Origin of the sequence: Pedobacter sp. SG908, assembly GCF_011759615.1 — a bacterium.
Lineage (GTDB): Bacteria > Bacteroidota > Bacteroidia > Sphingobacteriales > Sphingobacteriaceae > Pedobacter > Pedobacter riviphilus.
This window is the reverse complement of record NZ_JAAOYY010000002.1, coordinates 345,999-403,669: the sequence shown is the minus strand read 5'-3', so window position 1 is coordinate 403,669 and position 57,671 is coordinate 345,999. Positions and strand designations below refer to the sequence as shown.

52 protein-coding genes and 1 riboswitch (1 of these 53 only partly in view) are annotated in these 57,671 nt (G+C 38.4%); of the genes, 29 read left to right on the top strand and 23 right to left on the bottom strand.

Features of this window, described 5'->3' with window-relative positions; all coding sequences use genetic code 11:
* Nucleotides 1-558, top strand: partial view of a formyltetrahydrofolate deformylase gene (gene purU / locus FHT21_RS16690; RefSeq protein ID WP_167295902.1) — the 3' portion only. The gene continues 282 nt to the left of window position 1, outside the view; 558 of the gene's 840 nt are visible here — the last part of the coding sequence; the start codon falls outside the window, past its left edge; it ends in the stop codon at nt 556-558.
* 226 nt (nt 559-784) lie between these two features.
* Here the strand turns inward: purU and FHT21_RS16685 are convergent, their stop codons facing one another.
* Nucleotides 785-1,918 (bottom strand): FAD-dependent oxidoreductase, encoded by a 1,134-nt coding sequence (locus FHT21_RS16685; RefSeq protein ID WP_167295901.1) that lies wholly within the window; start codon nt 1,916-1,918, stop codon nt 785-787.
* Nucleotides 1,919-2,002: 84 nt separating this feature from the next.
* On the opposite strand from FHT21_RS16685, the gene FHT21_RS16680 reads away from it, so the two are divergent.
* The gene (locus tag FHT21_RS16680; protein ID WP_057930995.1) at nt 2,003-2,698 is read left to right on the top strand and encodes a zinc metallopeptidase; all 696 of its coding nucleotides are present in this window, start codon (nt 2,003-2,005) and stop codon (nt 2,696-2,698) included.
* Nucleotides 2,699-3,391: 693 nt separating this feature from the next.
* On the opposite strand, the gene apaG is transcribed toward FHT21_RS16680, so the two are convergent.
* Nucleotides 3,392-3,778 carry a Co2+/Mg2+ efflux protein ApaG gene (apaG, locus tag FHT21_RS16675; RefSeq protein ID WP_167295900.1) on the bottom strand — a complete coding sequence of 129 codons (387 nt, stop codon included), beginning with the start codon at nt 3,776-3,778 and terminating at the stop codon, nt 3,392-3,394.
* Nucleotides 3,779-3,814: 36 nt separating this feature from the next.
* Nucleotides 3,815-4,822 carry a tRNA dihydrouridine synthase DusB gene (gene dusB / locus FHT21_RS16670; RefSeq protein WP_167295899.1) on the bottom strand — a complete coding sequence of 336 codons (1,008 nt, stop codon included), beginning with the start codon at nt 4,820-4,822 and terminating at the stop codon, nt 3,815-3,817.
* A 43-nt stretch (nt 4,823-4,865) separates the two neighbouring features.
* On the opposite strand from dusB, the gene FHT21_RS16665 reads away from it, so the two are divergent.
* The 3 genes from FHT21_RS16665 to FHT21_RS16655 are packed head-to-tail and all read left to right on the top strand — an operon-like array spanning nt 4,866 to nt 6,832.
* A complete protein-coding gene (locus tag FHT21_RS16665) occupies nt 4,866-5,792 on the top strand; it encodes a CPBP family intramembrane glutamic endopeptidase (RefSeq protein ID WP_167295898.1) in 927 nt (308 codons plus the stop codon).
* Nucleotides 5,773-5,979: a DUF2007 domain-containing protein gene (locus FHT21_RS16660; protein ID WP_029274925.1), complete on the top strand. Its 207-nt coding sequence runs from the start codon at nt 5,773-5,775 to the stop codon at nt 5,977-5,979. The genes FHT21_RS16665 and FHT21_RS16660 overlap by 20 nt, the downstream gene beginning before the upstream one ends.
* A 43-nt stretch (nt 5,980-6,022) precedes the next feature.
* Entirely contained in the window at nt 6,023-6,832 is an 810-nt protein-coding gene (locus FHT21_RS16655) for a phosphatidate cytidylyltransferase (RefSeq protein ID WP_167295897.1), read from the top strand.
* A gap of 129 nt (nt 6,833-6,961) precedes the next feature.
* Here the strand turns inward: FHT21_RS16655 and FHT21_RS16650 are convergent, their stop codons facing one another.
* The 3 genes from FHT21_RS16650 to metE all read right to left on the bottom strand — a co-directional run bounded on the left by FHT21_RS16650 (nt 6,962) and on the right by metE (nt 10,550).
* Nucleotides 6,962-7,627 carry a class I SAM-dependent methyltransferase gene (locus tag FHT21_RS16650; RefSeq protein WP_167295896.1) on the bottom strand — a complete coding sequence of 222 codons (666 nt, stop codon included), beginning with the start codon at nt 7,625-7,627 and terminating at the stop codon, nt 6,962-6,964.
* Nucleotides 7,628-7,688: 61 nt separating this feature from the next.
* Nucleotides 7,689-8,075 (bottom strand): acyl-CoA thioesterase, encoded by a 387-nt coding sequence (locus FHT21_RS16645; protein WP_167295895.1) that lies wholly within the window; start codon nt 8,073-8,075, stop codon nt 7,689-7,691.
* Between the two features lie 141 nt (nt 8,076-8,216).
* Nucleotides 8,217-10,550: a 5-methyltetrahydropteroyltriglutamate--homocysteine S-methyltransferase gene (gene metE / locus FHT21_RS16640; protein WP_167295894.1), complete on the bottom strand. Its 2,334-nt coding sequence runs from the start codon at nt 10,548-10,550 to the stop codon at nt 8,217-8,219.
* A 195-nt stretch (nt 10,551-10,745) separates the two neighbouring features.
* Nucleotides 10,746-10,953, bottom strand: a riboswitch (cobalamin riboswitch).
* A 123-nt stretch (nt 10,954-11,076) separates the two neighbouring features.
* Here metE and FHT21_RS16635 point away from each other — a divergent pair.
* Together FHT21_RS16635 and FHT21_RS16630 are read left to right on the top strand one after the other, a co-directional pair.
* Nucleotides 11,077-13,773, top strand: a complete 2,697-nt coding sequence (locus FHT21_RS16635) for a M14 metallopeptidase family protein (RefSeq protein ID WP_167295893.1) — start codon at nt 11,077-11,079, stop codon at nt 13,771-13,773.
* 84 nt (nt 13,774-13,857) lie between these two features.
* Nucleotides 13,858-14,574, top strand: a complete 717-nt coding sequence (locus tag FHT21_RS16630; RefSeq protein ID WP_167295892.1) for a DsbA family oxidoreductase — start codon at nt 13,858-13,860, stop codon at nt 14,572-14,574.
* A 295-nt stretch (nt 14,575-14,869) separates the two neighbouring features.
* Here FHT21_RS16630 and FHT21_RS16625 read toward each other — a convergent pair whose 3' ends face one another.
* A complete protein-coding gene (locus tag FHT21_RS16625; protein ID WP_029274918.1) occupies nt 14,870-15,091 on the bottom strand; it encodes a DUF3820 family protein in 222 nt (73 codons plus the stop codon).
* A 103-nt stretch (nt 15,092-15,194) separates the two neighbouring features.
* Entirely contained in the window at nt 15,195-18,533 is a 3,339-nt protein-coding gene (mfd, locus tag FHT21_RS16620) for a transcription-repair coupling factor (protein ID WP_167295891.1), read from the bottom strand.
* Between the two features lie 230 nt (nt 18,534-18,763).
* Here mfd and FHT21_RS16615 point away from each other — a divergent pair, with 230 nt between their 5' ends.
* From FHT21_RS16615 to FHT21_RS16595, 5 genes are all read left to right on the top strand, one after another.
* Nucleotides 18,764-19,066 (top strand): DUF2752 domain-containing protein, encoded by a 303-nt coding sequence (locus FHT21_RS16615; RefSeq protein ID WP_167295890.1) that lies wholly within the window; start codon nt 18,764-18,766, stop codon nt 19,064-19,066.
* A gap of 5 nt (nt 19,067-19,071) precedes the next feature.
* Nucleotides 19,072-19,458, top strand: a complete 387-nt coding sequence (locus FHT21_RS16610; RefSeq protein ID WP_090497432.1) for a TM2 domain-containing protein — start codon at nt 19,072-19,074, stop codon at nt 19,456-19,458.
* Between the two features lie 125 nt (nt 19,459-19,583).
* A complete protein-coding gene (locus FHT21_RS16605; protein WP_167295889.1) occupies nt 19,584-20,681 on the top strand; it encodes a Nif3-like dinuclear metal center hexameric protein in 1,098 nt (365 codons plus the stop codon).
* The gene (locus FHT21_RS16600; RefSeq protein ID WP_167295888.1) at nt 20,681-21,424 is read left to right on the top strand and encodes a C4-type zinc ribbon domain-containing protein; all 744 of its coding nucleotides are present in this window, start codon (nt 20,681-20,683) and stop codon (nt 21,422-21,424) included. The genes FHT21_RS16605 and FHT21_RS16600 overlap by 1 nt, the downstream gene beginning before the upstream one ends.
* A gap of 174 nt (nt 21,425-21,598) precedes the next feature.
* On the top strand, nt 21,599-23,086 hold the full coding sequence (locus FHT21_RS16595; protein ID WP_167295887.1) for a tetratricopeptide repeat protein: 1,488 nt from the start codon (nt 21,599-21,601) through the stop codon (nt 23,084-23,086).
* Here the strand turns inward: FHT21_RS16595 and FHT21_RS16590 are convergent.
* The 3 genes from FHT21_RS16590 to FHT21_RS16580 form a co-directional block, all read right to left on the bottom strand.
* Nucleotides 23,083-24,159, bottom strand: coding sequence for a ketoacyl-ACP synthase III (locus FHT21_RS16590; protein WP_167295886.1), 1,077 nt, complete (start codon nt 24,157-24,159; stop codon nt 23,083-23,085). The two genes, FHT21_RS16595 and FHT21_RS16590, sit on opposite strands and share 4 nt — an antisense overlap.
* 78 nt (nt 24,160-24,237) lie before the next feature.
* Nucleotides 24,238-24,879 carry a response regulator transcription factor gene (locus tag FHT21_RS16585; RefSeq protein ID WP_167295885.1) on the bottom strand — a complete coding sequence of 214 codons (642 nt, stop codon included), beginning with the start codon at nt 24,877-24,879 and terminating at the stop codon, nt 24,238-24,240.
* 8 nt (nt 24,880-24,887) lie between these two features.
* The gene (locus FHT21_RS16580; RefSeq protein WP_167295884.1) at nt 24,888-26,765 is read right to left on the bottom strand and encodes a 7TM diverse intracellular signaling domain-containing protein; all 1,878 of its coding nucleotides are present in this window, start codon (nt 26,763-26,765) and stop codon (nt 24,888-24,890) included.
* Between the two features lie 395 nt (nt 26,766-27,160).
* Here FHT21_RS16580 and FHT21_RS16575 point away from each other — a divergent pair, with 395 nt between their 5' ends.
* The gene (locus FHT21_RS16575; protein WP_167295883.1) at nt 27,161-27,886 is read left to right on the top strand and encodes a hypothetical protein; all 726 of its coding nucleotides are present in this window, start codon (nt 27,161-27,163) and stop codon (nt 27,884-27,886) included.
* Nucleotides 27,887-27,898: 12 nt separating this feature from the next.
* Here FHT21_RS16575 and FHT21_RS16570 read toward each other — a convergent pair whose 3' ends face one another.
* The 3 genes from FHT21_RS16570 to rsfS all read right to left on the bottom strand — a co-directional run bounded on the left by FHT21_RS16570 (nt 27,899) and on the right by rsfS (nt 31,032).
* The gene (locus tag FHT21_RS16570) at nt 27,899-28,543 is read right to left on the bottom strand and encodes an LUD domain-containing protein (protein WP_167295882.1); all 645 of its coding nucleotides are present in this window, start codon (nt 28,541-28,543) and stop codon (nt 27,899-27,901) included.
* 64 nt (nt 28,544-28,607) lie between these two features.
* The gene (gene ftsH, locus FHT21_RS16565; RefSeq protein ID WP_167295881.1) at nt 28,608-30,629 is read right to left on the bottom strand and encodes an ATP-dependent zinc metalloprotease FtsH; all 2,022 of its coding nucleotides are present in this window, start codon (nt 30,627-30,629) and stop codon (nt 28,608-28,610) included.
* Nucleotides 30,630-30,657: 28 nt separating this feature from the next.
* Nucleotides 30,658-31,032: a ribosome silencing factor gene (rsfS, locus tag FHT21_RS16560; protein ID WP_057930976.1), complete on the bottom strand. Its 375-nt coding sequence runs from the start codon at nt 31,030-31,032 to the stop codon at nt 30,658-30,660.
* A 44-nt stretch (nt 31,033-31,076) separates the two neighbouring features.
* On the opposite strand from rsfS, the gene FHT21_RS16555 reads away from it, so the two are divergent.
* From FHT21_RS16555 to pfkA, 4 genes are all read left to right on the top strand, one after another.
* On the top strand, nt 31,077-31,853 hold the full coding sequence (locus FHT21_RS16555) for a biotin--[acetyl-CoA-carboxylase] ligase (RefSeq protein ID WP_167295880.1): 777 nt from the start codon (nt 31,077-31,079) through the stop codon (nt 31,851-31,853).
* Between the two features lie 7 nt (nt 31,854-31,860).
* Nucleotides 31,861-32,310 (top strand): protein-disulfide reductase DsbD domain-containing protein, encoded by a 450-nt coding sequence (locus FHT21_RS16550; RefSeq protein WP_167295879.1) that lies wholly within the window; start codon nt 31,861-31,863, stop codon nt 32,308-32,310.
* Nucleotides 32,311-32,458: 148 nt separating this feature from the next.
* Nucleotides 32,459-34,153: a cytochrome c biogenesis protein CcdA gene (locus tag FHT21_RS16545; protein ID WP_167295878.1), complete on the top strand. Its 1,695-nt coding sequence runs from the start codon at nt 32,459-32,461 to the stop codon at nt 34,151-34,153.
* On the top strand, nt 34,146-35,129 hold the full coding sequence (gene pfkA, locus FHT21_RS16540) for a 6-phosphofructokinase (RefSeq protein ID WP_167295877.1): 984 nt from the start codon (nt 34,146-34,148) through the stop codon (nt 35,127-35,129). Before FHT21_RS16545 ends, pfkA begins: the two co-directional genes overlap by 8 nt.
* A gap of 84 nt (nt 35,130-35,213) precedes the next feature.
* Here pfkA and FHT21_RS16535 read toward each other — a convergent pair whose 3' ends face one another.
* The gene (locus FHT21_RS16535; protein ID WP_025141635.1) at nt 35,214-35,537 is read right to left on the bottom strand and encodes a heavy metal-binding domain-containing protein; all 324 of its coding nucleotides are present in this window, start codon (nt 35,535-35,537) and stop codon (nt 35,214-35,216) included.
* A gap of 173 nt (nt 35,538-35,710) precedes the next feature.
* On the opposite strand from FHT21_RS16535, the gene FHT21_RS16530 reads away from it, so the two are divergent.
* Complete coding sequence (locus FHT21_RS16530) at nt 35,711-38,773, top strand: VIT domain-containing protein (RefSeq protein ID WP_167295876.1); 3,063 nt, start codon at nt 35,711-35,713, stop codon at nt 38,771-38,773.
* 153 nt (nt 38,774-38,926) lie between these two features.
* On the opposite strand, the gene FHT21_RS16525 is transcribed toward FHT21_RS16530, so the two are convergent.
* Nucleotides 38,927-39,448, bottom strand: a complete 522-nt coding sequence (locus FHT21_RS16525; RefSeq protein WP_167295875.1) for a 5'(3')-deoxyribonucleotidase — start codon at nt 39,446-39,448, stop codon at nt 38,927-38,929.
* A gap of 144 nt (nt 39,449-39,592) precedes the next feature.
* Between FHT21_RS16525 and FHT21_RS16520 the strand changes: the two genes are divergently transcribed.
* The 6 genes from FHT21_RS16520 to FHT21_RS16495 all read left to right on the top strand — a co-directional run bounded on the left by FHT21_RS16520 (nt 39,593) and on the right by FHT21_RS16495 (nt 43,992).
* Nucleotides 39,593-40,165 (top strand): 30S ribosomal protein S16, encoded by a 573-nt coding sequence (locus tag FHT21_RS16520; protein ID WP_167295874.1) that lies wholly within the window; start codon nt 39,593-39,595, stop codon nt 40,163-40,165.
* Nucleotides 40,166-40,348: 183 nt separating this feature from the next.
* Complete coding sequence (gene rimM / locus FHT21_RS16515) at nt 40,349-40,876, top strand: ribosome maturation factor RimM (RefSeq protein WP_167295873.1); 528 nt, start codon at nt 40,349-40,351, stop codon at nt 40,874-40,876.
* 46 nt (nt 40,877-40,922) lie between these two features.
* Nucleotides 40,923-41,534, top strand: coding sequence for a hypothetical protein (locus FHT21_RS16510; protein WP_167295872.1), 612 nt, complete (start codon nt 40,923-40,925; stop codon nt 41,532-41,534).
* Between the two features lie 51 nt (nt 41,535-41,585).
* Nucleotides 41,586-42,260: a tRNA (guanosine(37)-N1)-methyltransferase TrmD gene (trmD, locus tag FHT21_RS16505; protein WP_167295871.1), complete on the top strand. Its 675-nt coding sequence runs from the start codon at nt 41,586-41,588 to the stop codon at nt 42,258-42,260.
* A gap of 138 nt (nt 42,261-42,398) precedes the next feature.
* The gene (gene rplS, locus FHT21_RS16500; protein WP_057930964.1) at nt 42,399-42,746 is read left to right on the top strand and encodes a 50S ribosomal protein L19; all 348 of its coding nucleotides are present in this window, start codon (nt 42,399-42,401) and stop codon (nt 42,744-42,746) included.
* A 70-nt stretch (nt 42,747-42,816) separates the two neighbouring features.
* Nucleotides 42,817-43,992 (top strand): mechanosensitive ion channel family protein, encoded by a 1,176-nt coding sequence (locus tag FHT21_RS16495; protein ID WP_167295870.1) that lies wholly within the window; start codon nt 42,817-42,819, stop codon nt 43,990-43,992.
* Nucleotides 43,993-44,314: 322 nt separating this feature from the next.
* Here the strand turns inward: FHT21_RS16495 and FHT21_RS16490 are convergent, their stop codons facing one another.
* The 3 genes from FHT21_RS16490 to FHT21_RS16480 all read right to left on the bottom strand — a co-directional run bounded on the left by FHT21_RS16490 (nt 44,315) and on the right by FHT21_RS16480 (nt 47,875).
* Nucleotides 44,315-44,974, bottom strand: a complete 660-nt coding sequence (locus FHT21_RS16490; RefSeq protein ID WP_167295869.1) for a phosphatidylserine decarboxylase family protein — start codon at nt 44,972-44,974, stop codon at nt 44,315-44,317.
* Between the two features lie 55 nt (nt 44,975-45,029).
* Complete coding sequence (hpt, locus tag FHT21_RS16485) at nt 45,030-45,572, bottom strand: hypoxanthine phosphoribosyltransferase (RefSeq protein WP_167295868.1); 543 nt, start codon at nt 45,570-45,572, stop codon at nt 45,030-45,032.
* A 140-nt stretch (nt 45,573-45,712) separates the two neighbouring features.
* A complete protein-coding gene (locus FHT21_RS16480) occupies nt 45,713-47,875 on the bottom strand; it encodes a biosynthetic peptidoglycan transglycosylase (RefSeq protein ID WP_167295867.1) in 2,163 nt (720 codons plus the stop codon).
* 131 nt (nt 47,876-48,006) lie between these two features.
* Here FHT21_RS16480 and FHT21_RS16475 point away from each other — a divergent pair, with 131 nt between their 5' ends.
* Genes FHT21_RS16475 through FHT21_RS16465 form a run of 3 tightly spaced genes read left to right on the top strand, consistent with a single transcriptional unit; the run spans nt 48,007 to nt 50,052 of the window.
* Nucleotides 48,007-49,083, top strand: a complete 1,077-nt coding sequence (locus tag FHT21_RS16475; protein WP_167295866.1) for an Mrp/NBP35 family ATP-binding protein — start codon at nt 48,007-48,009, stop codon at nt 49,081-49,083.
* A gap of 34 nt (nt 49,084-49,117) precedes the next feature.
* Nucleotides 49,118-49,363, top strand: coding sequence for a NifU family protein (locus tag FHT21_RS16470; protein ID WP_025141622.1), 246 nt, complete (start codon nt 49,118-49,120; stop codon nt 49,361-49,363).
* Between the two features lie 53 nt (nt 49,364-49,416).
* A complete protein-coding gene (locus FHT21_RS16465) occupies nt 49,417-50,052 on the top strand; it encodes a carboxypeptidase-like regulatory domain-containing protein (RefSeq protein ID WP_167295865.1) in 636 nt (211 codons plus the stop codon).
* Between the two features lie 193 nt (nt 50,053-50,245).
* On the opposite strand, the gene def is transcribed toward FHT21_RS16465, so the two are convergent.
* From def to FHT21_RS16445, 4 genes are all read right to left on the bottom strand, one after another.
* On the bottom strand, nt 50,246-50,806 hold the full coding sequence (def, locus tag FHT21_RS16460) for a peptide deformylase (protein ID WP_167295864.1): 561 nt from the start codon (nt 50,804-50,806) through the stop codon (nt 50,246-50,248).
* A gap of 91 nt (nt 50,807-50,897) precedes the next feature.
* Nucleotides 50,898-52,130, bottom strand: coding sequence for a pitrilysin family protein (locus FHT21_RS16455; protein WP_167295863.1), 1,233 nt, complete (start codon nt 52,128-52,130; stop codon nt 50,898-50,900).
* A gap of 26 nt (nt 52,131-52,156) precedes the next feature.
* Nucleotides 52,157-52,609 carry a hypothetical protein gene (locus FHT21_RS16450; protein ID WP_167295862.1) on the bottom strand — a complete coding sequence of 151 codons (453 nt, stop codon included), beginning with the start codon at nt 52,607-52,609 and terminating at the stop codon, nt 52,157-52,159.
* Nucleotides 52,610-52,735: 126 nt separating this feature from the next.
* Nucleotides 52,736-54,886 carry a S9 family peptidase gene (locus FHT21_RS16445; RefSeq protein ID WP_167295861.1) on the bottom strand — a complete coding sequence of 717 codons (2,151 nt, stop codon included), beginning with the start codon at nt 54,884-54,886 and terminating at the stop codon, nt 52,736-52,738.
* A gap of 292 nt (nt 54,887-55,178) precedes the next feature.
* Between FHT21_RS16445 and proB the strand changes: the two genes are divergently transcribed.
* Both proB and FHT21_RS16435 read left to right on the top strand, forming a co-directional pair.
* Nucleotides 55,179-56,258 (top strand): glutamate 5-kinase, encoded by a 1,080-nt coding sequence (proB, locus tag FHT21_RS16440; protein ID WP_167295860.1) that lies wholly within the window; start codon nt 55,179-55,181, stop codon nt 56,256-56,258.
* A 102-nt stretch (nt 56,259-56,360) separates the two neighbouring features.
* On the top strand, nt 56,361-57,608 hold the full coding sequence (locus FHT21_RS16435; RefSeq protein ID WP_167295859.1) for a glutamate-5-semialdehyde dehydrogenase: 1,248 nt from the start codon (nt 56,361-56,363) through the stop codon (nt 57,606-57,608).
* Nucleotides 57,609-57,671: the final 63 nt, after the last annotated feature.

Genomic DNA, 57,671 nt, shown 5'->3' with positions numbered 1-57,671 from the left:
TGTTTAGCGGAGATACTGATTAAAAACCAATTCAAAACTTTGGGGGCCAACGTACAATGTGTGATAGGCAATTATGAAAGCCTGAGAGATTTTACGGAAAAATTGGGTATTCCTTATTTTTATGTCGATCATACCAATAAGGATAAAAGTGAATTTGAGGCTGAAGTTAAAGTTATTATTAATCGATTTGAGGTAGATTATTTGGTGCTGGCTAAATTTATGCGAATCCTCTCTGCTGATTTTGTAAAAGATTATGCAGGTAAAATCATCAACATTCACCATTCCTTTTTACCTGCTTTTATTGGCGCCAATCCTTACCGGCAAGCTTTTGAGCGTGGCGTGAAAATTATTGGAGCTACTGCCCATTTTGTTACCGATAATTTGGATGAAGGTCCGATCATTACACAACATACTAACCACATCGATCATAATTTTGGGGTAAAAGAAATGGTTCGGGCAGGAAAAGAAATAGAGAAAAAAGTGCTTTTAGAAGCTCTGGAGCTTATTTTTGAAGACCGGGTTTTTGTGAGTGGAAATAAGACCATTGTGTTTAAGTAGATAAGTGATTAGCCTTTGGCGACTGATCGATATGGCTGTCATTTTTTTTGAGTAAAGCGCAACCTAACCAAGAACCACGAGGTGCTCAGCGAAGTTAAATTTATCAGAAAATGTTATCCTAAATGCAATGAAGGGTCTTTAAAAACAGAAATATAACAGTAAATTGAAAAATGAACTCAGCGTGCGCTGTGGTTTTTCTCCGTTTTCTTTGTGGTAAAAAAAGCTATTAGCTTTTCAGCAGCAGATTTGCCACATCTTCTCCTGTTTGCGCACCAATGGCGATGCCCATGCCATTACATCTTGTAGCGCAAAATATATTGGGTTTAACCTCTTCTATAAGTGGTTCCAGAATCTTTCCAAAAGCCATAATGCCACTCCAGCGGTAATCGATTTCATAATTGACTTTAGGGAGGATGACATTTTTTAATAAATCTTCTAATGCTAGCTGAATGGCCTCTGTTTGGCCAAATTCGGTTGTTTCTTCCGCTTTAAAATCGATATTTCTGCCACCGCCTAATAGAATTCTATTATTTATATTTCTAAAATAGTAATAACCTTTATCGTAGTGGAAGGTACCTGCTATTTTTAAATCTTTAATGGGTTTGGTAATTAAAACCTGGCCACGGCCGGGATTAACATCAACATCGGGAAATAAATCTTTTACAAAGGCATTGGTAGTTACAATTAGCCGTTTACAGAAAAAGTTTCCGTTTTTGGTTACCAACTGTATAGCCTTGTTTTTTTCCTGAATCTGATCTACCAGACAATTATTAAATATACTAACGCCGAGTTTTTGTGCATATTGAATTAAGGCAGACATCATTTTACCGCTATCAATCTGTGCTTCGTACCTATTTTCGATTAAAGTTCTGATACCTTTAAAACCAAAGGAACCAATTTTCTTATTGGCTTGGGCAAAAGCATTAGCTCCAGCAATATCGTTAATGAGACGGTTATAATGTTCAATTTTGGATACACATGTGTCAGCCAGAAAAATGTCATCATTTTTAAATAATTCGTACCCTCCTAAACATTGGTAATCAATGGTTTTATCTCCTAATAAATTGCGCAGTTTAAGCAGACCTTTCCAGCGTTTTTCTATAAGGAGTGCCAGGCCATCTAAACCAGTACATGCTTCTTGCTCAATCAGTTCAGAAATGCTACCGAAGCATGCAAAACCCGCATTTTTGGTGCTGGCGCCTGTTGGTAAAAAGCCCCTTTCAAGTATAGCAATTTTTAAAGCCGGAGCAGTTTTTCTAAGTTGTATGGCAGCATTTAAACCCACAATTCCACTACCGATAATAATGATATCGTAAGTAAAAAATGACTCCTTCTCCCAATATGAAAATACTGTTGGCATAGTATAAATGTACCATTTTTTAACAGTCAAATAATATGGGAACGCTTTTTGATATGTGTTAAACGAAAAACATACAGAAAGAAAATGGGAGTTTATTTAATATTAATCATCCCGGTACTATTGCTGAGCATGTTTGTACAATGGCGATTTAGAAATAAGTTTTCTAAGTATGCTGAAATGCAACTTAGCTCAGGTTTATCGGGCAAAGAGGTAGCAGAAAGAATGCTACATGATAATGGGATATACGACGTGAAGGTGATGAGTACCGAAGGACAACTAACAGATCATTACAATCCATCAGATAAAACCGTTAATTTAAGTACAGATGTATACTATAGCCGAAGCGTAGCAGCCGCGGCTGTAGCGGCGCACGAATGTGGACATGCCGTACAACAGGCAAAATCTTATAACTGGCTTCAGTTAAGAAGCAGTATGGTTCCGGTGGTAAGTATATCATCTAATCTTTTACAATGGGTATTATTAATTGGTGTATTGTTAATAGGCTTTACCGGAAATCCAATTGTTTTAGCGATTGGTGTAGTAGGTTTAGCACTGGTAACCATATTCAGTATCATTACCCTACCAGTCGAATTTGATGCCAGTAACCGTGCATTGGCCTGGTTAAAAAATAATAACGGTGTAATGCAAACACAAGAAGAAAATGCGCAGGCTAAAGATGCACTTTGGTGGGCAGCCATGACTTATGTAGTAGCAGCTGTTGGTGCATTAGCCAATTTATTGTATTACGCATCGATGCTTTTTGGAAGAAGCAGAGATTAAGGAGATATCTAATTATGAAAAGCACAGAGCGGCCGGGTTAATCCTGGCCGTTTTTGGTTATTAATTTTAACTCGATCGTCATGCTGAATTTATTTTATTAGCAGTTTTTATTGTTTTAAAGGTCTAATGGCTACTTTGTGGTCAGCATCTGTTCGATCAGATAGACCCTGAAATAAATTACCTTCGGTGAGCTCGCTGAGGCTCGGTTCAGGGTGATGGCTATATTTAAAATATCTATTTGGAAAGCAGGTTTTGTGGTGCTTAGGTAGGCTTCGGTCCCGCTCCCGCTTCTGCCGATAGAAAAAATCGGCATCCCGCTTTGATCGGGTTTATGTGGCTAGGTTAGTAATACTATTTAGGGTTGCAGGGTGTACAAAAAATTGCAGGCATCATGCTGTTAAACCTTTAATAGTTGCAGCAAAACTGCGGTCTAAACCTGATTGCAGCGGCAGCTCCCGATTGAAAAGAGGGACTATAGCGGAAAGCAGGAATAGCCTAAAAATGGAACACTGAAATTGCTTTTCTACCCCTCATCTATACTAAAAGGTCTTGTCATCTCAACTGGAGTGCAATCCCGAACTTTCGGGAGAGAGAGCTCTGGATCAAATTAAACTTTATAGATTTCTCCTCCAAAGGAGTTCCTTTGGAACACTACGGAAGAAATGACGATTTGTGGCAAAATGGAATTAAGAATTAATTTAATTTATAAGGAGCAATCAATTGAAATTCTGGAATATCAACCTCGAATTCTGATCCATCAATGTCGCGTTTCATTAAGTACGCACCTTTCATACTGCCCATATCGGTTTTGAGGTTACATCCAGAAACATATACGTGTGTTTCGCCAGGCCGAATAATTGGCTGTAGACCCACAACGCCCTCTCCTTCTACCTCTCTTCGGCTACTGTTCGAATCGAAAATAAACCATTGGCGGCGCATTAATTGCACAGCATAATCAGAAAGATTAGAAATTTCCACGCGATAAGCGAACATATAATGCTCGTTGGCCGGATTTGAATATTCTGGCTGGTATACTGTTTCTACCGAAACTTTAACTCCGTCTGTAATAGCTGTAACCATGGTGATTTACGAATGTATAAAAAAAGCTTTCAAAAATCAAGCCAGTACTCTAGTGGCATCATAGTCGGCAAATTTTTCTGCCACTTCTTCTAAAATACTGTAAATGTTGTTGATATCAGGCTCGGCCACCAAACGCATGCGGTAAGGTTTAAAATCTGGTAAGCCTTTAAAATAGTTTGCATAGTGGCGGCGCATTTCGAAAATTCCGGTTTTAGGCCCTTTCCATTCAAGCGATTTATCTAAATGTGTACGACAAACTTCAATACGTTCTTCAATGGTTGGCCCGGCAAGGTGTTCGCCTGTTTTAAAAAAGTGTTTTACCTCGCGGAAAATCCATGGGTAACCGATTGCCGCACGGCCGATCATGATGCCATCTACCTCATATTCCATACGCCAGTTGGCTGCTTTTTCAGGGCTATCTACGTCGCCATTACCAAAAATTGGGATTTTGATGCGCGGATTACGCTTAATCTCCCGGATAAGTGACCAATCTGCTTCGCCTTTGTATAATTGTGCCCTGGTGCGGCCATGGATGGTAAGGGCCTGGATACCCACATCCTGAAGTCGCTCGGCAACCTCGTAAACGTTTTTTGTATTATCATCCCAGCCTAGGCGGGTTTTTACGGTAACAGGTAAATGTGAAGCTTTAACAACAGCCTCTGTCATCTTTACCATTTTATCAATATCCTGTAACAGACTGGAGCCTGCGCCTTTGCATACTACGTTCTTAACCGGGCAGCCATAATTAATGTCAACCAGGTCTGGCCCTGCTGCAGAGGCAATTTCTGAGGCTTCGCGCATGTGATCGATATCACCACCAAAAATCTGGATGCCAATTGGTCTTTCGTATTCAAAAATATCAAGCTTTTGTCTGCTTTTTGCAGCATCACGGATCAAGCCTTCCGAAGAAATAAATTCAGTGTACATCATATCGGCCCCATTTTTTTTGCATACATAACGGAACGGCGGATCGCTTACATCCTCCATTGGAGCCAGTAATAACGGGAACTCACCTAAATCTATATTTCCTATCTTAACAGACATTTTCTATCTTCAACGATTAATAAAACATACAAAGGTACAAATAATGAATTTTGTAACACCTAACAAGGAGGAAATCAATCCTTTCTTACAATTACTTTTACTTTTATTTTACGCAGTTATCGGCGGACTTGTGTTTGGAATTCTAGCTATCGTCATTGTTTTACTAATGTATGGCTTAGGAATAGTAAGTAATTTGGACATGCTTTTAGCTGGCGATACGAGGTATATTGCTGGTTTTAAAGTGATACAAATATTAAGTTCGATCGGAACATTTATTTTACCTCCTATCGCCTTGGCCTTAACAGAAAGGAAAAAGGTAACGGAGTTTTATCTTTTCAAGCAGCCAAAATTCTTGTTGGTTGTGCTTGTGCTGGCTATAATGATATTAAGCATGCCGTTTATGGAATGGACTGTGATATGGAACCAGAAAATGATTTTGCCTGATTTTTTGCATAAGATAGAACAATGGATGAAAGAAAAGGAGGCTATTGCAATGAAAATGACAATTCAATTGATCACTGTGCGCAGTAATTTCGATTTTATTGTAAACCTTGTCATGATTGCTGTTATACCTGCAATTGGTGAAGAATTAATGTTCCGTGGAGGCGTGCAACGATCGTTAACCAGGGCTTTTGATAATCCACACATTGCAATTTGGTTATCAGCCATTATTTTCAGTGCCATCCATGTGCAGTTTTATGGTTTTGTGCCACGTATGTTATTGGGTGCAGGTTTTGGCTACCTGTATTATTACAGCGGAAGTATTTGGTATGCCATGCTGGCGCACTTCTTAAACAATGCTTATGCGGTTTGCGCGGCTTTTTACATGCAAAAGCATCACATGCCACTTGATAAAGCTGATGAACCGATCGGTTTTCCATGGTATGGCTATTTAATTAGTGCAATAATTACCATAGCTTTGTTCAAAATTTTTAAAGATAACGCAACACGTGAGCGAAAATTGGGTTAAAGTATATACCACCAGCGATGCCTTTGCGGCCGAGGTATTAAAACAGGGATTAACAGAAGCCGGAATTCCGGCAGTAACGATAAATAAACAGCTCTCAGCATATAATATTGGCGAAATAAATGTTTTGGTGAATAAGGTAGATTTCGATAAAGCCATAGAATACATTGTTGAAAACGAAATTGAATAGTGATGATGATCTTAAACTTTACACCCTTTACTTCCTACCTTAAATGAAAACCAGGGCAATAACCGCTTTCTTTTTTACCATTGTAATGCTTGGCTCTATCCTTCTGGGGAGCTACACTTTTACCATCTTTTATCTTGTTTTAAGTGTTTTGGCTTTGTTTGAATTTTACAAGCTGATTAAAAACTCTGGCATCAGGCCACACCGTAATATCGGTTTGGCAGCGGGGTCATTAATATTTTTGATGGCGGCAGGCCTACACTACCTTAAATATGATGTGAAGTATTTGCTACTTTGTATCCCACTAATTTTCTCGGTTTTTATTACTGAGCTATATAAAAAGAACAAAATTCCATTCGCCAACATCTCGTACACTTTTGTTGGCTTTGTTTATGTAACCATTCCTTTCTGTTTTTTTCATGCCCTGGGCTTTTTGAAAAACTGGAACGAATATAACTTTCATCTTCCGCTGGCATTTTTACTGATGCTTTGGGCCAATGATACAGGTGCTTATCTTTTTGGTGTAAAATACGGTAAACGTAAATTATTTGAGCGCCACTCGCCAAAGAAAAGCTGGGAAGGTTTTTTCGGAGGCATGTTCACCAGTGTTTTGGTCGCTTTTGGCTTGTCATTTCTATTTACCGAAAGCCCTGTTTGGGTTTGGATTGGTATGGCGGTATTGATTGCGAGCTTTGGTACTTTAGGAGATTTAGTAGAATCGATGCTTAAACGCAGTTTGGATACCAAAGATAGCGGTGGTTTATTACCGGGCCATGGCGGGTTGTTAGATCGTTTTGATGGGTTATTATTGGCTGCTCCGGTGGTTTACGCCTATTTATATCTGATTTTGTATTAAGCGAACATCGAGAAAGACCTTGGTATTGGCGTCATTCTCGCGCATGCGGGAATCTTAAAGCAGTTCAATACTCATATAAGCGATACAATAGCTATTCTATCTAATCCTCGTTTTTAACGAGGACTATGATTATGCATGAGCTGTTACAACATAATATTCTCTTTCTACCCGTTCGCCGGTTTTACTTTGTACCTGCTCTAATTTTTTAAGCGTATTTTTAATGGTAACCCCCGCTTTTTCTAATAGTTCTTTTACAGTTTCTACTTCGTAAAGTGTAAAGCCATAAGGAGTAAAAGGCAGGTTTTGCATGAAAGTTTTATCAGCAAAACATATAGCCAAAGTGCCGTCAGGTCTTAATATCCGCTTAATTTCGCTGAGGTATTCACTTGGATTTGTCCAAAAATATATCGTATTAACCGTAAAAACTTTATCGAACCGATCATCATCAAATGGTAATGTAACGCCATCTGTTAACTGAAAGTGGACTTTTCCTTTTGTGATGAAATCCTGATTGATCTTTTCGGCTTCTGCAATAATAGTTGCAGAAATATCAGCACCAAAATAAGCTAGGTTCTCTGCTTTTAACAATAGTTGAGCAATATGTCCGCCGTTACCATGACCGATTTCTAAAACCGTTTCATTGTTTTGAAGGTTTAATGCCTCAATTGCAGAAGTGGTCATGCCGATATTATTGGCATGCATCATTTCGCCTGTTTTAATGCCGTGTTCGCCTTCAGGACAAGCCAATTGCTTGGCAATATTTTTTAAGTCTTCCTCAGAAAGTTGATGTTCCATAGTCAAATTTAAAAATTTGGGCGTTATGATTTTTTACATCTTTTCTGCCGAGGTTATTAGATTATTTGATCACTTGAACCGGCTTTTTATTTTCATCGATCGCCACAAAAGTAAAATCGCCATGAACGGCCAATTCTCTTCCTTCGGCATACATCTGCTCAATATAAATTTCTACGTTCACTTTTAAACTGGTATTACCCACATGCTTTACCTTGCCGATAAGCTCTACGATAGTGCCTGCGGGGATTGGTTTTTTAAAGTCTATCCTGTCGCTGCTTACAGTAACCATAATCTGACGGCTAAAACGGGTTGCGGTAATGAAAGCAACTTCGTCCATTAAATGCATGGCTGTTCCACCGAAAAGAGTGTCGTAATGGTTTGTTGTATTAGGGAAAACGGCTTTAAAAATGCTGGTTTTAGAATTTTCTATTCTTTCTTCTAGGGTCATGGGTTAAATATAGGTGCTGTAAAAAGCTTTGGCAACTTTCTAGTTATTTTTAGTAGAAAATTGCCAAAGTAAAAGGTTTGCCACAATGATATGGTTTAGCAAGAAATCTGTGCTCCCTCTACCTCCGTAGCAAAATTAGCATTAATTTACCTGAAGATCTGTGGCAAGCACCTCTTCGGTTTTACGCATTTCTTTTGCGGCTTCAACCATTTCTATCAAAGCTTTTTTGGTTTCATCCCATCCACGGGTTTTTAAACCGCAATCTGGGTTTACCCAGAGTTGCCCGGAGGGAATAACAGCTTTTGCTTTTTTAAGCAATTGAACCATTTCTTCCCTCTTCGGAACCCTTGGAGAGTGAATGTCGTATACCCCGGGGCCGATTTCGTTTGGATATTTAAAATCGGCAAATGCGTCTAATAATTCCATCTGCGAACGTGAAGTTTCGATGGTGATTACATCTGCATCCATATCGGCGATGTTCTGGATGATATCGTTAAACTCAGAGTAACACATGTGCGTATGGATCTGCGTATCGTCTTTCACGCCGCTTGCCGAAATTTTAAAGGCTTTAACCGCCCAGTTCAGGTAAGTTTGCCAATCAGCTTTGCGTAATGGTAAACCTTCTCTAATGGCTGGTTCATCAATCTGGATGATTTTAATACCTGCATTTTCCAGATCGCAAACCTCATCGCGGATGGCCAGGGCAATCTGAGTACAGGTTTCTGATCTAGGTTGATCATTACGTACAAACGACCATTGTAAGATGGTTACAGGACCGGTTAACATACCTTTCATGTATTTTGTGGTAAGTGACTGCGCATAGGCGGTCCACTTTACTGTCATAGGTTTTGGGCGCGAAACATCACCAAAAATAATAGGAGGTTTTACACAGCGTGAACCATAACTCTGTACCCAACCGTTTTTAGAGAAGGCGAAACCATCTAGCTGTTCACCAAAGTATTCAACCATATCGTTGCGCTCAAATTCGCCATGAACCAAAACATCCAGATCGATTTCTTCCTGCCAGTTTACCGCTTTTGCGGTTTCTTTTGCTATGAGGTCATCATATTCTTCAATGGTAAAAGTTCCGTTTTTAAGTTTTGCTCTCCAGCTTCTTACCTCTGCAGTTTGCGGAAATGAGCCGATGGTTGTAGTGGCATAACTTGGTAGATTGAGTTGCTGTTGTTTAATTTTTCTGCTAGAAAATGGGCTTAAACGCTCTGCGTCCTGCTCTTTTAATGCTAAAACACGTTGTTTAACTTCAGGATTGTGGATGATTTTAGAAACTTTACGGTTAGCAATCGCATTCTTATTTTCTTCAAGCTTTTGCAGGGTAGATGCAGGGCTTTCGTTGGTGATGAGTTTTTTTAAGGTAACTACCTCAGCAATTTTTTGTTTCGCATAAGCCAGCCACTGTTTAATTTCGGCCGAAAGGTTTTGTTCATTGGTTTCATTGTCTAAATCAACCGGCGAGTGTATTAGGGAACAAGATGGGGCAATCCACACCTTATCCAGCCCTCTTTTTTCTACAGCCTGGTTAATGATTGAAACAGATTTCTCGAAATCATTTTTCCAGATGTTTCTTCCGTCTACCAAACCTAATGAAAGGATGGTATCTTCTTTTAACGAAGCTAAAACATCTATCAATTGACCTTCAGCGCGTACCAGATCGATATGTAAAACATTTACAGGCAATGAAGTAGTTAAGGCAAGATTGTTGCCTAAACCTTCGAAATAAGTTGCTAAAACGATCTTTAACCTTGGAAAAGCTTTTCTAATTTCTTTATAAACATATTCATAAGCTTTTTTGTCTTTTTCGGTAAGGTCTAAAGTTAAAAACGGCTCATCAAACTGAACATATTCTACACCCAAGGCATCTAAGCGAGATAAAATCTCGATATATACCGGAAGCAGGTTTTTGATCAGATCGATTTTTTCGAAGCCAACTTCTTTTTCTTTTCCCAATAAAAGGTAAGATACCGGGCCGATTAAAACAGGTTTTGTAGTAATGCCTAATTGTTTTGCTTCGTAAAACTCATCGATAATTTTGGTAGAGAAGAGTTTAAAAGGCTGGTTTTTGTAAAACTCAGGAACGATGTAATGGTAATTGGTATCGAACCATTTGGTCATTTCCATCGCTACCACATCTAATCCTTCTTTTTGATAACCCCTGGCCATGGCAAAATAGAGATCAAGCTCCGAATTCCCTTTTTTCAGGATCACTTCGTTATACCTTTTCGGTATCGCACCAAAAGTTAACGAATGGTCGAGCACATGATCATAAAAAGAAAAGTCGTTCGAGGGAATGATATCAATTCCAGCTTCTTTTTGAAGATTCCAGTTTTCGTGGCGAATGTTTTTTCCCACCTGAAGCACATTTTTGTACCCAGTTTTATCTGCCCAATAATTTTCGCAGATTTTCTTTAATTCCCTTTGGCTACCTATTCGCGGATAGCCCAGATTTTGCGTTAGCATCTCTTTTAAAGATTAAGTAAATAAATCGTTTAAAAGCTCTTAAAGCACTATTTTGTAATACTCTATGTTAAAAATTAAAGGGAAAGGTTTGGGCACAAACAACCTGCTCATCAGCCAAAAGCTTAAAGCAAGTATATAAAATTTTAATTTTATCGTGTACAATCAGACCTGACCAATTACTTTATAACGCGAAAGTACCGTCAATTCAATATAGGCAGGTCTCCTGACTTATTCCCGATCTTATCGCCTTCCCATCCCGGTAAACGGCACAGTGGCATGAATGATAAGACCGTTGTCTCTTGGTAAAAGACAGAATTTACAGTTGCGCGACAGCTCGTGATTTGCACACGATTCCCTATTAATCCCGGGTGTAATTCCGGGAACCTGTATCGGTTGATGAAAAATAAAGTTAAGAACTTACATCAGGACAAATGTATGGATTAGGATTTAAAACTTGTAACAAATTTACAGCAAGCCGTTTTTGGCGCTTATTCTCTATTATATTTGATTACCTAACTAAACTATTATGATAAAAATCTACTTTAAAAGGCTTTTTGTTGCTTTTTTAATGGTAAATAGCTGTGCTGTATTGGCACAGGAAGTGCCAACGCCAAAATCTCATTTTGGTTTTGATATCGGCGACGATTATCAATTGGCCAATTATACCCAAACAGAAGCTTACTTTAAGAAACTCGCGGCAAGTTCTGACCGCATTAAACTGGTTGATATTGGCAAAACCGAAGAAGGCAGAAGCCAATATATGCTGATTGTTTCTTCGCCCGAAAACCTGAAGAAATTAGACCGTTACAAGGAAATTTCGCAACAACTGGCGCATGCTGAAATTACACCCGAGCAGGCAAAAGCATTAGCCCAGGAAGGTAAAGCAGTAGTTTGGATAGATGGTGGTTTACATGCCAACGAAGTAGTGGGTGCACATCAACTAATCGAAACCGCTTATGAATTTGCCTCCAGAAAAGATCCGGAAACCCTGCGTATTTTGGATAATGTAATCATTTTGTTTACCCATGCCAACCCTGATGGGCAAGAATTGGTGAGCAATTGGTACATGAGAGAGAAAGATCCCAAGAAAAGAACAACCTCAGGCTTACCCGTTTTATATGAAAAATATGCAGGCCATGATAATAACCGCGATTTCTTTATGCTAAACCTTAAAGAAACACAGAATATTGGTCGCCAGCTTTTTGTGGAATGGATCCCTCAGATTATGTATAACCACCATCAGGCTGGCCCGGCAGGAACTGTTGTTGCTGGGCCTCCCTACCGCGATCCGTTCAATTACGTTTTCGACCCAACCTTACTAACCAGTTTAGATGCGGTTGGTGCAGCCATGCACAACCGAATGAATGTGGAAAATAAACCTGGTTATACCCAACGCGGGGGATCGGTTTATTCTACCTGGTATAATGGCGGACTAAGAACCACCACATATTTTCACAATATGATTGGGCTCTTGACCGAAATTATCGGGAACCCTACTCCTTCTGAAATTCCGTTAGTTCCGTCGAGATTATTACCGAATGGCGATTCGCCAAACCCGATTACCCCGAGGAAATGGTACTTTAAAAACTCGATCGATTATTCGGTATCACTAAATTATGCTGTTTTAAATTATGCACAACGTTACCGCGATGAATTGTTGTATAACATTTATCAGATGGGCAGAAATTCGATAGAACGAGGTAAAAAAGATACCTGGTCGTTCTCTCCAAAGAAAATTGAAGCCATTAACAACGCTGCAAAAGGCGAAAAAGGTACCGCAATTGCAGGGGGAGATGCCGATTTTGGGCCAAGACGGCAGATCAGTATGAAAGCTTTTGATACGGTGATGAAGGCTCCGGCGAACAGAGATCCTCGCGGATACATTTTAAGTGCCGATCAACCTGATTTTAATTCTGCAGTTAAATTTTTAAATGCTTTGATCAGAACAGGAATTGTGGTTCAAAAAGCAACCGCTTCATTTACCGTTGCAGGGAAAAATTATCCTGCCGGAAGTTATGTCGTAAAAACCGATCAGGCTTTTCGTCCACACGTTTTGGATATGTTCGAACCTCAGGATCACCCGAACGATTTTAAATACGAAGGTGGTGCTCCAATTCCGCCATACGATGCTGCAGGATGGACATTAGCCTATTTAATGGATGTTAAATTTGATCGGATTCTCGACGATTTTTCTGGTCCGTTTGAGAAAAATCCATATGGTGTTTTGTTGAAATCAGAAAACAAATTACCAAACGGATCGGGTTATGTGTTAAGTGCTGCACAAAATGATTCTTATACTGCGGCTAATGATTTATTAAAAAGCAAAGTTGAGGTTTACCGTTCGACTGAAAATGGCGATTTTTATGTTTCATCAGCAGGAAAAGCAATACTAGAAAAAGCGAATATCAAATTAAAAAGTGCGAATGCCCCAAAAGATAAAATTAAAATTTCTGCTGGAAGGATTGCCCTTTGGGATACTTACGGCGGCTCTATGGCTTCGGGCTGGGTGCGATTTTTAATGGAACAATATCATTATAACGCAACGGTAATTTATCCACAGGATATTGATGCCGGCAACTTAAAATCTAAATACGATGTAATTGTTTTTGTGGGTGGTGCCATACCGCCGGTACAAGGCGGAGGATTCGGAAACAGATCTTTCGGACCAAAGGCAGAAGAAATCCCTCAAGAATTTAGAAATCGTTTGGGTAGGATCACCGCCGACAAATCAATCCCTGAATTGAAGAAATTTTTGGAGGCAGGCGGCAATATTGTAACCATAGGTAGTAGCACCAATTTGGCCTATCATTTAAATCTTCCGGTTCGGAATGCAATGGTTGAAATTGTAAACGGAGAAGAAAAACGATTGCCTGCTGAAAAGTACTATGTTCCAGGGAGTGTTCTAAATGTTGGTGTAGATACTACTTTACCAACCAATTGGGGAATGGAAAAGGAAGCTGATGTATATTTCGATAATAGCCCTGTTTTTAAGCTCACAGGCGATGCCATTGTGGCTGGAAAGATTAAACCTTTAATGTGGTTCGAAAATGCCACACCGCTACGCAGCGGATGGGCCTGGGGGCAAGCTTACCTGCAAGATGGTGTAACGGCCTTCGAAGCGAAGGTTGGCAAGGGCAAACTGCTTGCTTTTGGGCCTGAAATTGCTTTTAGGGCACAAACACATGGTACTTTTAAACTGATATTTAACCAATTGTATAAATAAATTTGAGAAGCCGCTATCCTGAACGATAGTGGCTTTTTACTTTGGCCTTACTTTAGCCAACTGTAATCAGTTTAATTTTGTATTATGAAAGTAGAAATCTGGTCGGACGTAATGTGTCCGTTTTGCTATATCGGAAAAAGACATTTTGAACAGGCGGTAGAAAAACTACCGTTCAAAAACGAAATTGAAGTCGATTGGAAAAGTTATCAGCTCAATCCTGAGTACCATAATACGAATAACGAAACCGTTTACGATTACCTTTCGAGAAGCAAGGGAATGCCCATTGAACAGGCTAAACAAATGACCAAACAGGTTGCGGATATGGCTGCAAATGCTGGTTTGAAGATGGATTTTGATACGAATATCCCTGCCAATACCTTCAATGCACATCGTTTGATCCATTTGGCAGCAAAACATAATCTTCAGGATTTAGCCGAAGAGAAACTGTTTGAAGCACATTTTGTGAACAGTAAAAATATCGGCGAAATTGATGTTTTGATTGATCTTGCTGTAGAAATTGGTTTGGATAAGGACGAGGCCAAATCGGTTTTGAATGGAAATGAATTTGCCGAAGCCGTTCGTTATGATATTTATGAAAGCCAGAATTTAGGGATCCGTGGTGTGCCTTATTTTGTAATGGACCGTAAATATGGTGTTTCGGGCGCTCAGCCTGTTCAGGCATTTACCGATGCACTTACCCAAAGTTTTGCCGAGTGGAAATCTGCCCAGCCAAAAACTACGCTTACTTCATTAAACAAAAATGATGATGCCGTTTGTGATGAAAATGGTTGTGAGATATAGCATTGTTTCCCGCAGATTACGCTGATCTCCGCAGATTTTTTCTGCGATAAATGTTGATCTGCGGTTTTTACAGATTAGTCGTCATCTCCTGAAGCGCAGCGCAATGGAGATGTCTATTCAAAACGGTCGTCTTTCCCGCGCAGGCGGGAATCTTAATGCAACCTGCGACCCTACTAAGGCATTACGATTCCCAATCAAGTTGGGAATGACGATTCCTCTATACCTGCCACCATCACTTTTGGTTCGGGAAGACAATAGCCCGGAATAAATGTTCGCATTAACCTATCATTCTTAACTACCGATTTTGATTCTTCAACGGCGTTAATAAATACTCTAAACCATTTACCCGGATTTCGAACATAGTAGCCATTAAATCGCCTAATTTCCCTTTTGGGAAGCCTTTATCCTTATACCACAGCAAATAACTTTCGGGGATATTACAGATCAGGTAACCTTTATACTTTCCATAAGGCATTTGCATTTTCACTAAATCGAGCAATAAGGTTGGATCTAACATTTTTGTTTTAAGGTAGTGCTGATAATTTAAAAAACATTAATTCAGTCAGTTCATTGACCGAATTAACGTTAATTGAGTCTGTCCGTTGACTGAATTAACGTTTTTAGTCAATAAGTTCTAAAGTTTGAATGGCTTCTTCAACAGTACTTATGTTATCGAAAGCAATCCTTAAGGTATTTTTTACTTCTTTTAAATTACACATACGCGGGTGGTTCTGCGCAAAAGTTAAAATCTTGGTAAAGGTATTCGAATCGAAATAAGCCGATTGTTTATCGCTTAAGAAATACCCGCGTAAACTATTTTTCTTAAAACTGATTTTCTCGAAGCCCAGTTTCTTGCCCAGCCACTGCAAGCGCACCACACTTAGCATCGTTTTTACTTGCGGCGGAACCGGACCGAAACGGTCGGCCAAATGTTTTTCAAAAATGGCTAATTCTGCTTCGTTATCAAGTTTAGAAAGCTCGGTATATAAATTGTAACGCTCGGTGATATTGGTGATGTATGCATCAGGGATATACAATTCAAGATCTGTATCTACCTGTGTAAAGCCCACAAATGGACGGGCAGGTTCATTTTCGAAGAGGCCTTTAAATTCTGCTTCTTTTAGTTCCTGAATAGCCTCATCCAATATTTTGTGGTACATTTCAAAACCAATTTCAGCAATGAAACCACTCTGCTCGGCACCCAATAAATTTCCACTTCCACGGATATCCAAATCGCGCATAGCTACGTTAAAACCGCTTCCTAAGTCAGAAAACTCTTCAATAGCACTTAAACGCTTCCGTGCTTCAGAAGTTAAAGTAGATAAGGGTGGAGAAAGTAAATAACAGAAAGCTTTTTTGTTGCTCCTGCCTACCCGGCCACGCATCTGGTGCAAATCGCTCAAACCAAACATATGTGCATGGTTAATGATGATGGTATTGGCATTGGGGATATCTAAACCCGCTTCTATAATCGTGGTGGCTACCAGAACATCTTTTTCTCCATTAATGAAATCGAGCATTACATCTTCTAGTTGATCGCCATCTAACTGCCCATGGGCAATGCCGATTCTTGCTTTTGGAACCAGTTTCTGGATTAAGCCACCCAATTGCATCAGGTCGTTTACGCGGTTATGGATAAAGAAAACCTGTCCGCCGCGGTCTAATTCGAACTGAACGGCCTCTTGAATCAGTTTATCATTAAAAACATGTAATTCGGTACTAACCGGCTGGCGGTTTGGCGGTGGCGTGCTGATAATGGATAAATCTCTTGCGCCCATTAAAGAGAAATGCAGCGTTCTTGGGATCGGAGTTGCTGTAAGGGTTAAAGTATCAACATTTACCCTAACCGCTTTTAGCCTTTCTTTTGCGGTAACGCCAAATTTCTGCTCCTCATCAATAATCATGATGCCGAGATCCTTAAACTTTACATCCTTGCTCAGCAAACGGTGTGTGCCGATCAAAATATCAACTTTGCCTGCAGCTGCTTCGGCCAATGTATCCTTAATCTGTTTACTGGTTTTAAAACGGTTAATGTAATCAACGGTAACCGGGAAATCTTTTAAGCGTGAAGAAAAAGTTTTGAAATGCTGTAAGGCCAAAATAGTTGTTGGTACCAGAACCGCCGCTTGTTTTCCTTCTGCTACCGCTTTAAATGCCGCGCGTACGGCAATCTCTGTTTTTCCGAAGCCCACATCACCACACACTAAACGGTCCATTGGATGTGGCGATTCCATGTCCTTTTTCACGTCTTGGGTAGCCTTTAACTGATCGGGTGTATCTTCGTAAATAAAAGAAGCCTCCAATTCTGTTTGTAAATAACTATCTGGAGAAAACGCGGTTCCTGCCTGGGTTTTGCGCAAAGCATAGAGCTTGATCAGGTCCCGGGCGATATCTTTAACTTTTTTTTTAGTAGTTTTTTTTAGCTTGTCCCAGGCATCAGTACCCAGTTTATTCATCTTAGGCACTCCGCTTTCCTTACCGCTATATTTGGCAATGCGGTTTAACGAGTTGATGTTCACATAAAGTAGGTCGTTATCTGCATAAATTAAACGGATCATCTCCTGGGTTTTGCCGTTAACTTCTACTTTTTCCAATCCGGCATACTTTCCAATCCCATGGTCGATGTGGGTAACATAATCACCTGATTTAAGTTCCCTTAAATCTTTCAGGGTAATGGCCTGGCTTTTCTGATAGCCTTTTTTAAGTTTGTATTTGTAATATCGATCGAAAATCTGGTGATCGGTGTAAAATGCCGTTTGAATCTGCGGATCTACAAAACCTTCGCGCAGCATGCTATTAATCGGTGTAAACTTGGCTGTTTTATCAATATCCTCTAAAATGGCATATAAACGCTCAATCTGTTTTGGTGAATCGGTAAAAATAAAATTAACAATGCCTTCTTTTTCGTTTTCCTTAAGGTTATGGATAAGGAGATTAAAATCTTTGTTAAATGAAGGCTGTGGCTTCGTTTCAAATTCAAAGCGGTTGTCTGTTTTATAAAAAAACTGCTTCCCGAATTCGATGATTGGAAAATCCTGAAGATGATCGCCCAGTAACTTTTCGTCAGTAAAGGCAAATTTCGGATCAATCCATTCTGGATTTTGACTTTTATCTGCCGCTGGTAGCGCTTTCCACAGTTCAACAGCCTTTTTAAAGCCAGCTTTAACAATATCGAGGGTAAACTCTATATCCTTAAACCAGAGTTGTGTATCCTGGTCGATATAATCGAGGATGCTGATATTGCTTTCTGTTAAAAATTTTGCCTGAACATTAGGTACAATGGTAAGCGATTTAACATCGGCAACCGAAAGCTGACTTTCAATTTCAAAACTTCTGATGCTTTCTACCTCATCTCCAAAAAACTCAATGCGGTAAGGCAAATCAGAAGAGAAAGAAAATATATCTACAATGCCACCACGGATAGAAAATTGCCCTGGTTCGTAAACAAAGTCTCTTCGGTCGAAATCGTAATCAATTAAAAATTCGTTAATAAAATCGATGCCCAACTTGGCTCCCAAACTGATTTCTAAAGTGTTTTTTTCTAAAGCAGAGCGGTCAATCACCTTTTCGGCAATGGCTTCAGGGTAAGAAACTACAATTTTGCCATACTCCGAATCGTGATTCAATTCATTCAGTACCTCTGCACGGGCCAATACGTTTGCTGTATCTACCTGCGTAAAATCGAAAGATTTGCGGTACGAGGAAGGAAACAATAAAACCTGTTTATCCAAAACGCTTTCCAGGTCAGACTGAAAATAAGCGGCTTCTTCCCGGTCTGGCAAAACCAACAGTAAGGGCTTGTGTAATAGGAAATAAGAAGAAAGGGTAACAATAGCATCAGCCGAACCCACCAATCCCTTTAATTGTATCTTTGGGTTTTTAGTGCTGTTCAACGCTTTGGTAAATTGAGTTACCCTATCGTCGGTTTTGTATCTGTTTATTAAATCGCGAATGTTCAAGGCACAAAAATAAGCTTATCTTTTAATATTAACCTGCAATTTGTGTAAAGGTTTTTTTAACTATTTTTGACGAGTTTGCCTACAAAAAACAATTTTGGGAAATAAACAACCACTTATTCTTAGATTGTATCGCAAGTTTGGTCGAAATATATCCCCCTTTCGTCGATTAAGGGCAAATTGATGTAACAAAGGGGGGGCTATGACCTCTAAATTATATAAAAAGTGAAACAATGAACAACATTAAGCGCTTTCCTTTAGAACTGGTTTTCTGGGTAACAGCATTAGTGTTATTGGCAACAGCGAATGGCCACGAACATCACTTCACGCTTTGTCCGCTAGCCAATTTGGGCTTTCAGGATTGGTGTCCGGGATGTGGCATAGGCAGGTCAATCAGTCATATTTTACATGGCGAGTTTACCGAAAGCTTTTCCGAACATTGGTTTGGGTTTCCGGCACTTTTGATTATAGTTTATAGAATTTACACATTGATAAAAAATAAAAATAAGTTTAAAATTTCAACTACAAATACATAGAAACCATGGATATATTTCAATCACCTCTAATGTCGTTACCAGGTATAACACCAGAGGAATACTCATATTTACAACAAGCAACAACAGGTTTAACTGAAGAGCAGTTGCGTAATTTCTTGATGGTTTATAGCAGTAAAAGAAAAAATCCATCTGACATGTTGATTTTCTGCTTAATCGGACTGTTTGCTGTTCCAGGTTTACAAAGGTTTATCATCGGTCAGATCGGAATGGGTATTTTATACCTCCTAACCGCAGGTTTATGTTTTATCGGATCGATTATCGATGTGGTAAATCACAAAACACTCGCTTTTGAACATAACCAGAAAATGGTTTTCGAAAGCTTACAGATGGTAAGAATGGGCGGTGGATTCCAGCAGGCAGGAAAATTCTAGGATAACTAATCTTGATATTTACATCCGTATCCAAATAAATTGGATGCGGATTTTTTCTGTTAAATGAAGTGTCGTACCTCAGCATTGACAGAAAAAGAAAACAATGAAATTTCTATATTTATAAAATGAAATTAGCTGAAATTACCAATTATTTAGAAAGCATAGCGCCGCTTAATTATCAGGAAGATTATGATAATGCTGGTTTGATTGTAGGCGATCCGAATATGGAGGTTCATGGTGCTTTGGTAGCTTTAGATTGCTTAGAAAAAATTGTAGATGAAGCGATTTCAACAGGCTGCAATCTGATTATTACCCATCACCCCATCGTTTTTAAAGGTTTGAAAAAGCTTAACGGCAAAAATTACGTAGAGCGTGTAGTATTAAAGGCAATCAGGAATAATATTGCACTTTATGCTATCCACACCAATCTTGATAGTATCCATACCGGTGTAAATGCGATGATTTGTGCGCGTTTGGGTTTAACTGGAACGAAAGTGCTATCGCCAAAAGCTGGTTTGTTGAAAAAACTGGTTACCTATTGCCCGCAGGCCCAGGCAGAGCAATTACGATCGGCACTATTTTATGCGGGTGCAGGCAATATTGGCAACTATAGTGAGTGCAGTTTCAATGCCGATGGCTTTGGCACCTTTAAAGGCAACGAAGATGCTGATCCTTTTGTAGGTGAAAGAGGTGTTCGCCACCGCGAGGCCGAAGTGCGGATTGAAATGGTTTATCCTACACAATCTGAACGCAAAATTTTGGTTGCTTTGTTCGAGAACCATCCTTATGAGGAAGTGGCCTACGATATTTACAAACTCGAAAATAAACACCAATTGGTTGGTTCGGGCATGGTAGGCTGGCTGGAATACGATATGGATGCCTACGATTTTCTGCACCTGGTAAAAGATAGAATGCAGGCTAAAGTGGTTAGACATACGGAAGTAATTGGCAAAAGAATCAAAAAAGTGGCGGTTTGCGGCGGTTCCGGAAGCTTCCTGTTAAAAGAAGCTATTGCTGCCGGAGCAGATGCTTTTATTACCGCAGATTTTAAATATCACGAGTTTTTTGATGCTGAGGAAAAATTGATCATTGCTGACATCGGACACTTTGAAACTGAACAATTTACCTCAAATTTATTGCTTGAAATTATTCAGAAAAAATTTACTAACTTTGCAATCCGTTTAACGGAGCAAAATACAAACCCCATAAATTACTTGTTTTAATGGAACAAACCGTAGAACAAAAGCTAAAGGCTTTATACGAATTACAAAATATCCACACAAAAATTGATAAGATCCGCCAGGTACGTGGTGAATTACCAATGGAAGTTGCCGATCTTGAGGATGACGTTTTAGGATTAGAAACTAGAATTGCAAAAATCAAAGGAGAACTTGATGATCTGGAGGATTCAATCGTAACGCGTAAAAATACAATTAAAGATGCGCAAGCTGCCATCAAAAGATACGATTCTCAATTAAAAGAAGTTAAAAACAACCGTGAATACGATGCTTTAACGAAAGAAATTGAGATTCAAGGTTTAGATATTCAGGTTTCTGAAAAGAAAATTAAAGAACACGGTTTCGAAATCGCTTCTAAAACTGAAATCTATGAAGCCGCTAAAGCGGAGTTAGATGGCAGAAAGAAAGATTTAGAAGTTAAAAAAGGTGAACTTGATGTAATTACTGCTGAAACTGAAAAAGAAGAACAGGATTTACAAAAGAAAGCTGATAAAGCCGAGCCACTGATTGAGGAGCGTTTATTGGTTGCCTACAAACGATTACGCAAAAATGCAGTAAACGGTTTAGCAGTAGTAACAATCGATCGGGATTCTTGCTCGGGTTGTTTTAACCAGATTCCACCACAACGTCAGTTAGATATCCGCCAACGTAAAAAAATTATCGTTTGCGAACACTGCGGTCGTATTTTGGTTGATGAAGCTTTAACGCACGAAGTAGCAGAAGCTTAATTCGCATCATAAAATTATTAGAACGTCCCGATTAAACCGGGACGTTTTTTGTTTAGGCCAATTTTCTGGCGTATACACAAAACAAGAATATAATTTTAACGTTTAATGTAGATATTTGTTTAAATGTGAACTACTACTGCTCTAGTGCAGGATCAAACTGAAATATATTCCCGAATGACTAAAATCTTCTTTGTTTTTGCGTTTTCTGCTCTTCTCCTGCTTCCAGCATCCTTATTTGCAAATTTCGACTTTAACAACAATTGCTTAAATGCTTATAAAAGTATATTCGAACTTAAGTTAGGCAATGCGAAGGCTTATATCTCTACAGAGAAAAAACAACATCCCAATAATTCCATTATTCCGCTTTTAGAAAATTATGTAGATTATTTTACGGTTTTAACTTCTGAGAGTAAAGCCGATTTCGACCGTTTGAAGGTTAATAAATCTGCACGCTTAGATCAAATAAGTGATGACGATAAAAGCTCTCCCTATTATCTTTACGCACAGGCAGAAATTAATTTGCAATGGGCGCTAATCCGTGGGCGCTTTGGTGAATATTTTAATGCCGCAATGGAAGTAAAAAAAGCCAACAGCCTTTTGCAGGAAAACAATAAGAAGTTCCCCAATTTTCACCTTAATTTGAAAGGCTTGGGGCTGATTAATGCTGTTCTGGGCAATCTTCCGGATGGAGCTTTAAAAACAGCACTATCTACTTTTGGAATTAAAGGAAATCTTCAGAACGGATTAAATATGTTCGAAAAACTGGCCGACAACCTACCAAAATCTTCCTACGAGCCTTTTTACGAGGAAGTAGTGTTTTACTATGCCTATGTATTAACCGATGTGGCACATAGCCCACAGGCATATGCAAAAACCATAAAATATACCGAACGGATTGCCGATACCAGCTTATTAAAAAGTTATTTGCAGAGTTATGTATGCATTAAAAACGGACATAGCGAAGAAGCTATTGCTATTTTGGCAAAGCGGCCAGAGGGAGGAGTATACCAACCTTTTCCTTATTTAGATTATCTGGAGGGTATTGCTCATCTGAACAAACTAGACTTTAATGCGGCAGCTCATTTTAACCGCTTTTTGCAGACGACGAAAGGCGTTAATTTTGTAAAGGACGCTTACCTTCATTTAGGCTGGATCGCTCTTCTGAAGGGAGATAAAGAAGGATATGGGGCATTTGCAGCAAAGGCAGTTAAAAACGGATACACCTACATGGAAAAAGATAAGCAGGCTAAAGCCGAAGCTGCTTCAGGAACGCCAACCATTGATCTTTTAAAAGCCAGACTGTTGTTTGATGGCGGTTATTTAAACAGGGCCCTGCAGATCCTTGCAGATAAGAAAGTAACGGATTATAGCAACGATAAAGACAAAACGGAATTAAATTACCGTTTGGGCAGAATTTATGATGATTTAGGGAAAGATGATCAAGCGTTAGCAGCTTATCAAGAGACGATTAACGAAGGAAAAAACCTGAAATATTATTTTGCTGCAAACGCTGCTGTGCAGATGGGCAAGGTTTATGAAAGAAGGAAAAATATTGCGAAAGCAAAAGAGGCTTTCAATACTGCCATTGCCATGAAAAATCATGAGTTTGAAAGCAGTATTGAAAGCCAGGCTAGGGCCGGTTTAAAACGGTTAGCCAATTAGAAACGGTGTATAAAAGCATTAATGTGCATGCCAGCTCCTACAGATGCAAAAACAGCTACATCGCCAGGCTTAACTTTATAGCCTTTAACTTCACCTTTTAATACCAGGTCTAACAAGGTAGGTATAGTGGCAACCGAACTGTTTCCTAACCATGAAATCGTCATTGGGACTAAGTTTTCGGGCACTGTATCTTTTCCATAAAGTTTGAACAGACGTTTCATGATGGCGGTATCCATTTTGCCATTGGCCTGGTGAACGAATACAATATTTATATCTTCAACACTTAGGCCTGCTTTATCGATGGCTTTTTTAATGACCTGTGGCACCTGGACTACCGCAAACTCGTATAGTTTACGTCCATTCATTTTCAGGTAAAAGTTTCCACTGGTTTCATCAGGATGCGATCCTTTGCCCATAGTGAGTAAATTACCATGGTTTACGGCGTGCGTTTCTGTTTTATGGGCTAATATTCCTCTTTTTTCTTCTGACTCTTCGGCTTCAAAGATTACAGCTCCGGCACCATCAGAAAATATCATGCTATCACGGTCATGTGGATCGATAATGCGGCTTAAGGTTTCTGCACCAATAACCATAACACGTTTTGCATCTCCGCTTTTAATATAATAATCTGCCTGTATTGCACCTTGCACCCATCCTGGGCAACCAAAAATGATGTCGTATGCAACGCAGTCTGGATTTTGAATACCTAGTTGTTGTTTTACCTTTGAGGCTAAAGACGGTAAAATATCAATGCGGTTGCTACCCAAAGGGATGTCGCCAAAATTATGACAAAATATAATATAGTCTAAGGTTTCTTTATCAATACCTGCGTTTTCTATAGCTTTTTCTGCAGCCTTTGCGCCGATATGATTGCTTAACTGCTCGGGGCATGCGTAGCGCCGTTCCACGATTTCCGTAATTTCAGAGAATTTATGAATAATCTCTGAGTTCTCTTTTTCCAGCCGGTTCCCATTCTCAAAAAATGTAGAATTCAAGAATTCGTTGCCGGAAATAATATTCTGTGGAATGTAACTTCCAGTTCCGGCAATTACCGTATTTATCACTTTGCTCATAATTATAATACCGCATACTAAAACGGTATGTAGTATAAAAATATCAATTATATTCGATAATCGAAAATATATTAAATTTTAGCGTAGCTTATTTTCTATTGCGAATTTTAATAACCCTGCTTTCCCACTTACATTTAGCTTCTGTGCCATGTTTTTCCGGTGCGTATCAACAGTGTTTAAAGCTATAAATAATTTTTGGGCAATTTGCTGGGAAGAGTAGTCTTCGCTGATCAATTGCAGGATTTCCATTTCTCTCGTAGTTAAATTGTGGCTTTTTTGAAAATGATCTCCATCGTTAAATACTGAGGGCTGAACATCGGGTTTTGTTTTCTGGAAATATTTTTCACCTAACTGTAAATCGGATATAATTGTAAACAGCGTTTCTGCATCGGTATCTTTTTGAACAAAAGCTTTTACCCCTATACTTTCTAGTTTGGCTGCTAATTTAACCGTATAATACATCGATAATACCATAATTTTTACCGAGGGAAATAGTTGCCTTATTTTTTCGGCTGCAATTTCTCCATCTAAAACAGGCATGTTCAGATCAAGGATTAGAATATCGGGTATTTGGTGATTTAACAGATGCAGGATTTCCTTTCCGTTTGACGCCGTACCAATAACCTTAAAGTTGGGCTGTTCTGAAAGGATGGCCGATAATCCTTCGGCAAACAGTTTATGATCATCTGCGATCATTAATGTGGTCGGTTTTTGTTCCATCGTGTCCATTATTTCAGCGGTATATCAATAGCGATTGTTGTACCATTCGGATTACTGTCTACCTGGATTTTCCCGTTCAGATAGTTTACCCTTGAGCGTATATTCTGCATGCCTAGTCCCGTTTTATCCTCTTCCTGACTAAAGCCAATACCATTGTCTTCAGCCATAATATTGATCCCTTCATTAAAAGATAACATCTGGATGGTTGCTTTGGTCGCCAAAGAGTGCCTGTTGATGTTATTTACCAATTCATTAACGATACGGTAAATGGTAATTTCCATGTTGCTTTCGATGGGATGTTCTACTTGATAAACAAATTCGAAAGCAATTTTACCCGAATGGTTTAAGGAAATAAAATTTTCTTTAAGCGTTTCGATCAAGCCCAGTTGTTCAAAGTTTTTAGGCATTAAATTATGCGAAATTTCCCTTAAATCGGTACAGGCCTTTTCGATCATGCTAATGGTTTGATTATAAAATGCACGTTCATTTTCAGGTAGTTTTAAAACCTTGTGTTGAAAGGCCGTGATGTTTAATTTAATAATGGAGAGTGTGCCGCCTAAATCATCGTGCAGATCGCGGGCAAGCCGGGTTCTTTCATCTTCCTGCGCATTAAAAATGCCATCTGCCAGATCTACCTGATGTTTACTCTTTTCTTCCAGCAGGATTTCTTTTTCTTTTTTTAGAAAATTATAACGCTGTGTTAATGCAAATGAAAGGAAAATGATTTCGGCTGTTAAACCCACCACTAAACCATTTGGCTTTAGCAGGTTAAAATTGGTTAGCCCCAGCGTATTAAAAACATAATTGAAAACGCCAAATAACAACATCAATGTAGCAATAAAATAGTACCAACCCAGCTTATACCCTGCCCTGATCCTTTCAACTACACATACAATAATCACGATAACAGTAAGCAGCGCCAGGAAATTGTTGATATAAAAAACGGTTTTTTCTAAGATGATAAATGATTTGAACAGCATAAACACTGGTATAATCGACATGGCCCAGCAGAACCGCTTATAGTAGTTGGTAAAGCGGTATAAGCGACTATTGGATTGATTCTGGTTTACAAATAGTTGCATTACCTGAATCAGTAAACCACAGCTCAATGATGCCATAATTAACCGCATATAATCCTGGAGACCTGGTAAGTTTGGGTAAAACCATTGAAAAGCCAAGCCCTCTTCTTCCAAAATAAAAATTAAGGTACAGAAAATGTAAATCGCATAATATAGGTGGATATTATCTCTAACAGAGGCAAACAGTAATAGGTTAAATATTACAGCAAAAACAAAAATTCCAGTATAAAATCCAAATAATGTATGTTGTGGAATTTCTGCCTGAATAATATCAACGTCGCGCCCAATAGACATCGGCATGTACATATTCTGCCCACGTTTATCAGCCCATAAATAGAAAGTTGCTTTTTCATGGGGCAAAAGAACTATTGGGTAGATAAAGCTTCTATTGCGATACGGACGTTGTTTAAAAGGAAAATGATCGCCGGTTAAGCCTAGCGGATAAATCTTCCCAAGCTCATCCACTTTAAACAGCTGAAGCTGGTTAATGCTTGAACTCTGCTCCTTAAACATAAGGTGTACTGCTTGTTCTAGGGTGTTTTCTATATCAAAAGCAACCCAGTAATAAGATTGGGTATAGCCTTTACTAAAAACTTTTCTTGGTATTAGTGGGGTGAGTTTGCCAGCCTGCTTATATTTTATAATAGAATCGATGTTCAGGTTTAAATTTTTGTCCTCATAGAAATACCCATGCTCACTGATGTTGAATTTTTTGGCCGTATCTATTAAAATGGGGTTGCCCTGTTGCGCAAAGCATACCTGTAATTGAAATAGGAGAAATAAGAATAGAAAAAAAACTTTGTTCATTGATGAGAGAATTAGTGACATTCTTTAACTGCCAATCAATATTTCATAAATATAAGATATAAAATAAACACTAAATATACCGAGTAAAGGGTATATAAAATCACTTAGGCTATCGATTACTTTTACATCAAACTAAACGACTTAAAAATGAAAAACTTCTTAGCTATTATTTGACTCCTGTTTATAGTACAGATGGCAAATGCCTAATCGTATGTTTTGAGGAGAGAATACGCCTGATGATATATATTGGTTAAATGCCCTTGGAAAGTTGGTGGTGAAAAGATCACGGGGCAGATAATGAAAACGCTTATAAGTATGGGTTAAATTTTATCACCTATATCATTTTATGGTTTCCTTTTAAACTAATAACCTATTAATTAATTAAAACACGAATCATGAAAAAACTCATTGCAATAATCATTTTATTTATTTGTTATACACATGTTAATGCCCAGATAACAAAAGTAACCACACAAGAACTTTATAAAGCATTTAAACAAGACCGTGTTCATTTTGCCGGTATATTGAGCAGGTTTGGTGGTGGAGGTAACTGCGCTTCGGTGGCGCTCATAAAGGCATCAATAGGAACTTTTGGAATTAATGGTGTTTTTAAAGGGGTAAAAACCGACTCGACGGCAAAAATGGTTTACATTAAAAGAAGAGATGATAAAACCATTGTACTTTCTTTTGATAGGTTAAATTTCGCAAAAAAACATTTTTTTATTAAAAGGCAAACTGATGCTATTTCAAAAAAAATTAGTGATTATGCTGCATTTTGTTTTGCTGTAATGTGCAGGGCCAAACAATTGGAAATGGGATACGATGCAAATTATTTTTACCGGGGAGTGGATAAACTTAACAAGGGACAAAATGCCTCTGAAATATACAATATGTTGGGTTTGCAAAAGGTTATTGTTAATGATCTGAGCATTAGCAATATTAAAAAATATTCAAATCTTGTTTTATACAATGCCCCGCATGCTGTATATAGCAGTAATGGTTATTATGATGAATTTTTTATTGGAACCCAAACAGGCATTGAACCTTTGGAAAGATTAAGTCAATTTCACTGTAAAACGGCAAATGGTTGTCCAATTTTAGGCGCATACGCACTCAAATAATTGATGTTGCAATTAACTAAAATCATCAATCAGAAACACAAAAAGCTCTTTAGGTCCATGTGCACCTAAAACTAATGTCTTTTCAATATCGGCCGTTCTGCTAGGGCCGGTAATGTTACTGATCATGGAAGGGATCTGGTTGCCATACTTGTTTTTCAACAATTGAAAGGCATCTTTAAGATCCAAAACCAGTTGGCTTGTTTTTGCAATTACAATGTGATGATGTGGAAAGATGCTGAGCCTTCTTCCTGCGGCGCCTTGGTTAGTTACCATTACACTTCCATTACGGGCAATTAAGGCTTCGCAAAGGGTAATACCTACCTCTGCCTGTTCAAAATCTTTATCGGTTTGGTAAAAAGGAAATTCATATTTGCTTAAAAACTGCTGAAGTTCTGGTTCCCAGCAGTATATTTTTCGCCATTTAAACTTATCGGCCAGCTGCAGCATATTTTCAAAAAAATCAATCCCGTCTTCGCAGAAGATAAAGTTACCGGATATGGCCGTAAGCTGTTCGGCAAATAATACCTCTAGCTCATCTGTATTTTTTTTGTACAATGGGCTTTCTTCTAAATTAGGATAAGGGTTTTCGCGCTTCTCCAATAGTGCTTTCCTTATCTTTTTTAGTATTTGTTCTTTCGCTGTCGTATTATCCTTCATTATAAAAAAAAGCTACCCTAATAATTAAACTAGGGTAGCAAATGTAATAATAGAAATTATTTATTTATGCTTCTACCGGAGTAATATGTCCGGGAGTTCCGCTTTCTCCTTGGTTTTCGAATAATCGTTTACCAAAAATCACTTCTAAATCGTCTTTGAATAAAACTTCTTTTTCGATCAAGATGTCGGCCAATTGGATTAATTTATCTTTGTTTTCTTCTAATAAACTAATTGCCCTTTGGTATTGGCCCTCAATTAATGCCGAAATTTCTTTATCGATCGTTAAAGCAGTATCTTCTGAATATGGTTTAGAGAAATTATACTCGTTCTGACCCGATGAGTCGTAATAAGTAATGTTTCCTAATTTATCGTTCAGACCATAAATGGTAACCATTGCTCTCGCTTGTTTATTTACTTTTTCCAGATCGCTTAGTGCACCTGTGGAAATAGTATCGAACATCACTTTTTCAGCTGCCCTACCACCCATCGTTGCACACATTTCATCGAGCATTTGGTGAGGGCGAACAATTAAGCGTTCTTCAGGCAGGTACCAGGCAGCACCTAAGCTCTGTCCGCGTGGAACAATCGTAACCTTAACTAAAGGCGCTGCGTGTTCTAACAACCAGCTTACGGTGGCGTGACCAGCCTCGTGAATCGCAATAGCACGTTTTTCGCTTGGCGTAATGATTTTGTTTTTCTTTTCTAAACCACCTACAATTCTATCTACAGCGTCTAAGAAATCTTGCTTATCAACTGCCGATTTATTTTTACGGGCTGCGATTAATGCCGCTTCGTTACAAACATTGGCAATGTCTGCTCCTGAGAATCCTGGAGTTTGTTTTGCTAAAAATTCGGTATCAAGCTCTTCTGATTTTTTAAGCGGAGCAATATGGACTTCGAAAATTTGTTTACGCTCTATAACATCTGGTAAATCAACATAAATCTGTCTGTCGAAACGACCAGCCCTTAATAACGCCTTATCTAAAACATCAGCACGGTTGGTTGCGGCTAAGATAATAACATGTGTATTGGTGCCAAAACCATCCATTTCAACCAAAAGCTGGTTTAAGGTGTTTTCGCGTTCATCATTTCCGCCCATTACACCATTTTTACCACGGGCACGGCCAATAGCATCGATTTCATCAATAAAGATAATACAAGGCGATTTATCTTTTGCCTGTTTAAATAAATCACGTACACGAGATGCACCTACCCCTACAAACATCTCCACAAAATCAGATCCTGACAGAGAAAAGAAAGGAACCTGGGCCTCACCTGCAACAGCTTTGGCCAATAAGGTTTTACCGGTGCCAGGCGAACCTACAAGTAAAGCACCTTTAGGAATTTTTCCACCCAGATCAGTGTATTTTTTAGGGTTTTTAAGGAAATCTACAATTTCCATTACCTCTGTTTTTGCTTCTTCTAAACCTGCAACATCGTTGAAAGTAATGTTTACCTGGCTTTCTTTATCAAACAAAGTTGCTTTTGATTTTCCAATACTGAAGATCTGACCGCCGCCGCCAGCACCGCCGCCCATTCTGCGCATCATAAAAATCCAGAAACCGATTAAAAGCAATACTGGTAAAATAATGCTTAAGAACCAGCTAGCCAACGGATTGCTGCGGCTGGTTTTCTCTGCCAGTACCCTTGGTTGGTTAGCAGGAAGATCCTTTTGCGAATCGGCAAGTTGTTTATCCAGCCCATCCATCGTTCCGGCATTAAAATATACAACAGGACTAGCATTGTTACTGTTTACATTAAAAGTGCTATTACTTTTATAAGCATCATAAAGCTTCTTCTTGTCTAAACTGTCTTTTTTAATGTAAACCTCTACACGTACTAAATCGTCTGATTTATAGGCAACAACTTTCTGAACGTCACCTTTAAGTAACATCTGTTGTTCAAACTTTTGGTAGGTAACCTCTTTACCGCCGTCGGTAGTAAATAAAAACTGTGCTGCAATAATGGCTATAATAATGGCCGCATACACCCAGAAAATATTAAATTTTGATCCTTTTTGTGGTTTTTTAGGGATGTTTGGAATTCTTTTTCCCTGTTTTTCGTTGGTATTTTGATTGTCGTTCATTTGTCTTTGTCAAAATGGTTCTATTAGGTTATGCGCTTTGATAATTTGTGCTTTCTGCATCCCCCCAAAGTTCTTCTATGCCATAAAAGTGGCGCTTTTCGGTTTTAAAAATGTGCACAACCACATCGAAATAATCAAGAATAATCCAATCTGCTGATTCGAAACCTTCCTTATGTCTTGGATCGGCCTGAGTAGCTTTATATATTTCTTTTTCTACACTATCGGCAATAGCTTTTACCTGAGTACCGGAGTTGGCGCTCGCTATAATAAAGTAATCAGCCACTGAAGTATGAATATTTCTAAGATCTAACCGCACTATATCTTCTCCTTTTTTCTCCTGTATGCCGTGAACGGCTAACTCCGAAAGGTATGTAGAAAGGGCTACTATTTTCTTTTTTACCATTAAAATGCTTTAATTTTGGAATTACAATATTATAAATTCAACACTTGCAAAATAACACTTTTTCGACATTATTTGTTGGTCAAAATTTAATCAAATTAAAAGAAGTTGATTCTACTAATAACTTTTTAAAAGATTTGGTGTCAAAATCCGAGCCATTAGCCGAAGGGACTGTAATTATGGCAGATAATCAGTTTGCCGGAAGAGGACAGCAAGAAAGCGTTTGGCAAACCCAGGCAGGGAAAAATATCAGTACAAGCATTTATTTAAAGCCTTCTTTTTTGCCGCTCAATAAACAGTTTTATTTAAATATTGCCGTTAGTTTGGCCGTTAGTGATGCTTTATCTTGTTTTGTTCCGGACGGGATAAAGGTAAAATGGCCCAATGATATGTATTACCATAATAAGAAATTAGGTGGGATATTAATCGAAAATACACTGACAGGCAATTCTATTAAATCATCAGTAATTGGCATTGGTTTAAATATAAATCAATCAGAATTTTCAGATAACATCAGCCAACGTGCTACTTCCGTCATTCAAATTTTACAAAGAGATGTCCCTTTAATGGATATTATGGAGAAATTGTTCATATTTATGGAAAAATACTACTTAATTTTGAGGGCCGGAAAATATAGTATTTTACAAAACGATTACCTTTCAAGGCTTTACAACTTTAACATTCCGGCGTTGTATATACAAAATGGAGCGTTTTTTGAAGGAACTATTAAAGGAGTTGAAGACAGCGGTAAACTAAGCGTTAGTACAAAAAACGGCTTAAAAGTCTTTAACTTTAAAGAAATAGAATTTACACACACAAAATAAACACATAATGAAAAAAATCACCCTGGTGCTTTCGATGGTACTTTTTACCATTGCTGGTGCATTTGCCCAAATTGAAAAGCCTGTTACTTGGGCCTACTCTGCAAAGAAAGTAAGTAAAACGGAAGCTATCATCTACTTAAAAGCTACAATTGATGACAGATGGCATATTTATTCTCAGAATGTAAAAGACGGAGGACCGGTAAAAACTACTTTTACTTTTGCGCCATCTAAAGATTTTAGCCTTATTGGCAAAACAATAGAGCCAAAAGCAATTGTTAAATACGAAAGTACATTTAAAATGAATGTAAGTTATTTCGAAAAAGTGGTAATTTTTCAGCAAAAAATTAAACTAAACAAAGCAACTACAGCAGTTAAAGGTGTAGTAGAGTTTATGGTTTGTAATGATAAACAGTGTCTTCCACCAGAAGAAGTTGAGTTCAGCATTCCGGTTAAATAGTTGACATCAAAATATTTACAAACAGTCCCGAATTTTCGGGACTGTTTCTTTTTAAAGTAAAATCTACGTGGTGTAGTGGTTAAAAAAAAATCGTTTCTAAAATTATTCTTAATTTCACGGTTTCAAAATACACACACAAAACACACAAATGAAAAAGGTTTTATTATTGTTGTTAATGGCTACAATGTTTATTGCATTTCCAGCCGTTAAGAGTTACGCCATTGTAACACAAGATACCACGGCAACTGCTCCTCCCGATGATATTGTTTTTACAGAAGTAGGTTCAGCACAGGATAGTGCTGCAAATAAGCAGGTAAAAACGGAAAAAGATACCCTTAAAAAGGATACGACTAAAGTAGAAAAAGCTAAGATAGCTGGCAAAGATGCTGCGAAACAATCACTTTGGGTAACTTTTGGTTTAGGCCTTTTGGCGGGTATTGCCGCTTTTTTCCTTCCATGTATTTTCCCAATGGTTCCGCTTACTGTTGGTTTTTTTACCAAAAGAGCAGAAAGTAGAGCAAAAGGAATCAGGAGTGCTGTTATTTATGGCTTATCAATCATTGTTATTTATGTAGGCTTAGGCGTAATTATTACTTTGATCTGGGGTGCTAGTGCATTAAATGAAATATCGACCGATGGATTTTTTAATATTTTCATCTTCCTTATATTAATTGTTTTCGGCGTATCTTTTTTGGGCGCTTTCGAAATTACGCTGCCGAGTTCATTTGTGAATAAACTCGATGCTAAATCAGATGCTAAAGGCTTAAGCGGTATATTTTTTATGGCTGCAACTTTAGCTGTTGTTTCTTTCTCGTGTACCGGACCACTAATCGGAACCTCATTGGTTGCCATTAATACCGATTTGCTAACACCAGTGGTGGTCATGTTCGGCTTCTCCTTATCGTTAGCTGTAATTTTTACGATGTTTGCCATTTTCCCTAGTTTAATGACGGGTTTGCCAAAATCTGGCGGATGGTTAAACTCAATTAAAGTTTTCCTTGGTTTCTTAGAATTGGGTTTATCATTAAAGTTCCTTTCAACAGCCGATCTGGCCTATCACTGGGGAATACTGGACCGTGAGATATTCTTAGCCATATGGATTGTACTTGCCTTAATTTTGGGCGTTTATTTATTGGGAAAAATTAAGTTCTCTCATGATAGCGACCTTCCTTATGTATCGGTGCCTAGGTTGTTTATTGCAACAGCTACTTTTGTATTTGCCATTTATCTCATCCCTGGCTTATGGGGAGCCCCTTTAAAAGCAGTGAGTGCACTGGTGCCCCCGCTTTCTACCCAGGATTTTATAATCGGACAGGATAGTGGCGGTGGATCAAACCAAGCTGCGGCAACTAGTCACGCTAAACGTAAATACGCTGATTTCTTGCATATTCCCCATAATATTGATGGGTTTTTCGATTATCAGGAAGCACTCGCTTATGCTAAAGAGGTAAAAAAACCATTGTTTTTAGATTTCACTGGTCATGGATGTGTAAATTGCAGAGAAATGGAAGCCAGGGTTTGGTCAGATCCAAGAGTACTTAAAAAATTGAAAGAAGATTATATTGTAGTATCGCTTTATACAGATGATAAAACAAGTTTACCTGCCGCAGAACAATTTGATTCTAAAATTTTAGGCACAAAAGTGAACACTGTTGGTAAAAAATTCAAACATTTGCAGGCCGAAAGATTTAATACCATTTCGCAACCATATTATGTACTTTTGGGTACTGATGAAAAAGAATTAGTTTCGCCTCCTATTGGAGTAGAATTTGATATAGATAAATATTTGCAATATCTGGATAATGGGTTATCAGAATTTGCTAAGAAACAAACAAATGAATAAGATTAAGAACATTGGTGTTTTAACCTCTGGTGGCGATTCGCCAGGCATGAACGCTGCAATCAGGGCTGTAGTTAGGGGCTCTATTTATTATGACATTGAGGTAACAGGATTTCTCCGTGGCTACGAAGGCTTAATCCACAATGATTTTATCCCTATGGACCGCAAATCTGTAGCGAATATTATTCAACGTGGAGGTACTATTTTAAAAACGGCCCGTAGCGAAGCATTCAAAACCGTAGAAGGTAGAAAAACAGCTTACGAAAACCTAAAAGCCAATGGAATTGATGCCTTGGTTGTAATTGGTGGTGATGGAACATTTACCGGTGCCAATATTTTTTCTAAAGAGTTCGATTTTCCGATTGTGGGCCTACCAGGTACCATTGATAACGATTTAGCAGGTACCGATTTTACTATTGGATACGACTCTGCCATTAATACGGTTATCGATGCAGTAGATAAAATCAGAGATACGGCTGAATCACACGACAGGCTTTTTATTGTAGAGGTAATGGGCCGCGACTCTGGCTTAATTGCTTTAAGAAGTGGAATTGGCGTTGGTGCCGAAGCCATCATGATCCCTGAAGCAAACATGAATGCAGACGATATCTTGCATAAATTGGAACATAGCCGTAAAGATAAAGCATCGAAAATTATTATTGTTGCTGAAGGTGATGATACTGGTGGCGCATTTAAGGTTGGCGAAATTTTGCAGGAAAAATACCCGCATTACGATACAAAGGTTTCTGTTTTGGGCCATATTCAACGCGGGGGCAAACCTACCTGTATGGATCGCGTATTGGCCAGCCGCTTAGGTGTAGCTGCGGTTGAGGGCTTAATTAATGGTGAAAGTGGCGTAATGGCAGGTCAGATTAACCGGGAAATCGTTTTTACCCCTTTTGATCATGCGATAAAGCACATTAATGCAGAAAAAGTGAGCTCTAAATGGCTTAAATTAATTGACATCCTTTCGTTTTAAACGAAAATAGCATATAAAAGAAAAGTCTTTCCCGCACCGGAAAGACTTTCTTGTTTTTGCTTAGTTTCGCAATAAGCAAATTTCTTAATCTTCTAAAATAACAGCTGTACCATTGGCACTTACCATAAGCATGCTTCCTCCACTGCCTACAGTCTCGTAATCTAAATCAACACCAACAATAGCATTTGCACCAAGAGCGGCTGCATATTGCTGCATTTCGTTCACTGCAGTATCTTTTCCCTCTCTTAAAACGCGTTCGTAAGAACTCGATCTACCTCCTACTATATCTGTTATTCCGGCAAATAGATCTTTAAAAATATTTGCGCCAATAATTGTTTCTCCGGTAACAAGACCAATATATTTTACAATTTTTCTGCCCTCAACTGTGGGCGTTGTAGTTACTAACATAGCTTCAGTTTTAATAATTAGAACATTTTTTTTTCGAAATGTTACATTTTTTATAAAAGCCAGTTCGCTTTTATACTCATCAATGGCCCATGTTAAATCAAGTAAAATACATTTTGCCTGAATAAATTTATGTAATCGGTAATGCTTTTGCATCAATATTTAAAATTACGATTATGAAACCATCTAAAACCTTACTCCTTTTCCCTTTATTACTGGTTGTATTTTTTGTTCGTGCGCAAATGCCTGTGTTAAAAGTGCAACAGGCGGTAACTGCTGATCAAAAAGATGTTGTTAAACTTAAAAAGCTAAATATTGATGTGCAGATTACAGGAAATGTGGCCACAACGGTGATGACGATGACCTTTCATAATAGCAGTAATCGTATTTTAGAAGGTGAGCTCACATTTCCAATGCCAGAAGGTGTTAGCATAAGCCGTTACGCTTTGGATATTAATGGGAAAATGCGAGAAGCCGTTCCGGTAGAAAAAGCTAAGGCAACAGAGGTTTTCGAAAGTATTGAGCGGCGGAGAGTTGATCCGGGTTTGCTGGAGAAGGTAGAGGGAAATAATTTCCGCACCAGAATTTATCCGCTACCGGCCAATGGTAGCAGAACCATAATTGTTGGTTATGAAGAAGAACTGAGATTTAATAATAACCATGCTTTAAAATACCATTTACCACTCGATTACAACCAGGCAATCGAAAACTTTACGCTAAAAACGACTGTTTTCGAGAGCGTTATGAAGCCAGAGCTTGGCGAACAGCCCGATGGCAGCTTCGATTTAAAGGCTAATGGGAATACCTATGTTGGAGAGATCAATAAAACTAATTATCAACCTAAAAACGGACTGACAATTAATCTGCCAAAACGAAATGATCTAACTGAGGTGCAAATGCAAAAAGCATCAACCGGGTATTATTTTTTGGTGAATGTTTTTCCTAAAACCGAAAGCCGGAAAAAACAGTGGAGTAATCAAATAGGTTTAATATGGGATGTTTCTTTAAGTGGCCTTCAGCGCAATACCGAGAAAGAAATAGAACTGTTAGATTTGATTATTAAACAAAAACAAAATTTAACCATACAGTTAGGCTTAGTTAATAATGGTTTTAAAAAGGCTGGCACTTTTGTTATCTCGAATGGTAACTGGACACAGTTAAAAGATAAACTGAAGAATCTTGTATATGATGGAGGAACAAATTTCAGTGCTATAAACACCAAAAGTCTGCAGGCCGATGAATATATTTTATTTACCGATGGGTTATCTACATTCGGGAAAAATACGGTTAGTTTAAATAAACCTGTGCATTGTATCAATTCAGCCCTTAAGGCAGATTATAGTACATTGAAATTTATCAGTATGAAAACTGGTGGGCAATTTGTAAACCTCAATTCCACTTCAGTTGCCGAGGCATTTAAACAATTGAACCAGCAAAATCTTCAGTTTTTAGGGATTAAAAACGGAGCAGATGTAAGGCAGACTTATCCCTCGATGAAAGTAAATGTAAATGGACATTTCTCTTTAGCCGGTATTATGAATGAGTTTAATACCCAATTTACGTTACAGTTTGGTTTTGGAAATACGGTTGTTTCAGAACAAGTTGTTCGATTAAACGCCACTGAACATACTTTAAGCAGTATTGATGTTAGCCGTGTTTGGGCACAGAAGAAGATTGCCGAAATGGATATTCAATATGAAGATAATAAGGATGGTATTAGTGTTCTGAGCAAACAGTTTGGTATAGTTACCCGCAATACCAGCCTCATTGTATTAGAAAACCTTGATGATTATTTGCGTTATGATATTGCACCTCCTATTGAATTGCAACAGGCCTATAATGCGGTTTTAAAGCAGCGAAGAGCCGCTATTTTAGAGCGTAAACAAGATTTGATCAATGCGGCGGTAGTTATGACCAAAGATTTAAAAAACTGGTGGAATACTGATTTTTACTATAAAGCACAAGGAAAGACGAAAGAGAGATACCCTGATCCGGAACAAAGGGATGCGCATGGAGATCCTGGTGCTAATATTGTAATGGCCGAACCTGCCAGAGAGAGCCGGAGAAGAGAAGTTGCGAAAGCGGCTGAAATGGTCGTTCCATCTTTGCCACAAGCGGTAGCTCTTGCCCCTGCTACCGGGGCTGCAAGAATGGATAAAGAAACGAATCAACTAAATGAAGTGGTCGTTGTCGGTTATGCCACTCAACAAAAAAGTGCTGTTACCGGATCGGTCACAACCATTAGGGGGACTGCTTCAAGTGGTTTTCTTGAGGGCAAAGCTGCAGGGGTTCAAGTGTCAAAAACCACGCCGGCTCCCCAACAACCAGCTATCATGATCCCCGAATTCAAAAGTGATAAGGATTATATGAAAAATCTGGTTGGAAAACCAGATAGTGCTTATCAGGCTTATTTAAAAATGCGTTCTGGTTACATGAGTACACCAATGTTTTATTTCGATGTGGCCAATTGGTTTTATCAACAGAAAGATAGTGTTAGGGCGCTGACCATTTTAAGTAATATTGCCGATCTGGAGTTGGAAAATGCTGATCTGTACAAAACACTGGCTTACAAATTAAAACAAACGGGTAATTATAAGGATGAGATTTTTATCACCCAAAAAGTTTTGCAGTGGCGACCAATGGATGCTCAAAGTTATCGCGATTATGCGCTGGCACTGGCAGACAATGGGCAGTACCAAGCCGCACTTGATAATTTGTATAAAGTGCTTACGCAAAGTTATAACAGCCAGATTGCGGATAGAGATCAAGGAATCGAGGAGATTGTGATATCCGAAATCAATAACTTGATAGCAAAGCATGGCAATAACCTAAGTACCAAAGAGATTGATAAAAGGTTAATCCAGCCATTACCTGTAGATGTACGCGTAGTGTTAAACTGGAATAAAAATGATACTGATATCGATCTATGGCTAACCGATCCAACTGGTGAAAAAGGATTTTATGGAAATTCGAGAACAAAAATAGGCGGGAGGATTAGCAACGATTTTACTTCAGGTTATGGCCCCGAACAGTTTATGATCAAGAAGGCTATTAAGGGAAAGTATAAAATCGAAGTGAATTATTATGGCGATAGGCAGATTAATATTAGCGGACCAACAACCGTAACCGCCGAGATATATACCCGATATGCGACAGATAAACAACAAAGAAAGGTAATTGTACTACCATTGGCTGCTGGAAGTGGTGGCGGAAATTTTGTTGGGGAGTTTAATTTTTAAGGGGATTACACCGATTAAAAGGTTTCACAGATTTGAGTTGTCAACTTTAATAGCCAAGCCGCTAGAAAGTTGACAACGCTGTGTTATTCCAAAATCGTAGTTTTCGAACAAAAGCGTTAGCGTATATGGCGAAGAACTTCTTTAAGAAAGTGTTTATAGCAATAAGCCCGCTACCTCTTCCCAGCTATTAACGCGCTCGTATTCGGTTATTAACAAATTATGAGGAGAGGTAAATAACAATGGCCTGCCTGCAAAATTCACAAAGTTTTTAATGCGGTCGTCTATTATAATATCAACATTGACGATTTTATTTCCGCAGAACATGATATGTTGCCAATCGATGAAAGGAAAATGTTCGGTCATCCAGTCGTACTTATCAACCAATGAGTTACGGAACTCCATTGCTGCCGAAACAATGTAAACATCATATTTTTCTTGTAAAGCTTTAATTACCCGTTGGCTATCTGCAATAACTTCAAGATCGCGAAAAAAACCGGGTTCATTTATATATTCGAACCATTTCTGGTTAATAGCTTGTGGAACATGGTGGTAGATTTCGTTTCCGGCATCAATTTTTAAATCCAAAGGAATGTTAAAGTCTCGATTATATAGTTTAATAAATTTTCCAAGGGCATCGGCAATCACCTCGTCCATATCAATCGCAATTCTCTCCATTTTGTATCTGCAAATATTTTGGCGTAAATATCCTGAAAACAAAGAAATTAAACTATGTTTTTAATTTACAGTATTTTAGTTATCTTTGCAGCCCCGCAGCATGAAGCTCCGGGAACTATGTTGAATACATAAATACAAAAAGAAATGGCAACTAAAATCAGATTGCAAAGATTCGGTAAAAAAGGAAAACCTTTTTTCCACGTTGTGGTAGCAGATTCTCGCGCTCCACGTGATGGTAAATTTATTGAGCGTTTAGGTTCTTATAACCCAAATACCAATCCTGCTACCATCGAAATTAACTTCGAAAAAACTTTAGCTTGGGTTAACAGTGGTGCAGAACCAACTGATACTGCTCGTGCTATCCTTTCTTACAAAGGTGTTTTATACAAAAAACACTTAGAAGGTGGTGTTAAAAAAGGAGCTTTAACTCAAGAACAAGCAGATGAAAAATTTGCAGCTTGGTTAGATGCTAAAGCAGGTAAAATTTCTGGTAAATCAGAAAGTTTAGCTAGTTCTAAAGCAGATGCACGTAAAGCAGCATTAGCAGCAGAAGCTAAGAAAAAAGAAGATAAAGCAGCAGCTATCGCAGCTAAAAATGCACCAGTTGCAGAAGAGGTTGTGGAAGAAGAAGTTACTGAAGAAGCACCAGCTGTTGAAGCTGAAGCAACTGAAGAGGCTCCTGCAGCAGAAGCTACTAAAGAAGAAGGAGCAGAATAATTTTAATTATTTTGTTTCATAAAATAGCGTTTCGGATATTCGGAACGCTATTTTTATTTAAAAGATATTATTATTTACAGTTCGTCATGCTGTCCCGATGTTATATCGGAATCAACATCTTTCTTGTCATAGATCCTGAAATAAATTCAGGATGACGTTACTTTTAAGGGCACATTAGTCGCAATGAAACACGAAGAAGCATTTTATATTGGTTACGTTACCAAAACAAGGGGTTTAAAGGGAGAAGTTCAGGTATTTTTCGAATTTGATGAATACGAACAACTCGAATTTGATGTGGTATTTGCCGATATGAACGGTAAGCTTGTTCCCTACTTTGTGGCATCGGCAAAACTGCAGGCTAATAAAACAGGTTACTTTAATTTTGATGATGCTGATCATATCGATAAAGTACAGCCACTATTAAAAAAGAAATTATACCTGCCCCTATCGCAAATGCCCGAACGCGAAGAAGGAGAATTTTTCTATACCGATTTTAAAGGTTATTTAGCAATAGATGAAACTTTGGGAGAATTGGGCGAAATTTTGGAAGTAAACGAATATCCGCAGCAATTTGTGGCTACAGTGATGTATAAAGAAACCGAAATCCTGTTCCCGCTAAATGAAGACTTTATTGTAGAATACGATGAGGATGAAAAAACATTAAACCTCGATTTACCTGAAGGATTGCTTGACGTTTATTTAGCGCAATAGTAGCTTTAACAAGAAACTTTTTTTCCGGTTTTTCGTTCTATCTGTTATGAGGTATTTACTTATCATCGCAGTAATTCTTTTTTCTGGCTGCAATCAAACCAAACAAAATGATCAGGCCGGAAATAAAAACGCTTTTAATAAAGCACAAAAGATAACCCAAAAAGATTCGATCCAAAAAGTTGCTACCCTAGTATTAAAGGCTTTAAAAGCAAAAGATTACAGTCGTTTTACTTCCTACTTCCACCCTGCTGAAGGTGTGCGCTTTTCTCCTTACGGTTTTATAGATTTTACACATAAACAAATCCTGGCCAAAGATTTTTTAGAAGCCATTGATAAACATTGGATATTAACCTGGGGGCATTTCGATGGATCAGGAGAAGCAATTAAGCTAAGGGTTAAACCTTACATCGATCGTTATATTTACAATGCCGATTATTTGGCTGCAGAGAAAAAAGACTACGATTCTTTTATCGGTAATGGCAATTCTATCAATAATCTCAAAGAGATTTATCCTCAACTTCATTTTACGGAATATTATTTCAGTGGTTTTGATCAAAAATATAATGGTTTAGACTGGAGCAGTTTGAGGCTTGTTTTTAAAAAATATCAGAATAATTATTATTTAGTTGCTGTAATACACGATCAGTGGACAGCTTAGAAACAGCAAAATTCTATTTCGGACTAAAGACTAAAGACTTACCTTTGCAGCATGCGTTTCGATATTATAACAGTTTTGCCCGCTTTACTAGAAAGTCCGTTTGCTCATTCTATTTTGCAACGTGCACAAAAAAAAGGCATTGCCGAAATTGTTGTGCATAACCTGAGGGATTATGCTATCAACAAACAAAAAAGTGTAGACGATTATCAATATGGCGGAGGTAGTGGTATGGTAATGAGTATTGAGCCTTTTGCGGCTTGTATCGAAAAACTTCAGGCAGAAAGAGAGTATGATGAGATTATTTTCATGAGCCCCGACGGTGTTACTTTAAACCAGAGCACAGCCAACGAACTCTCTATTAAAAAGAACATCATTATTTTGTGTGGCCATTACAAAGGCATAGATCAGCGTATACGGGATATCTTTGTAACCAGAGAGATATCGGTGGGCGATTATGTTTTGAGTGGAGGAGAGCTGCCTGCTGCGATTGTGGTAGATGCTGTTGTGCGTTTAATCCCAGGTGTTTTAAATGATGAAACTTCGGCCCTATCCGATAGTTTTCAGGGAGAGCTGCTTGATGCGCCAGTTTATACCCGCCCGGCAGACTGGCGTGGACATAAAGTGCCCGATGTTTTATTAAGCGGCCATGAGGCTAAAGTGAACGAATGGAGGCATGAACAGGCCTTGGAGCGAACTAAAACGCGTCGCCCTGATCTTTTGGAATAGAAGCATTTAGCTCAATCGAATGTGGAATTCATAAAGATTGTGGAAAAAATTAAAATAGGTTTTTTTATATGAAAAAAAATCCCTAATATTGCAATCCGATTTTCAAGGTAAAGAAAGTTGGTTTAATAGCTTAAAATCATGGATTTAGTAAAATTTGTTGAAGAGCAGGCCATCGCGAAAAAAGATTTTCCTGCGTTCAAGTCTGGCGATACAGTGAGCGTACACTATAAAATTCGCGAAGGTAATAAAGAACGTGTTCAAATTTACCAAGGTGTTGTGATACAACGTAACAGTGCAGGTGCTAACGAAACCTTCACCGTTCGTAAAATGAGCAACGGCGTTGGTGTTGAGCGTATTTTCCCTTTTAGTTCTCCAAACATTGAGAAAGTAGAAGTGAATAGCTATGGTAAAGTTCGTAGAGCGAAATTGTTCTATTTACGTGCTTTAACTGGTAAAGCTGCTCGTATCAAATCTTTGAGAAAATAATATTCTTTATTATAAGATATAGCCTTCACGATTAATTTCGTGGAGGTTTTTTTGTTTGTACCTTTATCAAATGTTAAATTCTGCTTTTTTCGACCAAGTTTTTTGGGGTAACACCGTAAAAGCCTATTTCCTTTTCGGAGGGATACTTTTTTTAGGCTTAGTTTTTAAGAACATTGTTTCTAAGCTGTTAAGCAGGTTGCTGTTTAAGCTTTTCAGAAACTTTTCCAATCAATCGCATAACGATGCTTTTGTTGCCTTACTGCTAAAACCCATTGAGGTTTTTATCCTGTTAACTACGCTTTACCTTTCCATTAACCAGTTAAAACACCCGTTAGAGGTGGCTATATTTCATTACAGCAAATTAATCGGCAAGGTTAAAGAGTTAATCCCAGTAACCATCGGCGATTGTATCGACCGGATATTTTTGTTTGGGATCATCCTATCTATTTTTTGGATTATTTTAAGGATAATCGACTTCATTAGCCATGTGCTTCTGTATAAAGCTTCGCTTACTGATAACAAGGCCGACGATCAACTGGTTCCTTTCTTAAAGGAGCTTTTTAAAACGATCGTAATCTTTATCGGGTTTTTCACCCTCCTTGGTTTTGTTTTCGAAGTTAATGTTTTAACGCTGATTACCGGCTTGGGTATTGGTGGTATTGCCATTGCTCTGGCCGCTAAAGAGAGCTTAGAGAACTTAATAGGCTCATTCACCATCTTTTTAGATAAACCTTTTACTGTTGGCGACCTGGTAAAGGTTGATGGTGTGGAAGGTACAGTTGAAAAGGTAGGTTTTAGGAGTACAAGAATCAGAACTTCCGAAAAAACCATGGCTACCCTGCCCAATAGGGGTATGATTGATGGGGTTTTAGAAAACCTTTCGTTACGGAATTCGCGTAAGGTATCATTTGTGATTGGGCTTACCTACGAAACCAATTCCGATTCATTAAGAAAAATTATTTCCGAAATACAGGATTATATTAACCAACATCAGGGCACCAGTGACGATGGAAATGCCTCTTTTAAAAGCTTTGGCGATTCTGGTTTGAATGTGGAAGTTAACTATTTTGTAACTGTACTTGAATATGCTGAATTCCTTAAAATCAGGCAGGAAATCAATCTCGAAATTATGGATATCGTTATTCGCAACAAATCAGATTTTGCTTATCCAACGCAACGTTTAATCAGCGACAAGCCAACTCAGGCAGGTAATCATGAAGAGGTGGGTAATGATGCTATGGATTAGATGGAGTCTGTTGCTAGCTTCCGTGGTCTGTGTCTCACAGATGGCAAAAGTGGAGTAACCGAGACAATTTGCTGTTCTTTTTTGGAAAGCAAGGGCATAGCTACTATTGAGGTTTGTTCCTGCTATTCACTTCAAGTCTCCACTGCGTTTCGAGCTTTCCGTTACTATCAGGTTTATTTGGCAGCCTTTGTGTTTCAAATCTTTTCAAATGCCCTAGTCTGAGTACCCACAGACCATCGGGCTAATTCTTATTTGTGATATAACAAAAAAGCCGCCCCGATTTTATATCGTGACGGCTTGTCTATATTTATGATATACGACCTTAGCTTAAGATAGCTAATGTAGTTATTCCGCCTTTTACAACCTGGTTAAGTTCTACATTCACTTTTGTGCCTACTGGTAAAAATACATCAACCCTTGATCCGAATTTAATAAAACCAAATTGTTCGGTTTGTACAACTTGATCTCCTTCTTTTACATACCATACAATTCTACGTGCCAATGCACCAGCAATTTGACGGAATAATATAGACGTGCCGCTTTTATGTTCGACAACGGTTGTAGTACGTTCGTTTTCTGTTGAAGATTTTGGATTCCAAGCGGCAAGATATTTTCCTGGGTGATATTTGAAGAACTTAACCACTCCCGAAATCGGGTTACGGTTAATGTGAACATTTATAGGCGACATAAAAATCGAAACCTGTAAACGTTTATCCTTAAAGTATTCGCCTTCTTCTGTTTCTTCAATTACCACTACTTTCCCATCTGCAGGGCAAATAACCAGGTTTTCGCCGGAAGAAAAGCTGCGGCTCGGGTTGCGGAAAAACTGCAATACAATGATAAATAATGCAGCTGAAAATAGATAAATGAACCAGCGCAACCAGGTGATATCATGATATTTATAATCGACTACTGCGTTGATTACGAAAATAAACAAGATGCTTAAGGCAATGGTGGTGTAGCCTTCTTTATGTATGGTCATTGTTTTAGAAATTATTGGGCAAAGGTGCGAAAAATAAATTAATCCAATCTAAAAATTATGCTCCAGTTGCTCTATAAATATCTGTCAGGTTTCTGCCAAGGCCGTTATAATCCAGTCCATAACCCACAACAAACTCGTTAGGTATTTCAAAACCAACGTATTCTAGCGCTTTAATTTCGTGTTTTAAAGCACTTGGCTTAAGTAAAAGAGAAGCTACTTTAACTGACGCCGGATTTTTTTCATTTATCGTTTTTAAAATATGCGTTAAGGTTAAGCCCGTATCAACAATATCTTCCACAATGATAATATCTCTACCTTCGATGTTATCTGGTAATCCGATCAGTTCTTTTACATTTCCCGAACTTGCTGTTCCCTGGTAAGAAGCTACACGCATAAAAGCAACTTCGCAAGGTACATTAATCTCTTTAATCAAATCTGCCATAAATAGGAAACTTCCATTTAGTATACCAATAAATAGCGGGCATTTACCCTCATAGTCCACATTCATCTGGATGCCTAGCAAACGGATCCTTTTGTTTAGGGTATCATTTTCTAAAAATATCTCGAACTCTTTATCCTCTACTTTTATTTTGTGCATTTTGATGTTAAATAGTTTAAATGTTGGAAAGTTGTAAACTGCTAACCGCCAATTAAAAACTGGTTTCGGCTAATTATATATTGTTTAACGGGTTAATCGTTGGATTAACTAAAAGCTGTAAACTGTCAATTGAAAACTGCCTACTGCTGACTTTTCTCCAGTTCCTTTTGGCGTCTTCGCTCTTCCCTTCGCTCCTGTCTTAATTGTTTTTTGGTTTTAGTAGTATCGGCAGGTGTGGTGGCCTGTTTATTTGTTGTTGTATCTTTTTTAGATCCGCCACCAAAAAGGCGCTCAAAAAAGTTTTTATTTTTATCGTGTACAATTACCACAGGCAAGCCATCCCCGTCGTCGTCAAAAGCAGAGGTATCAACCACAGCAGTATCAGGCGCCAAGTAACGACGGAGTCCTTCTCTCAGGCGAACATTGTAAAAGCCATAACCTGAGGTATCGCTAGGTGTTAAGCCTTTTCTGGCCATAATATTACCCATAAACCTGAAGTAGTTGAACATATAAGGTTTCAGGCTGCCATCAGCCATGAATTTATACATCGATGCTTTTGGTTTAGGTACAATACTGGCCAGAAACAATCCATCTCCAATGGTTAAATCGGCAGGTTGTTTTCCAAAATAATACCGTGATGCTTCCCCAATCCCATAAATATTCTGTCCCAGTTCCATGATGTTGAAATATACCTCCAGCATCCGCTGTTTGCTGATCAAATGGTTATGTTCAATAAGCCAAACGATTAAAATCTCTTCGGCTTTACGGGCCAACGTTTTCTGACGGCTCAAATACACATTTTTAACCAGTTGCATGCTGATGGTACTGCCTCCACGCTTAAATTTCTTTTCCTTAAAATTTACGGCGATCGATTTGCGGATCGATTCTTCAACAAAACCATTATGCGTAAAAAACGAAGGATCTTCTGCTGTTAAAACGGCATTGATAAAATTCTTTGAAATGGCCGATAATGGCGTAAAATTCGGGTTCGATGGGCCAATGGTAATATCACGCATCGGCTTGCCGTACTCGTAAGGTGTATATACAAAAGTATTGTTGATTTTTTGCAGGTTGGTTTTGCCCCACTGCACAATTTTGAAATTAACCGGTGTAAGTGTGGAGTTGAAACGTACGCTATCTGGCACTTTGGTGTCCAGGTAAAAGTTAAGGCTGTATTTAACCTTGCCTTGTACTTTTAATCCCTCAAGCGATTCAAACAAGCCTTGCGGGAAAGCATCTAAAACACCTTGAGCATCCTGCTCTTCGGCATTTAGCTTTAACTCATATATTTTATTTTTTCCTAAAGTATATTTAACAAATGGATGGATCTGTGCATTTTTTAAATAAGCTGTTGAGGTACTGTCTAAGGCAATGTAATTAGGTCCAACTAAAATATCGGCGTCCAGTTTTGCACTTTGGATAATAATATCATTTGAAGCAATTCGAGGTTGATTGATCAACATGTTTTTAACTGACCAAGATCCAGATATCTTATAATCATCGCCACTGTATTTGGCATTTTTTAATTCTGTTTGCAAAGTATCGAAACTAAGCTTGGCATGCAGTTTATTGTTGAGGTAGGGCAATTCCAGCTTTTTTCCATCGGCATATGCCATAAAGTTTAACTCTTTACTGCCAGGATTAACGTAGCCATTAACATGCCAGGTAGATTCGTTATTGTTCACATCAATTGTTGATTTTAAATCGCCGCCATCAATCGTGGCAGTGGTTGCAAAACTCAATTTGGCAGTATCGTGATCGTTTAGTTTAAAAACCATGTTTTTCACATCCATATCGTCAGGAATTTTATATAAAACCTGATTTAAGATGTTACTGGCTATTTCCGGTAAATTGGCTTTTCCATTGGTCTGAGTGCTGTCTTTTTTCTTACGTTTTAAGATGAAATCGATATTTGTTGTCGAATCTTTAAGTACCACGCTTACAAAACCATTGTTCAGTTTTACTTCCGAGAGTTTTACTTTACCAAAAATGAGCGGGAAAAGTTTTACACCAACACTGAGTTCGCTAATATTAGAAAGCGTGTCCCTATCTTTAGGAACAACAGAAATATTGGTCATTTTAACGGTGCTGAGCCCGGTAAAACCTACCGATCCGATTTTAACCTTCAGGTCATAATCTTTATCGGCCTTGGCAATTGCTTTAGCCACCATTTTTTTAAGAAGTGCTTCCCTTTTGCTATAGGCAACCGCACCTAAAGCAATACAAACAACTAAAAAAACACCTAAAACCCAGGCTCCGATTTTTAAATATTTTTTGGGGATCTTAATTTTTGGTATTTGCATATAGTCGTTAAAATGGTTAATTGCTTAAACGTAACAATTAAATGTTTATTTCGTGTTAAAATTACAGTTAAAAAGCCTAAATAAAAGTATTTGTGGCTATGTTTTGTTAATTTTGAATTTAAATTAATACCATGCAGATTAGCCCGCAACAAGTTTTAGATGCGCTTAAAAATGTTGAAGATCCCGATCTTAAAAAAGATCTGGTTACTTTAAACATGATTAAAGATTTACAGATAACAGATAACCAGGTCAATTTTACATTAGAGCTTACTACGCCGGCTTGTCCGATGAAGGAAATGCTAAAAAATGCCTGTACAAATGCCATCAAGCATTTTGTATCGCCAACGGCAGAAGTAATGATCAATGTAACTTCGAGGGTTACTCAGCCAAGTAATTCATCATCATTAGATAACATCAAAAACATTATTTTGGTTTCGTCTGGTAAAGGAGGGGTTGGTAAATCGACTGTGGCGAGTAATCTGGCAGTAGTATTGGCTAAAGATGGTGCTAAAGTTGGCCTTATCGATGCCGATATTTATGGCCCATCGGTACCAACCATGTTCGATCTGGTTGATGCTAAGCCGGGCGCAGAAGAAACTGCTGATGGTAAAACGAAAATTTTACCAATCGAAAAATACGGAATAAAGCTATTGTCCCTAGGTTTTTTTGCAGATCCCGGCCAGCCGGTGCCATGGCGTGGCCCAATGGCATCTAATGCAGTAAAACAATTATTTAACGATACCAATTGGGGAGAGCTGGATTATCTGATTGTAGATCTTCCACCGGGAACAGGCGATATACATATCACCATTACGCAGAGTTTCCCGATTTCGGGAGCGGTTGTGGTTACTACACCGCAACAGGTTGCACTGGCCGATACACATAAAGGTTTGGCAATGTTCAGAATGCCGGGAATCAATATCCCGATTTTAGGTGTTATAGAAAACATGTCGTATTTTACGCCAGCAGAGTTGCCGGAGAATAAATATTATATCTTCGGAAAAGGTGGCGGAACCGAGCTTGCAGCACGTTTTGATGTGCCGTTTTTAGGTGAGATTCCAATTATCCAGAGTATTTCGGAGGCCGGAGATCAAGGGAAACCGGTGGCTTTGAATCAAAATCCTTTGCTGGATGTTATATTTGGAGATATTGCAAGTAAAATTGCACAACAAATATCCATCAATAATGCGCAAATGGTGAATTGCTAAAAAATTACTATTTTTATAAATTAAAATATATATAATGAATTTAACAGAACAAGTAGAACAGGCATTGGAAACTATCAGGCCGTATTTAAAGGCTGATGGAGGTGATGTTTCTGTTGAAGAAATTACATCTGAAGGAACAGTAAAGCTTAAGCTTTTAGGCAACTGTGGTTCTTGCCCGATGAGTTTCATGACTATGAAATCTGGTATCGAACAAGCCATTATGAAAGCCGTTCCTCAGATCACTTCAGTAGTTGCCGTTAACATGGCCGAGCAGGAATAAGCTTTAACACTATTTAACAAGGAAGTTTTATTAATAAAATTACTTTTGTCTTAATGAGATATTGTATTGCCCTGATTTGCTTAATTTTTTCTGTTACCGCTTTTGCACAACAAAAGCCGGCACAGGATAAACTCATCCAATTTTCTGGGATTATTACCGATATTGATAGCTCAAACGTAATACCTTATGTTACCATCACCAATCTTTCTGCCAAGAGTAAAAGGGTTGGTGCCGATTACAGGGGATATTTTACTTTTATTGTTAATCCGGGCGATACCATTTTGTTCACCGCCATTGGTTACAAGAAGTTTTCTACAGTGATTCCAGAAAGTACACCAGACAGCAAGTACACGATTATGGTTAAGTTGAAAGCCAATGTAATCGATTTACCATCGGTACGTGTTTTCCCTTGGGCAACAACAGAAGAGTTTACCCGCGAGTTTTTATCGATGAAACTGGCGGATGATGATATGGCCATCGCCAAAAAAAACCTCTCGCGCTCTTCAATAGATGGTTTAATCCAAACTTTGCCACGTGATGGGCAGGAAATCGGAAGTCAGAATTACCGGTATAATTTTGATAGGATGATTAATAAGAATATGGTGCAAACCAATCCCCTGCTTAATCCTTTCGCCTGGGGCAAGCTGATGCAGCAGATCTTTGATGGCGATAAGAGCCGGAATAATTAGTCGGGAGTCTCAAGTCCAAAGTCCTTAGTCTTGGATGCAGAAGATTAAATGCAATTTAATCATTATCTTAAGTTTATTTTAGTTAACCGTTATCCTGAAATAAATTCAGGATGACGCCCGAGAGCAATTAAGGTTGGTAGGCCTTAAAACAAAAAAAGGGAAAACGTTTCCATTTTCCCTCTTACATCAGAACCTATCTTTTTTTGCTCTTGTTTGGAAACTTCATTTTGTAATCTGTTTTGATATTTCCTTTTGAAATCGCATCCAGTTTGCCTTTAAGCATGGTTTTACGAAGAACACTTACTTTATCAGTAAATAATTTACCTTCAATGTGGTCGTATTCATGTTGGATTACACGTGCTGGCATTCCATCAACATCATCAGTATGCTCTACCCAGTTTTCATCAAAATAAGTAATCTTGATGTTGGGTTTGCGCATAATATTTTCGCGGATATCAGGAATACTTAAGCAGCCTTCGTTGAAACTCCAGGCCTCTCCCGTTTCTTCCAGAATCTCTGCATTGATAAATACTTTCTTATAGCCCGGCGTACCGTCTTCGCCATCACCTGTATCTACAATAAACAAACGTATGGGTAAACCAATTTGAGGGGCAGCTAAGCCTACACCATTTGCATAATACATGGTGTCGAACATATCACTGATCAATTGTTTTAATTCTGGATAATCTTTATCAATATCGGCTCCCACCTTTTTTAAAACAGGATCGCCGTAAGCTACTATTGGTAATTTCATTGTATTATATTTATGTCATCCGCCATTGCGAGGCACGAAGCAATGATGGAAAAGTAAAGCAATGCAAAAGCATTTTTTACAAAAATAAGAATTATTCCTCTATTGGGCAGAAAGTAAAGATATTCAGTTGCTCGATATTTAAAATCTCATCGGTAACTTCTGCCATTTGTTTGGTGGTAACTGCATTTATTTTCTCGAAAACAGTTTCCAGAGAATCGATTTTGTTGTGATCAATCAGGCTTTTTGCCATTGAAATGATTAAACCGATCCTGTTTTCTTCACCCAAAGCAATCTGTCCGATAAATTTGTTTTTGGCTTTTTGAAGCTGTACCTCGTTTAAAGGATGTTCTCTGAGCTTTTTAATCTCCTTAAAAATTAAAGAGAGTGCTTTGGCCTGTTTTTCTTTATCCGTTCCGAAATAAATAGAAAAAATACCGGTATCACTTAAAGGCGAAAAATTAGATTCGATGGTATAAGCAATGCCATATTTTTCTCTGATCTGCAGATTTAATACCGAACTCATACCATTGCCGCCAAAGTAATTATTTAACAGCATTAAAGGCACCTTTTGCAATTGGTGTGTAGAATATGCCTGCGTGCCTAAAATGCAGTGTGCCTGCATAATCGGCTTATAAATAGTAGTATTGCTTTGCGGAAGTATATTGGGTTTTACCCTTACTTTATCTGGATTGTTCTCTTCAACATCAGCAAAATGTTTGCTTCCTTTATTTATAACACTATTTAAGGTATAATTGCCTAGAACTGCCACCACAATTTCGTTGGTGCGGTAATTCGCTTTTCTAAAATTAATTACATCCTCACGGGTAAAATGCTGAACGGATTCGGTTGTGCCTAAAATATTGTTGCCCAAAGCATGGCCAGCGAAAAGCATATCTTCAAAATCATCATTAATAGCTTCTTCGGGTTGATCCAGATAAGAAGAAATTTCATCCAGGATTACACTTTTCTCTTTATCCATTTCCTCTTCGGGAAAAGTAGAATGGAAGAGTATATCATTAAAAAGATCTAATGTTCTATCTAAATATGGATTTAAAAAAGAAGCGTGCACACAGGTATATTCTTTCGTGGTATAGGCATTTAAATCTGCCCCAACACTCTCTAAACGATTTAATATCTGGTTAGTGCTCCGTTTTTCGGTACGCTTAAAAATCAAATGCTCAATAAAGTGTGCTAAACCCGCTTTGCCCTCAGGCTCGTCTCGCGATCCTGCGTTGACGATGATGCATGCGTGAGATATAGCTGAGGCTGAAGGTACGTGCAATAAGCGTATGCCGTTTGGCAAAGTGTGAACATTGTATTCCATTGAGGGGCAAAGATAAGGCTAATTGCTTACAATGACTCGGTATCCGGGTATTGCAATTGTAAAGCGGAAATCAATTTATCTCTGGTTGGCCTTTTAAGTATTAAAAAGATAAAGTTAGCAGCCCCGAATATTAAAAAAAATGAATTACGTGTCATAAAAAAACCAACAATGTTGAAGAGCGCACCACCTTCTAGCATTGCTGCGCTAATGATAAATGCACTTTGATACATGTTGATCTTGGTCTCAGCTGTTGCGTTTTTGTCGATTTTTGCCATTAAGTTTCTGTGAAAAAAGATGCTTGCCGAGATGGTAATCAATCCCATAATTGGAAATATTGGGTTAAAAGGCGAAGTGGTTTTGGGGTTGGCATCAAAAAACATGATTTCACGGTTGAGAAAGATGGTTACTAATGCAAATAGGAAAACGCCGGAGCATAAAGCAAGGTGGATAATCTGGAGTGTTTTTAGTTTGGTGTTCATTGTGGGTAAAATATATGTGATTTGTTAAAGAGCGATCGTCATTCTCGCGCAGGCGGGAATCTTAAAGCCATTGCATTAAGATTCCGAATCAAGTTGGGAATGACGAACCGCATAAAGCTAGCAATGTTATTTCGTTATCCCCTCCAACGAGAATAAAAAAGCCCATCTTAAAGAAACATCTTTTAAATAGTCAAAACGACCAGATGCACCACCATGACCAAATTCCATATTAGTTTTAAGCAGTAAAACATTTTTGTCGGTTTTTGTGGCCCTTAATTTAGCTACCCATTTGGCCGGTTCGAAATACTGCACCTGGCTATCGTGTAAGCCTGTAGTAACTAACATATTTGGGTAAGCTTTTTTCTCTACATTTTCATAAGGGGAATAGCTTTTCATATAATCGTAAGCTGCTTTTTGCTTCGGATTACCCCACTCATCAAACTCATTGGTGGTTAACGGGATACTTTCATCCAGCATGGTATTAATTACATCTACAAAAGGAACATCAGCAATAATACCATTCCATAAACCAGGTGCCATATTGGCCACAGCACCCATCAGTAAACCACCTGCGCTACCTCCGTGTGCATATAAATGGCCTTTTGAGGTATATTTCTGTTCAATTAAATATTCTCCAGCCGAAATAAAATCGGTAAAAGTGTTTTTCTTTTTCATCAGTTTACCATCTTCATACCACTGGCGCCCCATTTCTTGTCCGCCACGAATATTCGCAATAGCGAAAACAAAGCCACGGTTTAATAAGCTCAATCTAGGCGAAGAGAAATTTGCATCTGTACTCGAACCGTAAGATCCGTAAGCATAGAGCAATAAAGGTGCATGGCCATTCTTTTCAAAGCCTTTTTTGTAAACTAAGGCGATCGGTATTTTTGTGCCGTCTTTTGCCGTAGCGAAAATACGTTCCGTTACATAATCTTTTGGATCGTAACCACCAACAACTTCCTGTTGTTTCATCAATTTTTTGTCCTTTTTCTCCAGGTCGTAATCGTAAACAGAATTTGGCGTAGTTAAAGAAGTATACGAATAACGTAATGTTTTACTATTATATTCTGGATTTGCACCAATACCGGCAGCATACACGGGCTCATCGAATTTAAGGTAATAGTCGCTGCCATCCTTTTTTAGTACATGCAGCTCGGTCAAGCCGTTTTTACGTTCTGATAATACCAGGTGATCTTTAAATTCTTCTCCATATTCAAGTAAAACATCTTTACGGTTTGGAATAACCTCTTTCCAGTTTTCTTTTTCTGTTTTATCCAGCGGGCATTGCATTAAACGGAAGTTTTTAGCATTCCAGTTGGTTATGATGTAAAACTTATCATCTACCGTTAAAATATCGTATAATACATCTTTTGAGCGGCGCGAAAATATTTTAAAAGCAGCTTCTGGATGATCGGCGTCAATCATCCTATATTCGGTAGTTAATGTTCCTTGTGATACAATGAAAATAAAACGGCCATTTTTCGATTTCATTACGCCGATATAATTACTGTTGTCTTTTTCATCATAAACAACCACATCCGTTTTAGCATCGGTACCAAGCGTGTGTTTTTTGATTTTTTCGCTTAATAGTGTAACCGGGTTTTTTGAGGTATAAAAAAGCGTTTTATTATCATTGGCCCATGCTACCCCACCTTCGGTATTGGTAATAGCATCCTTTAGCATTTCGCCAGTTTCTAAATTTTTAACATTGATGGTATATTGGCGGCGCGAAACCTGATCTACGCCAAAAGCTAAAAGTTTATTATCGGGACTAACGCTAAATCCTGTTGCGCTGTAGTAGGCATGGCCTTTTGCCAGTTGATCTACATCTAAGAGTATCTCCTCAGCGGCCGATAAGCTCCCCTTTTTACGGCAATATTTAAAATATTGTTGCCCGTCTTCGGTTCTGGTATAATAGAAATAGCCGTTCCTGAAAACAGGTACAGATTCATCTTTTTCCTTAATTCTCCCTTTCATTTCTTTAAACAGGTCAGCCTGGAACTGATCTGTACTTTTCATCATCGTGTTGAGATAGGTATTTTCGGCTTTTAAATAATCGACAACTTTTGTACTGTCAGGACCTTTTTTAAAGTAATCGATCATCCAATAATAATTATCTACTACGGTATCGCCGTGTATAACTCTTTGGTGCGGGATAATTTCTGCTACTGGAGCTTTGGCATCAGGCCACTTAATCGCTTTCATTTCTTTCTTTTGTGGGTTATTGCAAGCCGTAATTGCACTAAGTACGATTAGGCTGGGTAAGATACGTTTCATAGGTGATTTGAATTTAGGTTGAATGCAATTTAAATAATTTAGTTCAATAGTTCAGTTGCCATTAGTTCATTAATTGGCTCAATAGTTCATTTGTAGGTATAATGCAGAAAGAATACCGCATATGATTGAAGATTGATTATTATTCATTGATGTGTGGACTCAAGACTGAGGACTTCCAACTCGGGACTTCTCTTCATTGCCATTTTTGTAAAAATCCATTATGCCTATAGATAATCATCTGAATTAGAAAAATTGATGGTAAATTGCCGCATCAAATTGCTTGAACATAATAATGAAATTAGGGTATAAAAAAATAGTTGTTAAAGTTGGTTCGAATGTAATTACACAAGCGAATGGTTTGCCTGATGAAGCAAGGATTAAACACCTTGTAAATCAACTGGCAGATATAAAAAAACTTGGTATTGAAGTTATTTTGGTATCTTCAGGTGCAGTAGCATCGGGCCGAAGTTTGATTAAGGTATCTGAAAAACAAGATGCTGTAACCACTAGACAACTATTAGCGGCCATTGGTCAGGTTAAACTGATTAATACCTACGCTAATTTTTTTGCCACCCATGAAATTCAGTGTGCACAGGTTTTGGTTACGAAAGAAGATTTCCGTGACCGGGCGCATTATTTAAATATGAAAAATTGCTTACAGATTTTGCTTCAAAATGAGGTAATCCCTGTGGTGAATGAAAATGATGTGGTTTCGGTTACTGAGCTGATGTTTACCGATAATGATGAATTGGCAGGATTAATCGCCTCGATGTTAAATGCTGATGCCTTGATTATTTTATCCAATGTAAACGGCATTTACAACGGCGACCCGAAAATTGAAGGATCGGTTGTTATTGAGGAAATTAATGGTTCGGTTGCTAACCTGGCTTCTTTTATACAAACGGGTAAATCTCAGTTTGGCCGTGGTGGAATGATTACTAAATCAACCATGGCACAAAAAGTGGCTAAACTGGGCATCACAGTCCATATTGCCAACGGGACGAAAGAAGATGTGCTGACTTCTCTATTAAACAATGAATTGGTGCATACACGTTTTGTGCCCGAAAAAAGCAAATCAGGCAAGAAAAAATGGATTGCCCATTCTGAAACCGCGGCAACTGGTGTGGTGAAATTAAATGATGGCGCAAAAGCGGTACTAACCTCAGGTAAAGCAACCAGCTTGTTGCCCGTAGGGATTATCGAAATACAAACCGACTTTTTAAAAGGCGATATTATTAAAATTATCGACGAAAAAAACAACCTGATCGGATTGGGTATTGCAGAATATGGCTCTGATAAAGCCAGAGAAAGAATTGGGCAGAAGAAACAGAAAGCGCTGGTACATTACGATTATTTTTATTCGGCTATTTAAAGGTTTACCGCAAAGGACACAAAGAGAAGACGCAAAAGAACGCAACTAGCTTTGTGTTTCTCTGCGAAAACCTGGCGCTCTTTGCGGTTAATAATTAACAAAATGGATTACAAACAATACTTCGAAAAAGCAAAACAGGCAAGTCGTACTTTGGTTAGCTTAAGCAAAGAAACAACAGATGCTGTCCTAATAGATCTAGCTGCTGCTTTAGTGGCAAACACAGAGAAGATTCTTACTGAAAATGAAAAGGATTTAGCTAAAATGCCTATAGAAGACCCTAAATATGACAGGTTAAAGTTGAGCGCAGCACGTATTGCGGATATTGCGAAAGATCTTGAAAATGTTGCGAGTTTAAGCAGTCCACTGGGTAAAATTCTTTCGGATAAAACGCTGCAGAACCAGCTTCATATACAAAAAGTTAGTGTGCCTTTGGGAGTAGTTGGAGTAATTTACGAGGCACGACCAAATGTTACCGCTGATGTATTTTCACTTTGTTTTAAAACCGGAAATGTTGCTGTGCTAAAAGGAGGCAGTGATGCTGAATTTTCGAATCTGGCTATTGCAAAAGTAATTCATACTGTGTTGCATAAACACGGAATCAGTACAGATGTTTTAACGCTTTTGCCTGCGGAACGGGCAGCAACTGAAGCTTTATTGAATGCAAGAGGTTTTGTAGATGTGCTAATCCCGAGGGGAAGTCAATCCTTAATCAATTATGTTCGCGAAAACAGTAAAATCCCGGTTATTGAAACCGGAGCCGGAATTGTTCATACTTATTTTGATGAGACGGGTGATTTAGAGAAAGGAAAAGCGATTATTTTTAACGCTAAAACCAGGAGGGTGAGTGTTTGCAATTCTTTAGATTGTGTGCTGGTTAACGAAAACAGATTGAATGATCTGCCAGTACTTTTATCCCCTTTGGCTGATGGAAATGTAGAATTATATGCAGATGAAAAAAGCTATGGCGTATTAAAATCTTCTTATCCATCTCACCTATTAAACCAAGCTTCACCTGAACATTTTGGTACCGAGTTTTTATCGTTAAGGCTAGCTGTTAAAATAGTAGCTGATTTAGCTGAGGCACTGAACCACATTGCCGATTATAGCTCTAAACATAGTGAAGCCATTATTTCTGAAGATGCTGCTAATATCGCCCAATTTTTAAATGAAGTAGATGCTGCTGCGGTGTATGCCAATGCCTCTACCGGCTTTACGGATGGTGCACAGTTTGGCCTTGGTGCCGAAATAGGCATTAGTACACAAAAACTTCACGCCCGCGGACCAATGGGACTTGAAGAATTAACCAGTTATAAGTGGGTGGTTAGAGGTGATGGACAAGTGAGGGGTTGATGTTATTGTCATTCTGAATGTAATGAAGAATCCTAAGTTTTGGATTGATCTATGGACTAAAAA

Bases quoted from the DNA above. Each gene is read 5' to 3' on its own strand.
- FHT21_RS16685 (WP_167295901.1), bottom strand. From the start codon at position 1,918: ATGCCAACAGTATTTTCATATTGGGAGAAGGAGTCATTTTTTACTTAC.
- FHT21_RS16680 (WP_057930995.1), top strand. From the start codon at position 2,003: ATGGGAGTTTATTTAATATTAATCATCCCGGTACTATTGCTGAGCATG.
- apaG (WP_167295900.1), bottom strand. From the start codon at position 3,778: ATGGTTACAGCTATTACAGACGGAGTTAAAGTTTCGGTAGAAACAGTA.
- dusB (WP_167295899.1), bottom strand. From the start codon at position 4,822: ATGTCTGTTAAGATAGGAAATATAGATTTAGGTGAGTTCCCGTTATTA.
- FHT21_RS16665 (WP_167295898.1), top strand. From the start codon at position 4,866: ATGAATTTTGTAACACCTAACAAGGAGGAAATCAATCCTTTCTTACAA.
- FHT21_RS16655 (WP_167295897.1), top strand. From the start codon at position 6,023: ATGAAAACCAGGGCAATAACCGCTTTCTTTTTTACCATTGTAATGCTT.
- FHT21_RS16650 (WP_167295896.1), bottom strand. From the start codon at position 7,627: ATGGAACATCAACTTTCTGAGGAAGACTTAAAAAATATTGCCAAGCAA.
- FHT21_RS16645 (WP_167295895.1), bottom strand. From the start codon at position 8,075: ATGACCCTAGAAGAAAGAATAGAAAATTCTAAAACCAGCATTTTTAAA.
- metE (WP_167295894.1), bottom strand. From the start codon at position 10,550: ATGCTAACGCAAAATCTGGGCTATCCGCGAATAGGTAGCCAAAGGGAA.
- FHT21_RS16635 (WP_167295893.1), top strand. From the start codon at position 11,077: ATGATAAAAATCTACTTTAAAAGGCTTTTTGTTGCTTTTTTAATGGTA.
- FHT21_RS16630 (WP_167295892.1), top strand. From the start codon at position 13,858: ATGAAAGTAGAAATCTGGTCGGACGTAATGTGTCCGTTTTGCTATATC.
- FHT21_RS16625 (WP_029274918.1), bottom strand. From the start codon at position 15,091: ATGTTAGATCCAACCTTATTGCTCGATTTAGTGAAAATGCAAATGCCT.
- FHT21_RS16615 (WP_167295890.1), top strand. From the start codon at position 18,764: ATGAACAACATTAAGCGCTTTCCTTTAGAACTGGTTTTCTGGGTAACA.
- FHT21_RS16610 (WP_090497432.1), top strand. From the start codon at position 19,072: ATGGATATATTTCAATCACCTCTAATGTCGTTACCAGGTATAACACCA.
- FHT21_RS16605 (WP_167295889.1), top strand. From the start codon at position 19,584: ATGAAATTAGCTGAAATTACCAATTATTTAGAAAGCATAGCGCCGCTT.
- FHT21_RS16600 (WP_167295888.1), top strand. From the start codon at position 20,681: ATGGAACAAACCGTAGAACAAAAGCTAAAGGCTTTATACGAATTACAA.
- FHT21_RS16595 (WP_167295887.1), top strand. From the start codon at position 21,599: ATGACTAAAATCTTCTTTGTTTTTGCGTTTTCTGCTCTTCTCCTGCTT.
- FHT21_RS16590 (WP_167295886.1), bottom strand. From the start codon at position 24,159: ATGAGCAAAGTGATAAATACGGTAATTGCCGGAACTGGAAGTTACATT.
- FHT21_RS16585 (WP_167295885.1), bottom strand. From the start codon at position 24,879: ATGGAACAAAAACCGACCACATTAATGATCGCAGATGATCATAAACTG.
- FHT21_RS16580 (WP_167295884.1), bottom strand. From the start codon at position 26,765: ATGAACAAAGTTTTTTTTCTATTCTTATTTCTCCTATTTCAATTACAG.
- FHT21_RS16575 (WP_167295883.1), top strand. From the start codon at position 27,161: ATGAAAAAACTCATTGCAATAATCATTTTATTTATTTGTTATACACAT.
- FHT21_RS16570 (WP_167295882.1), bottom strand. From the start codon at position 28,543: ATGAAGGATAATACGACAGCGAAAGAACAAATACTAAAAAAGATAAGG.
- ftsH (WP_167295881.1), bottom strand. From the start codon at position 30,629: ATGAACGACAATCAAAATACCAACGAAAAACAGGGAAAAAGAATTCCA.
- rsfS (WP_057930976.1), bottom strand. From the start codon at position 31,032: ATGGTAAAAAAGAAAATAGTAGCCCTTTCTACATACCTTTCGGAGTTA.
- FHT21_RS16550 (WP_167295879.1), top strand. From the start codon at position 31,861: ATGAAAAAAATCACCCTGGTGCTTTCGATGGTACTTTTTACCATTGCT.
- FHT21_RS16545 (WP_167295878.1), top strand. From the start codon at position 32,459: ATGAAAAAGGTTTTATTATTGTTGTTAATGGCTACAATGTTTATTGCA.
- pfkA (WP_167295877.1), top strand. From the start codon at position 34,146: ATGAATAAGATTAAGAACATTGGTGTTTTAACCTCTGGTGGCGATTCG.
- FHT21_RS16535 (WP_025141635.1), bottom strand. From the start codon at position 35,537: ATGTTAGTAACTACAACGCCCACAGTTGAGGGCAGAAAAATTGTAAAA.
- FHT21_RS16530 (WP_167295876.1), top strand. From the start codon at position 35,711: ATGAAACCATCTAAAACCTTACTCCTTTTCCCTTTATTACTGGTTGTA.
- FHT21_RS16525 (WP_167295875.1), bottom strand. From the start codon at position 39,448: ATGGAGAGAATTGCGATTGATATGGACGAGGTGATTGCCGATGCCCTT.
- FHT21_RS16520 (WP_167295874.1), top strand. From the start codon at position 39,593: ATGGCAACTAAAATCAGATTGCAAAGATTCGGTAAAAAAGGAAAACCT.
- rimM (WP_167295873.1), top strand. From the start codon at position 40,349: ATGAAACACGAAGAAGCATTTTATATTGGTTACGTTACCAAAACAAGG.
- FHT21_RS16510 (WP_167295872.1), top strand. From the start codon at position 40,923: ATGAGGTATTTACTTATCATCGCAGTAATTCTTTTTTCTGGCTGCAAT.
- trmD (WP_167295871.1), top strand. From the start codon at position 41,586: ATGCGTTTCGATATTATAACAGTTTTGCCCGCTTTACTAGAAAGTCCG.
- rplS (WP_057930964.1), top strand. From the start codon at position 42,399: ATGGATTTAGTAAAATTTGTTGAAGAGCAGGCCATCGCGAAAAAAGAT.
- FHT21_RS16495 (WP_167295870.1), top strand. From the start codon at position 42,817: ATGTTAAATTCTGCTTTTTTCGACCAAGTTTTTTGGGGTAACACCGTA.
- FHT21_RS16490 (WP_167295869.1), bottom strand. From the start codon at position 44,974: ATGACCATACATAAAGAAGGCTACACCACCATTGCCTTAAGCATCTTG.
- hpt (WP_167295868.1), bottom strand. From the start codon at position 45,572: ATGCACAAAATAAAAGTAGAGGATAAAGAGTTCGAGATATTTTTAGAA.
- FHT21_RS16480 (WP_167295867.1), bottom strand. From the start codon at position 47,875: ATGCAAATACCAAAAATTAAGATCCCCAAAAAATATTTAAAAATCGGA.
- FHT21_RS16475 (WP_167295866.1), top strand. From the start codon at position 48,007: ATGCAGATTAGCCCGCAACAAGTTTTAGATGCGCTTAAAAATGTTGAA.
- FHT21_RS16470 (WP_025141622.1), top strand. From the start codon at position 49,118: ATGAATTTAACAGAACAAGTAGAACAGGCATTGGAAACTATCAGGCCG.
- FHT21_RS16465 (WP_167295865.1), top strand. From the start codon at position 49,417: ATGAGATATTGTATTGCCCTGATTTGCTTAATTTTTTCTGTTACCGCT.
- def (WP_167295864.1), bottom strand. From the start codon at position 50,806: ATGAAATTACCAATAGTAGCTTACGGCGATCCTGTTTTAAAAAAGGTG.
- FHT21_RS16455 (WP_167295863.1), bottom strand. From the start codon at position 52,130: ATGGAATACAATGTTCACACTTTGCCAAACGGCATACGCTTATTGCAC.
- FHT21_RS16450 (WP_167295862.1), bottom strand. From the start codon at position 52,609: ATGAACACCAAACTAAAAACACTCCAGATTATCCACCTTGCTTTATGC.
- FHT21_RS16445 (WP_167295861.1), bottom strand. From the start codon at position 54,886: ATGAAACGTATCTTACCCAGCCTAATCGTACTTAGTGCAATTACGGCT.
- proB (WP_167295860.1), top strand. From the start codon at position 55,179: ATGAAATTAGGGTATAAAAAAATAGTTGTTAAAGTTGGTTCGAATGTA.
- FHT21_RS16435 (WP_167295859.1), top strand. From the start codon at position 56,361: ATGGATTACAAACAATACTTCGAAAAAGCAAAACAGGCAAGTCGTACT.